Source organism: Helicobacter sp. 13S00401-1 (assembly GCF_002272925.1).
Classification (GTDB): Bacteria; Campylobacterota; Campylobacteria; order Campylobacterales; family Helicobacteraceae; genus Helicobacter_I.
The window spans coordinates 57,672-115,342 of sequence record NZ_MLAR01000001.1 but is presented as its reverse complement, the minus strand read 5'-3'; the positions used below and the strand labels follow the sequence as shown (position 1 = coordinate 115,342).

At 35.5% G+C, this 57,671-nt stretch carries 57 protein-coding genes, 5 tRNA genes and 1 other RNA gene (2 of these 63 cut by a window edge); 55 read left to right on the top strand and 8 right to left on the bottom strand.

Annotated features, from left to right (window positions below):
• The 6 genes in view from BKH43_RS00585 to BKH43_RS00560 are tightly spaced (at most 26 nt apart) and all read left to right on the top strand, a layout consistent with a single transcriptional unit that may run on beyond the window.
• On the top strand, positions 1-72 hold the 3' end of the coding sequence (locus BKH43_RS00585; protein WP_095227427.1) for a flagellar basal body-associated FliL family protein. Its footprint begins 429 nt before the window's first position; only the last 72 of its 501 coding nucleotides appear in the window; the start codon falls outside the window, past its left edge; it ends in the stop codon at positions 70-72.
• Positions 65-640, top strand: a complete 576-nt coding sequence (locus BKH43_RS00580) for an RsmD family RNA methyltransferase (RefSeq protein WP_095227425.1) — start codon at positions 65-67, stop codon at positions 638-640. Before BKH43_RS00585 ends, BKH43_RS00580 begins: the two co-directional genes overlap by 8 nt.
• A gap of 11 nt (positions 641-651) precedes the next feature.
• On the top strand, positions 652-1,206 hold the full coding sequence (locus BKH43_RS00575; protein WP_095227423.1) for a flagellar basal body-associated FliL family protein: 555 nt from the start codon (positions 652-654) through the stop codon (positions 1,204-1,206).
• A 21-nt stretch (positions 1,207-1,227) separates the two neighbouring features.
• Positions 1,228-1,713 carry a pantetheine-phosphate adenylyltransferase gene (gene coaD, locus BKH43_RS00570; RefSeq protein WP_095227421.1) on the top strand — a complete coding sequence of 162 codons (486 nt, stop codon included), beginning with the start codon at positions 1,228-1,230 and terminating at the stop codon, positions 1,711-1,713.
• Positions 1,710-2,282: a dTMP kinase gene (gene tmk / locus BKH43_RS00565; RefSeq protein WP_095227419.1), complete on the top strand. Its 573-nt coding sequence runs from the start codon at positions 1,710-1,712 to the stop codon at positions 2,280-2,282. The genes coaD and tmk overlap by 4 nt, the downstream gene beginning before the upstream one ends.
• A 26-nt stretch (positions 2,283-2,308) precedes the next feature.
• Positions 2,309-2,899, top strand: a complete 591-nt coding sequence (locus BKH43_RS00560; RefSeq protein WP_095227417.1) for a phosphoribosyltransferase family protein — start codon at positions 2,309-2,311, stop codon at positions 2,897-2,899.
• 37 nt (positions 2,900-2,936) lie between these two features.
• Here BKH43_RS00560 and BKH43_RS00555 read toward each other — a convergent pair whose 3' ends face one another.
• Together BKH43_RS00555 and ssrA are read right to left on the bottom strand one after the other, a co-directional pair.
• A complete protein-coding gene (locus BKH43_RS00555) occupies positions 2,937-3,317 on the bottom strand; it encodes a hypothetical protein (RefSeq protein ID WP_095227415.1) in 381 nt (126 codons plus the stop codon).
• A gap of 126 nt (positions 3,318-3,443) precedes the next feature.
• Positions 3,444-3,825, bottom strand: a transfer-messenger RNA (tmRNA) gene (ssrA, locus tag BKH43_RS00550).
• A gap of 455 nt (positions 3,826-4,280) precedes the next feature.
• Between ssrA and BKH43_RS00545 the strand changes: the two genes are divergently transcribed.
• Positions 4,281-4,775 (top strand): ferritin, encoded by a 495-nt coding sequence (locus tag BKH43_RS00545; RefSeq protein ID WP_095227413.1) that lies wholly within the window; start codon positions 4,281-4,283, stop codon positions 4,773-4,775.
• Between the two features lie 213 nt (positions 4,776-4,988).
• Positions 4,989-6,158, top strand: a complete 1,170-nt coding sequence (locus tag BKH43_RS00540; protein ID WP_095227411.1) for a glutathionylspermidine synthase family protein — start codon at positions 4,989-4,991, stop codon at positions 6,156-6,158.
• A gap of 79 nt (positions 6,159-6,237) precedes the next feature.
• Here BKH43_RS00540 and BKH43_RS00535 read toward each other — a convergent pair whose 3' ends face one another.
• Positions 6,238-7,521 (bottom strand): O-acetylhomoserine aminocarboxypropyltransferase/cysteine synthase family protein, encoded by a 1,284-nt coding sequence (locus tag BKH43_RS00535; protein ID WP_095227409.1) that lies wholly within the window; start codon positions 7,519-7,521, stop codon positions 6,238-6,240.
• A 179-nt stretch (positions 7,522-7,700) separates the two neighbouring features.
• On the opposite strand from BKH43_RS00535, the gene BKH43_RS00530 reads away from it, so the two are divergent.
• The 11 genes from BKH43_RS00530 to BKH43_RS00480 all read left to right on the top strand — a co-directional run bounded on the left by BKH43_RS00530 (position 7,701) and on the right by BKH43_RS00480 (position 16,917).
• Complete coding sequence (locus tag BKH43_RS00530; protein ID WP_095227406.1) at positions 7,701-8,618, top strand: DnaJ C-terminal domain-containing protein; 918 nt, start codon at positions 7,701-7,703, stop codon at positions 8,616-8,618.
• Positions 8,619-8,620: 2 nt separating this feature from the next.
• On the top strand, positions 8,621-8,986 hold the full coding sequence (locus tag BKH43_RS00525) for a helix-turn-helix transcriptional regulator (RefSeq protein WP_095227404.1): 366 nt from the start codon (positions 8,621-8,623) through the stop codon (positions 8,984-8,986).
• 5 nt (positions 8,987-8,991) lie between these two features.
• Complete coding sequence (locus tag BKH43_RS00520; RefSeq protein WP_095227402.1) at positions 8,992-10,209, top strand: replication-associated recombination protein A; 1,218 nt, start codon at positions 8,992-8,994, stop codon at positions 10,207-10,209.
• A gap of 109 nt (positions 10,210-10,318) precedes the next feature.
• Positions 10,319-11,053, top strand: a complete 735-nt coding sequence (locus BKH43_RS00515; RefSeq protein ID WP_253248013.1) for a cytochrome c biogenesis protein CcdA — start codon at positions 10,319-10,321, stop codon at positions 11,051-11,053.
• A 1-nt stretch (position 11,054) separates the two neighbouring features.
• A complete protein-coding gene (locus BKH43_RS00510) occupies positions 11,055-12,254 on the top strand; it encodes an amidohydrolase family protein (protein WP_095227398.1) in 1,200 nt (399 codons plus the stop codon).
• Between the two features lie 32 nt (positions 12,255-12,286).
• On the top strand, positions 12,287-12,700 hold the full coding sequence (ndk, locus tag BKH43_RS00505) for a nucleoside-diphosphate kinase (RefSeq protein ID WP_095227396.1): 414 nt from the start codon (positions 12,287-12,289) through the stop codon (positions 12,698-12,700).
• Positions 12,701-12,729: 29 nt separating this feature from the next.
• The gene (locus tag BKH43_RS00500) at positions 12,730-13,116 is read left to right on the top strand and encodes a hypothetical protein (protein ID WP_095227394.1); all 387 of its coding nucleotides are present in this window, start codon (positions 12,730-12,732) and stop codon (positions 13,114-13,116) included.
• 2 nt (positions 13,117-13,118) lie between these two features.
• The gene (gene rpmF / locus BKH43_RS00495) at positions 13,119-13,268 is read left to right on the top strand and encodes a 50S ribosomal protein L32 (RefSeq protein ID WP_095227392.1); all 150 of its coding nucleotides are present in this window, start codon (positions 13,119-13,121) and stop codon (positions 13,266-13,268) included.
• Entirely contained in the window at positions 13,268-14,287 is a 1,020-nt protein-coding gene (gene plsX, locus BKH43_RS00490; protein ID WP_095227390.1) for a phosphate acyltransferase PlsX, read from the top strand. The genes rpmF and plsX overlap by 1 nt, the downstream gene beginning before the upstream one ends.
• A 7-nt stretch (positions 14,288-14,294) precedes the next feature.
• Positions 14,295-15,302, top strand: a complete 1,008-nt coding sequence (locus BKH43_RS00485) for a beta-ketoacyl-ACP synthase III (protein ID WP_172402282.1) — start codon at positions 14,295-14,297, stop codon at positions 15,300-15,302.
• A 79-nt stretch (positions 15,303-15,381) separates the two neighbouring features.
• Positions 15,382-16,917, top strand: coding sequence for a YifB family Mg chelatase-like AAA ATPase (locus tag BKH43_RS00480; protein ID WP_095227386.1), 1,536 nt, complete (start codon positions 15,382-15,384; stop codon positions 16,915-16,917).
• Between the two features lie 5 nt (positions 16,918-16,922).
• On the opposite strand, the gene murI is transcribed toward BKH43_RS00480, so the two are convergent.
• Both murI and BKH43_RS00470 read right to left on the bottom strand, forming a co-directional pair.
• Entirely contained in the window at positions 16,923-17,690 is a 768-nt protein-coding gene (murI, locus tag BKH43_RS00475; RefSeq protein WP_095227384.1) for a glutamate racemase, read from the bottom strand.
• Between the two features lie 36 nt (positions 17,691-17,726).
• A complete protein-coding gene (locus BKH43_RS00470) occupies positions 17,727-18,812 on the bottom strand; it encodes an NAD(P)-dependent alcohol dehydrogenase (RefSeq protein ID WP_095227382.1) in 1,086 nt (361 codons plus the stop codon).
• Between the two features lie 318 nt (positions 18,813-19,130).
• Here BKH43_RS00470 and BKH43_RS00465 point away from each other — a divergent pair.
• The 17 genes from BKH43_RS00465 to fusA all read left to right on the top strand — a co-directional run bounded on the left by BKH43_RS00465 (position 19,131) and on the right by fusA (position 36,205).
• Positions 19,131-19,206 (top strand) — tRNA-Thr (locus tag BKH43_RS00465).
• A 20-nt stretch (positions 19,207-19,226) separates the two neighbouring features.
• Positions 19,227-19,311 (top strand) — tRNA-Tyr (locus BKH43_RS00460).
• 9 nt (positions 19,312-19,320) lie between these two features.
• A tRNA-Gly gene (locus BKH43_RS00455) sits at positions 19,321-19,397 on the top strand.
• 210 nt (positions 19,398-19,607) lie between these two features.
• Positions 19,608-19,682, top strand: a tRNA-Thr gene (locus tag BKH43_RS00450).
• Between the two features lie 85 nt (positions 19,683-19,767).
• Positions 19,768-20,967: an elongation factor Tu gene (gene tuf / locus BKH43_RS00445; RefSeq protein WP_095227380.1), complete on the top strand. Its 1,200-nt coding sequence runs from the start codon at positions 19,768-19,770 to the stop codon at positions 20,965-20,967.
• A 6-nt stretch (positions 20,968-20,973) separates the two neighbouring features.
• Positions 20,974-21,135, top strand: coding sequence for a 50S ribosomal protein L33 (gene rpmG / locus BKH43_RS00440; RefSeq protein WP_095227378.1), 162 nt, complete (start codon positions 20,974-20,976; stop codon positions 21,133-21,135).
• A gap of 48 nt (positions 21,136-21,183) precedes the next feature.
• Positions 21,184-21,259, top strand: a tRNA-Trp gene (locus BKH43_RS00435).
• Between the two features lie 51 nt (positions 21,260-21,310).
• Positions 21,311-21,490: a preprotein translocase subunit SecE gene (secE, locus tag BKH43_RS00430; RefSeq protein ID WP_095227375.1), complete on the top strand. Its 180-nt coding sequence runs from the start codon at positions 21,311-21,313 to the stop codon at positions 21,488-21,490.
• A 14-nt stretch (positions 21,491-21,504) separates the two neighbouring features.
• On the top strand, positions 21,505-22,149 hold the full coding sequence (gene nusG, locus BKH43_RS00425; protein ID WP_095227373.1) for a transcription termination/antitermination protein NusG: 645 nt from the start codon (positions 21,505-21,507) through the stop codon (positions 22,147-22,149).
• A gap of 25 nt (positions 22,150-22,174) precedes the next feature.
• The gene (rplK, locus tag BKH43_RS00420) at positions 22,175-22,597 is read left to right on the top strand and encodes a 50S ribosomal protein L11 (RefSeq protein ID WP_095227371.1); all 423 of its coding nucleotides are present in this window, start codon (positions 22,175-22,177) and stop codon (positions 22,595-22,597) included.
• Positions 22,598-22,606: 9 nt separating this feature from the next.
• Entirely contained in the window at positions 22,607-23,311 is a 705-nt protein-coding gene (gene rplA, locus BKH43_RS00415) for a 50S ribosomal protein L1 (protein WP_095227369.1), read from the top strand.
• 110 nt (positions 23,312-23,421) lie between these two features.
• Complete coding sequence (gene rplJ / locus BKH43_RS00410) at positions 23,422-23,904, top strand: 50S ribosomal protein L10 (RefSeq protein WP_095227367.1); 483 nt, start codon at positions 23,422-23,424, stop codon at positions 23,902-23,904.
• Between the two features lie 30 nt (positions 23,905-23,934).
• Positions 23,935-24,309, top strand: coding sequence for a 50S ribosomal protein L7/L12 (gene rplL / locus BKH43_RS00405; protein ID WP_095227365.1), 375 nt, complete (start codon positions 23,935-23,937; stop codon positions 24,307-24,309).
• Between the two features lie 176 nt (positions 24,310-24,485).
• The gene (rpoB, locus tag BKH43_RS00400) at positions 24,486-33,167 is read left to right on the top strand and encodes a DNA-directed RNA polymerase subunit beta (protein WP_095227363.1); all 8,682 of its coding nucleotides are present in this window, start codon (positions 24,486-24,488) and stop codon (positions 33,165-33,167) included.
• Between the two features lie 75 nt (positions 33,168-33,242).
• Entirely contained in the window at positions 33,243-33,629 is a 387-nt protein-coding gene (gene rpsL, locus BKH43_RS00395) for a 30S ribosomal protein S12 (protein WP_095227361.1), read from the top strand.
• A gap of 20 nt (positions 33,630-33,649) precedes the next feature.
• The gene (gene rpsG / locus BKH43_RS00390) at positions 33,650-34,117 is read left to right on the top strand and encodes a 30S ribosomal protein S7 (protein ID WP_095227359.1); all 468 of its coding nucleotides are present in this window, start codon (positions 33,650-33,652) and stop codon (positions 34,115-34,117) included.
• Positions 34,118-34,126: 9 nt separating this feature from the next.
• Positions 34,127-36,205 carry an elongation factor G gene (fusA, locus tag BKH43_RS00385; protein WP_095227357.1) on the top strand — a complete coding sequence of 693 codons (2,079 nt, stop codon included), beginning with the start codon at positions 34,127-34,129 and terminating at the stop codon, positions 36,203-36,205.
• 200 nt (positions 36,206-36,405) lie between these two features.
• Here the strand turns inward: fusA and BKH43_RS00380 are convergent, their stop codons facing one another.
• Positions 36,406-37,473: a family 6 glucosyltransferase gene (locus tag BKH43_RS00380; RefSeq protein ID WP_172402274.1), complete on the bottom strand. Its 1,068-nt coding sequence runs from the start codon at positions 37,471-37,473 to the stop codon at positions 36,406-36,408.
• 336 nt (positions 37,474-37,809) lie between these two features.
• Between BKH43_RS00380 and BKH43_RS08615 the strand changes: the two genes are divergently transcribed.
• From BKH43_RS08615 to BKH43_RS00345, 7 genes are all read left to right on the top strand, one after another.
• Positions 37,810-38,220: a hypothetical protein gene (locus tag BKH43_RS08615; RefSeq protein ID WP_095227353.1), complete on the top strand. Its 411-nt coding sequence runs from the start codon at positions 37,810-37,812 to the stop codon at positions 38,218-38,220.
• Positions 38,221-38,510: 290 nt separating this feature from the next.
• Positions 38,511-39,245, top strand: coding sequence for a molybdate ABC transporter substrate-binding protein (modA, locus tag BKH43_RS00370; protein ID WP_095227351.1), 735 nt, complete (start codon positions 38,511-38,513; stop codon positions 39,243-39,245).
• Between the two features lie 136 nt (positions 39,246-39,381).
• A complete protein-coding gene (acpP, locus tag BKH43_RS00365) occupies positions 39,382-39,621 on the top strand; it encodes an acyl carrier protein (protein WP_095227349.1) in 240 nt (79 codons plus the stop codon).
• Between the two features lie 27 nt (positions 39,622-39,648).
• Positions 39,649-40,902: a beta-ketoacyl-ACP synthase II gene (locus BKH43_RS00360; protein ID WP_095227347.1), complete on the top strand. Its 1,254-nt coding sequence runs from the start codon at positions 39,649-39,651 to the stop codon at positions 40,900-40,902.
• 6 nt (positions 40,903-40,908) lie between these two features.
• Positions 40,909-41,850: an acetyl-CoA carboxylase carboxyl transferase subunit alpha gene (gene accA / locus BKH43_RS00355; RefSeq protein ID WP_095227345.1), complete on the top strand. Its 942-nt coding sequence runs from the start codon at positions 40,909-40,911 to the stop codon at positions 41,848-41,850.
• An 8-nt stretch (positions 41,851-41,858) separates the two neighbouring features.
• Positions 41,859-42,560: a molybdate ABC transporter permease subunit gene (gene modB, locus BKH43_RS00350; protein ID WP_095227343.1), complete on the top strand. Its 702-nt coding sequence runs from the start codon at positions 41,859-41,861 to the stop codon at positions 42,558-42,560.
• 3 nt (positions 42,561-42,563) lie between these two features.
• Positions 42,564-43,400 (top strand): ATP-binding cassette domain-containing protein, encoded by an 837-nt coding sequence (locus tag BKH43_RS00345; protein ID WP_095227341.1) that lies wholly within the window; start codon positions 42,564-42,566, stop codon positions 43,398-43,400.
• A 45-nt stretch (positions 43,401-43,445) separates the two neighbouring features.
• Here BKH43_RS00345 and BKH43_RS00340 read toward each other — a convergent pair whose 3' ends face one another.
• Positions 43,446-44,969, bottom strand: a complete 1,524-nt coding sequence (locus BKH43_RS00340; protein ID WP_095227339.1) for a HAMP domain-containing sensor histidine kinase — start codon at positions 44,967-44,969, stop codon at positions 43,446-43,448.
• Positions 44,970-45,083: 114 nt separating this feature from the next.
• Between BKH43_RS00340 and BKH43_RS00335 the strand changes: the two genes are divergently transcribed.
• The 10 genes from BKH43_RS00335 to rpsU all read left to right on the top strand — a co-directional run bounded on the left by BKH43_RS00335 (position 45,084) and on the right by rpsU (position 55,211).
• Positions 45,084-46,838 carry a M3 family oligoendopeptidase gene (locus BKH43_RS00335; RefSeq protein ID WP_095227731.1) on the top strand — a complete coding sequence of 585 codons (1,755 nt, stop codon included), beginning with the start codon at positions 45,084-45,086 and terminating at the stop codon, positions 46,836-46,838.
• Positions 46,832-47,281 (top strand): hypothetical protein, encoded by a 450-nt coding sequence (locus BKH43_RS00330; protein WP_095227337.1) that lies wholly within the window; start codon positions 46,832-46,834, stop codon positions 47,279-47,281. Before BKH43_RS00335 ends, BKH43_RS00330 begins: the two co-directional genes overlap by 7 nt.
• Before the next feature lie 42 nt (positions 47,282-47,323).
• A complete protein-coding gene (gene gltX, locus BKH43_RS00325) occupies positions 47,324-48,631 on the top strand; it encodes a glutamate--tRNA ligase (protein WP_095227335.1) in 1,308 nt (435 codons plus the stop codon).
• Positions 48,628-48,900, top strand: coding sequence for a YggT family protein (locus BKH43_RS00320; protein WP_095227333.1), 273 nt, complete (start codon positions 48,628-48,630; stop codon positions 48,898-48,900). The genes gltX and BKH43_RS00320 overlap by 4 nt, the downstream gene beginning before the upstream one ends.
• Positions 48,897-50,528 carry a lytic transglycosylase domain-containing protein gene (locus BKH43_RS00315; protein ID WP_095227331.1) on the top strand — a complete coding sequence of 544 codons (1,632 nt, stop codon included), beginning with the start codon at positions 48,897-48,899 and terminating at the stop codon, positions 50,526-50,528. The genes BKH43_RS00320 and BKH43_RS00315 overlap by 4 nt, the downstream gene beginning before the upstream one ends.
• Positions 50,529-50,571: 43 nt before the next feature.
• Positions 50,572-51,390, top strand: a complete 819-nt coding sequence (gene galU, locus BKH43_RS00310) for a UTP--glucose-1-phosphate uridylyltransferase GalU (RefSeq protein ID WP_095227729.1) — start codon at positions 50,572-50,574, stop codon at positions 51,388-51,390.
• A gap of 15 nt (positions 51,391-51,405) precedes the next feature.
• A complete protein-coding gene (locus BKH43_RS00305; RefSeq protein WP_095227329.1) occupies positions 51,406-52,257 on the top strand; it encodes a DMT family transporter in 852 nt (283 codons plus the stop codon).
• Between the two features lie 121 nt (positions 52,258-52,378).
• Positions 52,379-53,848: a catalase gene (locus tag BKH43_RS00300; protein WP_095227327.1), complete on the top strand. Its 1,470-nt coding sequence runs from the start codon at positions 52,379-52,381 to the stop codon at positions 53,846-53,848.
• Positions 53,849-53,946: 98 nt separating this feature from the next.
• Positions 53,947-54,951 (top strand): transglutaminase domain-containing protein, encoded by a 1,005-nt coding sequence (locus BKH43_RS00295; protein ID WP_095227325.1) that lies wholly within the window; start codon positions 53,947-53,949, stop codon positions 54,949-54,951.
• A 47-nt stretch (positions 54,952-54,998) separates the two neighbouring features.
• The gene (gene rpsU / locus BKH43_RS00290) at positions 54,999-55,211 is read left to right on the top strand and encodes a 30S ribosomal protein S21 (protein WP_095227323.1); all 213 of its coding nucleotides are present in this window, start codon (positions 54,999-55,001) and stop codon (positions 55,209-55,211) included.
• Between the two features lie 786 nt (positions 55,212-55,997).
• Here the strand turns inward: rpsU and BKH43_RS00280 are convergent.
• Complete coding sequence (locus tag BKH43_RS00280; protein ID WP_095227319.1) at positions 55,998-56,873, bottom strand: aspartate carbamoyltransferase catalytic subunit; 876 nt, start codon at positions 56,871-56,873, stop codon at positions 55,998-56,000.
• Between the two features lie 215 nt (positions 56,874-57,088).
• Between BKH43_RS00280 and BKH43_RS00275 the strand changes: the two genes are divergently transcribed.
• Both BKH43_RS00275 and BKH43_RS00270 read left to right on the top strand, forming a co-directional pair.
• Entirely contained in the window at positions 57,089-57,328 is a 240-nt protein-coding gene (locus tag BKH43_RS00275) for a Flp family type IVb pilin (RefSeq protein WP_172402273.1), read from the top strand.
• A 6-nt stretch (positions 57,329-57,334) separates the two neighbouring features.
• On the top strand, positions 57,335-57,671 hold the 5' portion of the coding sequence (locus tag BKH43_RS00270; protein WP_095227315.1) for a prepilin peptidase. Its footprint extends 68 nt past the window's final position; 337 of the gene's 405 nt are visible here — the first part of the coding sequence; the start codon lies at positions 57,335-57,337; its stop codon lies beyond the right edge, outside the window.

Genomic DNA, 57,671 nt, shown 5'->3' with positions numbered 1-57,671 from the left:
AAGATTAATCAAATCTTAGAAGATGGCAAAGTAAGGTATATAGTTTTTGATGGTTTTAATATAGATGCATAGTTTTGTGATAAGACAAGGAAGACTTAAAGGGCTTAAACTTTTTTTTGAATCTAGCCTTACTACAAGACCTACTAAGTCGCGAGTTAAAACTTCGCTTATAGATAGACTTAGAAATCTCGAAAGAAAAGAAGAGATATGTTTTGTAGAGTGCTTTAGTGGGAGTGGGCAGATAGGCTTTGAAGCCCTTTCTGTTGGCTTTAAAGAGTGTGTATTTTTTGAAGTAGATAAGCAAGCTTTTTCTAACTTAAGTAAGAATATAAACTTATGTAAGGCTAGATTTAAAGATGTTTGTATAACTAGCTTTCATGCATCTTTTTTAGAATCTTTAGCTTTGTTAAAGACTATAAAAAAGCCTTGTTTACTATATCTTGACCCACCTTTTAGTATAAGGGAGGGTTTTAGCGATATATATGAACGTATAGCTAACTTTTTAAATATCTTAAAACAAGATATAAACGTAACTTTATGTATCTTAGAGTTTAATACCGATATTGATATAGAACAGTTTTTTAATATAGAAAGCAAAGTTAGCTTTGGAAAAACTAGTCTAGCTTTTATAAAATCTTAAAGGGAGAAGATATGGCAGATGAAGCAAAGCATAATACAAAAAAGGGTGCTACGGTATTATTTGTGATACTTGGCGTTTTGATAGTTATCTTAATAATAATAGGCATAGTTGCATTTTTTTTCATGGGCAGTGGTAGCAAAGATGACAATGCAGCTCCTCAAAATGTAGTAGTTTTACCCTCTCCTAATGTAGCAACTCAGATTAATGCAAGCACAGAGTACTATAAAAATCCAGCAGCCATTTATACTATGAAGGCAAAAGATGGAATTATAGTTAACTTAAAGCCTTCAAGAAGTGATGAGCAAGTAGGCGGCTATCTAAAAGTACAAGTTCAACTTGTGTTAGATAATACTAAAGGTATAAATGAAGTTAGCAGTAAAGATGGAATCATAAGCGATTATATAAACAACATTCTTTCTCAATATACTGCAGCTGAGATACAAGAAAGTAAAAACAAGCTAAAAGCAAGGGCACAAATCATAGCTAATGTAAACACTATACTAACTACTACTAGAGTGCAAGCAGTTATCTTTGAAAGCTTTACTGTTCAGCCAGCAGGCTACTAGAAAAAACCAAAAGGTTAAAGCATGAAAAATGCCATCTATCCGGGGACTTTTGATCCCCTTACAAATGGGCATGTAGATATCATAAAGCGAAGTGTTACTATGTTTGATAAAGTGCTTTTAGCCATAGCTAAAAGTGAAAGTAAGAATCCACTTTTTAGCCTAGAACAAAGACTAGAGATGGCACAGGCTGTAACAAAAGATATGGCTAATGTTGAGTGCATAGTCTTTGATGAGCTCTTAGCAAGTCTAGCAAGAAACAGAAATATAAACATCATCATAAGAGGACTTAGGGTAGTAAGCGACTTTGAGTATGAGCTTCAAATGGGCTATGCGAACAACTCTTTAAATCCAAACCTTGATACTATCTACTTCATGCCAACTTTACAAAACGCCTTTATAAGCTCTTCTATAGTAAGAAGCATCATCACTCATAATGGCAATGCCAATCATCTCTTGCCTATTGAAGTGGCAAGTTATATAGAAAAACACTTAAAAGATAAATTATGACTTACTGCGTATTAGAGGGTATAGACTGTGTTGGTAAATCCACTCAGATAGGATTATTAAAAAAGGCTTTAGATTCTAAAAAGATTACTTTTATAAGTGAACCAGATAGCTCTCCACTAGGTCCTATGATAAGAAAAGAGATAGAATCTAACCTAGATCATAAAACTATGTTTTTACTCTTTCTTGCTTCAAGGGCTGCACTTTTTAATGAGCTAAGACTTCAAAATCCTAAATTTGTTATAAGTGATAGAAGCCTAGTTTCAGGCGTGGCTTACTCAGACTTAGACTTAGAGTGCGCACTAGAGTTAAACCTCTTTGCAACTAGTGGCATACTTCCTACTAAGGTTGTGCTTTTAGAGATAAGTAAAGATGCACTAAGCATTAGGCTAAAAGCTAAAAAGCAAGATGGCATAGAAGCTAAGGGGCTAGAGTATCTTTTAAGTGTTCAGACTAGATTAAAATCCACGCTGGGACTTTTAGAAAAAAAAGGTGTTTTGGTTAAAAGTATAGATGCTAGTAAGAGTATAGATTCTATACATAATGATATAAAGGACTTTTTTGACTTATAAGACACTTTTTTATAAGGTGGCATTTTATGAGATGTTTAGGATGTTCTAAACTTAGCTTAGAGTTAGTTTGTAAGGACTGCATCTCTAATCTTTCTATGATTTTTTCTCAAAGGCGTATTTTTTCAACTAGGATTGTGAGTAGCTTTGCTTACTCTGAAGTAAGGGAGTTTTTGCTAAGCAAGTACTCTTTGCTTGGGTCTAGAATCTATAAAAGACTAAGTGAAGTAGCACTAAAAGAGTTTTTTAAAACCTATCCTAATCTACTTGATATTAATAAAACTCATACTGCAGTTATAGCAGTTGATGCTAGTTTAAAAGGGGCTTACTCGCACTCAAGCATCATAGCCCAAAGCTTCAAAAAATATGGCTTTAAGGTTGTGCATAACGCCTTAAAATCTAAAACAGATAATGCTAACTTTTTTCATCTTCTAAGTGCTAGTGAGCGTCAAAACGCTAAGAGGGATTTTAAAGTTAGACTAGATTCTAAGTTTAACTCTTGCATACTAGTAGATGACATCATAACAACTGGAGCTACTTTAAAAGAAGCTATAGAAGCACTTAATGTTAGTGGTGTAAGCGTACTTTTTGCTTATACGTTAAGTGATGCAAGGTATTAGAAATAATAAAAGTTGTTAGATAAATTTTAAATGCTAACTAGATGACTATCCCTAAAGTTTCAGCATATTTTGTAGGGATAGGTACAGGCTTATCCTTAAAGTAAAGTTTTATAAGAGTATCTATCCACTCTCTTGAAGTTTGGATGGTTTCAAAGTAAAGGAGGGCTCTTTCATCATCAAGTTTAACTAGCTTATAGCCTGTGATATATACTTTTATACTCTCACTTTCTCCTTTTAGCTTTACTTCTAAGTCTATGGTTTTGTTTGTGCTATCAAGGTTTAGTTTTAGCATCTTTTCTATTACGCCTTTAAGTTTAGATTCTAAGAGCTTGTGGCTGGCTTTTGAGATTAGGTCATCTTTGATATGAGTGGGAGTTAGTGTTACTAAAGTCTTTAATCCAAATCTTAAAAGTCCCATGTATCTTAGCCCTTAATTTAAGTTTATGCATGATTTTATAGTATATGAAGCTTATTGTGATGAAAAATTTATTTGAAGTGTGAGATAAAGAAACTTTAAGTTATAAAACTTAAGGCGTTACAAAAATGGTGGAGCTGTGGGGAATTGAACCCCAGTCCGAAAATCTTCCCTTATATAAACCTCTACATACTTAGGATAGTTTTTGTAGATACTACTTATAAGTTTTAAAAACTGCCCAAAAAAGAAGGACTTAAAAGTAGGACAAGTAGTCTTAGCTTCTTAACTTTTGTCTGATTTAAGAAGAGCCACTAAGCTAGGGTTATGGTCTTTAAGTCGCGCTTAGTAGATGGAATAAAGACCAGCTCCGGGTGTTAGTTAAACCTATGCAGCTTTAGCGTAGGCTGGAGCGTAATTTGCATTGTTTGCATTTATATTTGGTGATAGTGACAGATATCAGCTGGTATGCAATTTATATTAAAAAATTCCCGTCGAAAGCCAAAACAGCCCCGTATGTATAATCTTAAAGCACATATGGGGATGTTTCCTTGAAAACTGTCCCCGTATGTATAATCTTAAAGCACATATGGGGATGTTTCCTTGAAAACCTTTGGTTTCTTAAAAAACAGCCCCATATTTAAAAGCTCTTATAGATAAGTGTAAGGGCTTAAAGTCTCTTAACTAACTTAAGCTTTAAAAGCCTTTCATTCTAACATAAGATTTAATAAAATATTTAGATTCTTAAAAAAGGGGTTGTTAAAGCCTGTAGTCTCAGATATGAGCATAAATGCATTCCTACTATTATTATTAAAAATAGTTTAATTTTTAGTTTATGTGGAAAAAAGTTCTTACTTTGTAAAAAAAGTAAGAAAGTTAATGAAAAAGTATTGACTTATTATTATTTTATGCCATATAATGAGACAACCTTTAACAAGGAACTATCTCAAGAATTATAAAGGACACCTCATGTTAGAAAAAGAAGTTATCAAAGCACTAAATGATCAAATTGCTAAAGAAATGTTTGCATCACACTTATATTTAAGTATGTCTTCATGGTGTTATACAAACAAACTTGAAGGTGCTGGCAAGTTCTTATTTGACCACGCTCAAGATGAAAGCGCACACGCTCAAAAACTTATGAAGTATCTAAATGAAACTGATACAGAAGTAGAAATACAACAAATTGAAAAACCTGAAAATAAATTTAAATCTTTATTAGACGTTTTTGAAAAAACTTATGAGCACGAACTAAAAGTTACTAAATCTATTAATGAACTAGTTGATTTAACACTGGCTAAAAAAGACCACTCAACTTTTAACTTCTTACAATGGTATGTAGCTGAACAACACGAAGAAGAAGCGTTATTTAGAGGCATAGTTGATAAGATTAAATTAATCGGCGAAGCAGGCGATAGTATGTACTTTGCTGATCAATATCTTGGCTCACTAAACTCTCACTAAGTCCTATAATAAGTTAGCAAACCTTAAATGCTAGCTTCCTTACAAAGACTTAATCTTAAGACTAGATTTTAAAACATCTTTTTAGAATCTAGTCTACTTACATAATGCCTTAATCCTCCAGTTTGGCTAATCTCTTCTCTTCACACAAAGATTCCATAATAAGCTCTATTTTGAGATAAAATTTTTTATCAAAACAGCATAAGGACTTAAAGCATGGATATAAGCAAGATAAAGCTTTTTACTAAAAGTGAGATGGAAAGCCTAGGACTTAGTTGGCATACTGATATAGATGGAAGTGATTATATAAGTGATGAGCTAATTCACGTAACTCAAAAAGAAGCAGATACTTACTATGATGCTTGTGAAGAGCTTTACTCTATGTATGTAGAAGGTGCAGAACACGTCATAGCTAATAATCTTTTTTATGATCTTGATATCCCAAACTCCTTAATAGAGCCAATAATCCAAAGTTTTGAAGAAGACATACACTGGCATATCTATGGGCGCTTTGATCTAGCTGGCGGGCTTGATGGCAAGCCTATAAAACTTTTAGAGTTTAACGCTGATACTCCTACTAGTTTATATGAGACTTCAAGTCTTCAATGGGGACTTTTAAAGTTTAATGGCATGGATGAGCACTTACAGTTTAATAATATCTACCAAGCAATTAGTGATAACTTTAAAAGACTTATAACACTAGATTCTGACTTAGAAGAGTTTGAAAGGCTTTATGAAGGCTGGCGTATGCTTTTTTCTAGCATTAGAGGGAGTGATGAAGAAGAGATAACTGTTAAGTTTTTGCAAGATTGCGCAAGGCATGGTGGCTTTGAGACAAACTTTTGCTATGTAGATGAAGTGCAATTAGATTCTGTTGAAGGCACTTTTTTTAATGATGAAAACTATGAGTTTTGGTTTAAGCTTATCCCATGGGAAAATATAGCCATAGATGAGCCAGAGCTTGCTGCCATAATGGCAAATATGATGGATAATAAAAACACGATTTTTATAAACCCAGCCTACACAGTGCTTTTTCAAAGCAAACGCATGCTTAAAATCTTATGGGATCTTTTTCCTAATCATCCACTTTTACTACCTGCAAGCTATGAGCCACTTTCAACTAAACAAGTCTTAAAACCTAGTTTTGGAAGAGAAGGTAATAATGTTCAGATTTTAGATTCTAATAAAACAGTGTTAAAAGCAAATGATGGAATCTATGCTAATCATAAGCCTTTATATCAAGAGTTTTATGAGCTTAACTCATATGAAGGAAACTTTTATCAACCCCAAGTTTTTTATGCCTATGAGCCTTGTGGACTAGGCTTTAGAAAGGGGTCTTTGATAATGGATAATTACGCTAAGTTTGTAAGTCATATCATAAAGTAAAAGCTTTGTTGTAGCTAAAAAAGCTAGCAGTAGATTTTTAAAAATCTACTGTTTTGAAAAGATAAGACCTTGCTAAATATTACTCACCTAAGGCCTCTTTTAAGTCTTCTTTTAAATCTTTAATATTTTCTATCCCTACACTTAGCCTTATAAGATTAGGCAAGATTCCAACTTTTTTAAGCTCAGCTTCACTAAGTTGGGAGTGAGTGGTTGAAGCAGGATGTACTATCAAAGACTTAGTATCGCCGATATTTACCACTATACTAAAGATAGAAGTGCTATCAACTACCTTTCTAGCCTCTTCTAGGCTTCCTTTATAAACAAAACTTACAAGCCCACTTGCACGCCCTTTATAAAAGTACTTTTGAGATAAGGCATAGTACTTATTAGATTCTAAAGCAGGGTAGCTTACGCTTTCTACTTTTGGGTGAGTTTCTAGGAATTTGGCAATTTTTAAAGCATTTTTAGAGTGCTTTTTTATCCTTATGGCTAGTGTTTCAAGGCCTTGTAACACTAGCCACGCATTAAATGGACTTAGGCTTGCTCCTATATCTCTAAGCAAGGCTATGCGGATTCTAAGTGTGTAGTTTGGCAAAGGTAGGCTTGTATAAACTAGCCCATGATAACTTTCATCTGGCTCATTAAAGTGTGCATAGCGAGGGTTATCTTTTATAAGCTCATTTAAGCCTTCTCTTTCAGTAATGCTTCCTGCCAGCACACTTCCTTGACCGCTTGCATACTTACTTAGTGAGTGAGTAACTACATCTACACCGTGTGCTATAGGATTACAAAGATAAGATGAAGCCACTGTGTTATCAGCTATGCTTATGATTTTATGCTTTTTAGCTATAGCAGCTATAGCTTCTATATCAGCGACTGCGATTTGTGGGTTGCTAAGTGTTTCAAAAAAGATGGCCTTAGTCTTAGAATCTATCTTAGATTCCAAAGTGCTTAAATCATCTATATCAAACTCCCTAGCTTCTATACCAAAGCATTTTAGTGTGTGAAAAAGTAAGCTAGTACTCCCTCCATAAATCTTATTAGCCACTAAGACATTATCCCCACTACCAGCTATGTTAGTGACAGCATAAAAAAGGGCAGCTGAGCCACTAGCAGTAACTACGCTTGCAGTTCCGCCTTCAAGCACACTTATGCGTTTTTCTAGCACATCGCAAGTTGGATTAGTAAGGCGTGAGTAGATGTTGCCTAACTCTTGAAGCGAGAAGCGATTACTTGCTTGAAGGCTAGTATCAAAGGCATAGGCTGTTGTTTGATAGATGGGCACGCTTACTGTTTGTTGCTTGTCTTTATCGTAGCCAAAATGTAGTGCGTTAGTTTGTTTTCCTAGTTTGTTGGTGCTCATGCTTAAGTCTCCTTTTAGTATTAAAGTAGAATCATTATATATAAAAAAATAAAATTACAATATGTGTTTTTATAAATTTACGTAATTTTTTTAAAATTGATGCTTAAGGACTAACTAAAGTTAATAAGGTTACGCTAAACTTTTACTTCGAAAATGACTAAAACTTAAAGGTGAATTAAATGGCTAAGAGTTTATATGAAACACTAGAAGTTAGTGAAAATGCAAGTAGTGATGAGATAAAAAAGGCTTACAGAAAGCTTGCACGCAAGTATCACCCAGATGTCAACAAAGACAAAGATGCTGAAGAAAAGTTCAAAGAAGTTAATGCTGCTTATGAGATATTAGGTGATGAAGAAAAAAAGAAACAGTATGACGCTTATGGTGATGCCATGTTTGGGAATCAAAGCTTTCAAGACTTTTCAAGAAGCCAAGGAGGAGCAGGGTCAGCGAGCTTTGATGACATACTAAATAACCTCTTTGGAGGTGGATTTGAAAGAGGGGGCAGAGGAGGAAGGACAAGCTTTAGCTTTGGAGGAGGTGGATTTGACTTTGGAGGAGGTGGGTTTGGTGGCTCTAGCTTTAATACTCCAAATACTGAGCGCTTAAATGTAAACGCCGAGCTTTATATAGATATACAAAAAGCACTAGTTGGTGGGAAAGAGACTATACAGTTAGGTGAGCATAAGTTTGATATAAAGATACCAACTGGGGCTATGGAAGGCACTAAGCTTAGGGCAAAAGGCAAGGGTAGAAGTAGTAATGGAGTAGTAGGAGATGCTATCTTAACGCTTAAGTTTAAAGAGAGTGAGAAGTATAGGGTTGATGGGCTAGATGTTTATATGAAGTTTGATTTAAGCTTAAAGACTGCACTTTTTGGAGGCAAGATAGAAATAGCTCTTCCTTCAAAAACTGTTAAGATGAAGATTCCAGAAAATACAAAAAATGGTCAAAAGTTCAAAATGAAAGGCCTTGGTTTTGTTAACTCTAAAATTGCCCAAACTGGTAATATATATCTAGTCGCAAACGTACTTTTACCAGATGTGAACTCTTTTAGCAGTGAGTTAAAAAATCTCTTAGAATCTGAATTAAAGGACTAATCATGCAATCATATGAAGAACCAGTCTATCTTATAAGCGTAGTTGCTAAGATTTTAAAAATACATCCTCAAACACTAAGACAATATGAAAAAGAAGGCCTTGTAGAGCCTTCAAGAACTCAAGGCAAGATGAGACTTTATAGCCAAAAAGATATGGATAAGATAAAAACAGTCTTACGTTTAACTCGCGACATGGGTGTAAATCTAGCAGGAGTTGATATTATCTTGCGACTTAAAGATAGGCTTGATGAGCTAGATGCGTTAAATGAAGAGCTTAGAAGTAAGGGCTTTGGAGATGCAAACAGCACTAAGGGTATAGAAAATAATGTAAGTTCTTATGAGCTTGTAGTTATTAACAAAAAGTCTTAACTTTTATGAGTAAGCTTGCCTTAAACTTAAGACCTAAAGACTTAGAATCTTTTGTGGGGCAAGAGCACTTACTTGGCAAAGGCAAGCCTTTAAGGCTTATAATAGAATCTAAAAATATCCCTCATATGATATTTTTTGGGCCTCCAGGCGTTGGTAAAACTAGCCTAGCTAAGATTATAGCTAGAGTGTTAGATGTACCTTTTTTAAGCCACAATGCAACTAACTTTAAGCTTGAAAGCTTAAAAAAAGATCTTTCTTCATTTGAATTAGGGTTTTTTAAACCTTTAGTTTTTATAGATGAGATTCATAGGCTAAATATCACCCAACAAGAATTCTTACTTCCCTTACTAGAAAACAATGAAATACATCTTCTAGCAGCAAGCACGCAAAACCCCTACTTTTCTTTAAGTGCTGCCCTTCGCTCAAGAAGCATACTTTTTGAACTAAAACCACTTAGCACTAAGAATATAGAATCTATTTTAGATAATGCACTTAACACCATCCCTAGTAAGGATAGACCTAAAAATATAGATGAGATAAAAGACTGGATAGCACTTAACTCAAACAATGACGCAAGGGCAGCACTTAACTTACTAGAAGTTGCTTTAAGCATGAAAGAGTATGCCAGTATAGAATCTTTACAAGAGATAACTAGTAATATGCTAGGGGTTAGCGAAGATAATGTGCACTATGATTTAATAAGTGCTTTAATAAAGTCTATTAGAGGGAGTGATATAGATGCTAGTATCTATTATCTTTCGCGCTTAATTAATGCTGGGGAAAATCCAGAGTTTATAGCTAGACGCTTAGTAATATTAGCTAGTGAAGATGTAGGTAATGCTAATCCAAACGCGCTTAATCTTGCAAACTCTACCATGCAAGCAGTAAGCAAGATAGGCTATCCTGAAGCTAGAATCATCCTCTCACAATGTGTTATCTACCTAGCTAGCTCTCCTAAATCTAATACTGCTTATAAGGCTATAAATCTAGCCATGAAAGAAACTAAAAAAGATACTAGTCTAGTTCCTTTGCATATTAGAACTAACCCTATAGGCTATAAGTATCCACACGATTTTAATGGCTATGTGAAACAAAGTTATCATAATGGCAAGCAGTATGTTAGTCTCAGTAACATAGGCTTTGAAAAGACCTTAAAAGACTGGCTAGAAAGCATTAAAAGTAACTCTAGTAAAGACTTATCACCTAAGAATAAAGATAGCTAAAGTAAGTGATAATAGTAATTAAATAATGGCAGACTAAGCATGTTTAACTTTTTCATATTTTAAAAAGCTAGACTCAAGAGTTTGTAACAAAAATCTATGGAGTGTCCCCTTGCAACAAGTATTAAGTCAAATGTTTGAACATTTACCAGTATTAGCTAGTTTTTTGGGTGGAATCTTAATGTTTATAAGCCCTTGCATCTTGCCTTTAATCCCCTCTTATATGTCTTATATATCAGGAGTTGGGCTAAGTGATACTAAAAACTACTCCCATAAGAAGACTTTAACATCTGCTATTTTATTTGTTATAGGTTTTAGCATAGTGTTTTTCTTTTTAGGCCTAGCTATGATAAATCTTTTTGAAAACATCTTTAACTATCCTTTTGTGCGCTATATCTCTGGGGCTATAGTTATACTTTTTGGGCTTCATTTTTTAGGGCTTTTTAAGTTTAAATTTTTATATAAAACTAAACAGCTTAATCTTTCTAAACTTGAACACAACAAAGCCCTTCATATCATCATGCCCTTAATCTTTGGCATAGGCTTTGCAGCAGGCTGGACTCCTTGTACTGGACCAATAATAGCTGCTATAACATTTTTAGCTGCGGCTAATCAAGCAGTGGCTATAGTTTCACTTATAGCTTTTATCATAGGTCTTGCTATACCATTTTTAGTATTAGCTTTATTTTTAGATAAAGGCTTAGCGGTTGTAAGAAGGCTTAAAAATTATATGAAGGCTATAGAGATAATAGCTGCTATATTTTTAATAGTAGTTGGAATCTTAATCATGCTAGGCAAGATAGAAGTTTTAGTTGCGTTGATAGAAGAAGGTGTCGGAGGATTTTAAAATGCTTTTTAAAGGTGCAAAGGTCTTAACTAAAGACGGCTTTAAGGCTAAAGATGTTTTGGTAAGTGAAGGAAAGATAGTAGAGATAAAAGATGATATAGAATCTAGCGATGAAGTGTTTGAGTGTAAAGGCTTAGCCTTACTTCCTGCCTTACTTGATGTTAATATCTTGCCAAAAGATTCTATCTTAAACTCTAAAAATCTCCTTCGCACCTCACAAAAGGCACTAAAAGGAGGTGTTGGAAGCTTATATCTAAGCCCAAATACTAAACCAAGAAATGACACTGAAGCAATTAATGCTCTAGTAAAAAGTGTTAGCCAAAGTGAGACTATAAATATCTTTTCTCTAATCCCAGCTTTTAATGAAAATGGTAACTTAAACGATATAAGCATCCTTTACTCAGGCAACCCAAAAAGTGCCATCTTTTTAGATAGCGATGTGGAATCTAATCTTTTATATCAAGCCTTTTTGTATGCCAAGATGTTAAAACTACCTTTGATAGTTAATGCCTTTGATACTCACATGGAAGTAGGGCTTGCTTATGAAAGTCCTTTTATAAGAAGCTTAGGGCTTGGTGAGATAAGCTTTTTAGGACAGCTAAAAGAGATAGCAAAAATAGCACAAATGGCAGAGTTTTTAAAAGTTAATGTGCTTTTTAGCGCGCTAAATGTAAGCGAAAGTTTTAAGATTCTAAAAGAAAGCAAGTATCTTTTTTCACAAGTACCTTTGCCTCATCTAATCTTTGATGAAACTAATCTTAAAGACTATGATACAAGATATAAACTTAACCCCCCACTGCTTCCTAAGGCTTCAAAAGATGCGCTTTTAAAGCTATTAAATGAAGCTTACATGCTTACTAGCCTACATAGCACAGTAAGCGTTCATCTTAAAAATCAAGTGTATGAAGATGCTAGAGCAAGCTTTGATAGTATAGAGCACTACTTTGGTTTGGCTTATACTTTTTTAGTTAAAAGCGGTGTTTTAAGCTTACAAGACTTACTTGCCAAGACTTCAAAAAATATCGCCAATTTTATGGGGCTTAATAAGGGCGAGATAGCTGTGGGCAAAGATTCTGATTTTATGCTAGTAGATTTAGAATCTAGCTATAAGATAGCCAACCCTGCAAGTCCACTAGATGGATTAGAGATTTTTGGGATTATTAAATATATGGTTGTTGGGAAACATATTTCTAAGATATAATCTTTAGCTTAATTTTAAACATAAGGAATGCCATGCAAAGAACACTATCTATCATAAAACCAGATGCTGTTAAAAAAGATGTGATTGGGAAGATCATAAGCAGATTTGAAAGCAATGGCTTAAAAATTGCCGCTTGTAAAAAGATCTTTTTAAGTACTGAAGAAGCGGGTAAGTTTTACTCCGTGCATAAAGAAAGACCATTTTTCAAAGACTTAGTAGAGTTTATGACTTCTGGGCCTGTAGTAGTTATGGTACTAGAAGGGAAGGATGCTGTTGCTAAAAATCGTGAACTTATGGGTGCTACTAACCCTAAAGAAGCAGCTAAAGGAACTATAAGGGCTGACTTTGCAGAAAGTATAGATGCAAATGCAGTGCATGGAAGTGATAGCTTAGAAAATGCTAAAACTGAGATAGCTTTCTTTTTTGCGGAATCTGAAATCTTTTAGTTTCTAAGTTTAAGTAAAAGGCTTAGGTAATGCTTGAGTTTAGAAAGATCGGAAAAACTAAAAAAGAAGTTAACTATAGATTAGATTCTAAAAGTGCGGATTTTTTAGAGGAATCTGAAAGCGTGAAGCTAGTAGGAGAGATATTTTTTGATGAGCTTACAAAGCTAGTAAAGTTTGAAGGTGCGTTGCATGCAACGTTAAATCTCATCTGTGTTAGAAGTGGTGAGGAGTTTGTGAAAAATATAACAAATCCTTTAACTTTATACATCTCAGATGGAATCTATGATTCCAAAGATGGTAATAATGAGCATATTTTGGATATTATAGAATTTTTTAATGGCTATGTAGATTTAAAAGAGATTTGTTTAAGCGAAGTTGAATCTATTAGACTTGATTATCATATAAAAGGAGAGTAAAGATGGCAGTACCAAAGAGAAGAGTTAGTAAGACAAGAGCAGCAAAAAGACGCACTCACTATAAAGTAACACTAGCAAAACCTATAAAAGATAAAAATGGTAACTGGAAGTTACCTCACTTCATCAACCCTGTGACTAATAGCTATAAGTAATGCTTACTATTTCCATAGATGCTATGGGTGCGGATAATGGCGTTTTGCCCATAGTCTTAGGACTAAAAAACGCTATTACTCACAAAGACTTTAAGGCCGTACTTTGTGGAGATGAAAGGTTAATAAAGCCTATACTAGATACTAATATTAGTCCTAACAAACTAAAGCAAATTGAGATTATCCATACAGATGATTATATACATCTAGATGAACAAGCAAGTGTTGCCATCAAGAGGAAAGAGAGTTCTATCTATAAGGCGGTCTTACTTGTTAAAGATGGCAAGGCTGATGCGATTGTTTCATGTGGTCATAGTGGTGCTACCATGGGTCTAGCTACACTTTTAGTAGGACGTATAGAGGGTGTAAGTCGCCCTGCTATTTGCACTTGCATGCCTTCTATTACAGATAAACCTAGTATCATCTTAGACGCTGGGGCTAATACTGATTGTAAGCCTAATTACTTAGTAGACTTTGCCATAATGGGCTATCAGTACGCTAAGTCAGCCTTAGAATATAAAGATGTGAAAGTTGGGTTACTTTCTAATGGTGAAGAAGACACTAAAGGTAATGAGCTAACAAAAGAAACTTTCAAGCTTTTAAAAGACTATCCTTTCTTCATAGGCAATGTAGAAGGGCCAGATATCTTTAATGGTAAAGTTGATGTTGTAGTTTGTGATGGCTTTATGGGGAATCTTGTCTTAAAGGCAAGCGAAGGTGTTGCTGGAGCTATCTCAACCATACTAAAGCAAGAGATAAAAAAGTCTCCTCTTAGGATGCTAGGTGCATCTTTGATAAAAGGGGTTTTTAAGACTTTAAAGTCAAAAGTTGATTATGCAGAGTATGGTGGGGCACCACTTTTAGGAGTTAAAAAGCCTGTGATTATAAGTCATGGAAAAAGTAATGCAAGAGCAGTTGAGTGTGCCTTATACCAAGCGATGAAAACTTGCGATAGCAGTACATGCTTACGCATACAAGAAGCCTTTGTTGAGACAAACTTAAAAAGAGAAGCTATTAAATAGGATTGGAATTATGAATTACGCAAGTATAAAGTCCATAGCCTCTTATGTACCTAAATATTGTGTGGATAATAATTATTTTAGTGATTTTTTAGAGACAGATGATGAGTGGATAACTAAACGCACAGGTATAAAAACTCGCTATTTTGCTAGCAGTGAAGAAAAAAGTAGCGATCTAGGTCTTAAAGCTAGCCTTAAAGCGCTTGAAAGAGCAGGTTTAAAGGCAGAGGAGCTAGATCTAATAATCTGTGCTACTTTAAGTCCAGATTATGTGAGTATGCCTTCAACTGCTTGTGTCATAGCAGAAAAACTAGGTCTTAAAAACACTCCAGCCTTTGATGTAAGTGCAGCTTGTACGGGCTTTATCTATGCTTTAAGCATGGCTAGGGCTTATGTGCAAGGTGGTATTTATAAAAATATCCTAGTAATTGGGGCTGAAAAGATAAGTTCGGTGTTAGATTTTACAGATCGAAGCACTTGTGTGCTATTTGGTGATGGTGCGGGGGCTAGCGTAGTTTCTCAAAGCCAAAAACCTGGAATCTTAGATGTACATATAAATTCAGATGGAAGCTATGCTAACTCTTTAAAAACACCGCGCATAGGTTCAAAAACTACTAATAAGCTTTTAGATGATATCTTGCCAGCATATGAAGATAAAAAACAAGCTCTTCATATGAATGGCTCTGAAATCTATAGGCTAGCAGTTAGAAACATTACTAATAGCGCCAAAGAGATTCTAAGTGCTAATAATTTGAGTGCAAAAGACCTAAGCTACTTTGTCCCTCACCAGGCTAATCTTAGGATCATCCACTCAGTGGCAAATGCCCTAGATCTAGACTACTCAAAGTTAATCTTAACAGTGCAAAAGTATGGTAACACCTCAGCAGCAAGTATACCTATGGCTATAAATGATGCTTATGAAGAAGGCAAGTTAGATAAGAAAGGGCAACTTATCTTGCTTGATGCTTTTGGTGGTGGGCTAACTTGGGGTAGTGCACTTTTTTATACTGACTTTTAAAGGCACTTTTAGCAAGTAGGCTTTATCTTCAACTAACTTTTTGGCATTTATCTATCATAAAGCAAGGGAAGTTTAAAACATGACTAACAAGATCTTATGTGCTACTATGGAGGGGATAAGTGCTAAGGTAGTAGAAGTTGAAGCAACCTTCATGCGCGCTTTGCCTTCTTTTAATATAACTGGCCTTGCTAATTCTTCAATCCAAGAATCTAAACATAGAGTTATGTCAGCTTTAGCTAATAATAATATTGCCCTCCCCATGCTCAAACTAAATATTAATCTTTTCCCTTCAGACCTTCCTAAACATGGCAGCCATTTTGACTTGCCCTTAGCCTTGCTTATAGCCCTTTATAAAAAGCCTATAAAGCTAGGTGATATCTTTGCCTTTGGTGAGTTAGGACTAGATGGAAGTATAAAACATATAGATTCTATCTATCCTATACTGCTTGATGTTTCCTTGTTAAAGCCTAATGCAAAAGTGATACTCCCTCGTGCTGGCAAACATCTTTTTGCGCACATCCCTAATCTTAGATGTATTTATGTAGATAGTTTGCAAGAAGCCATAACTAAGCTTAGTGAAGAAGACTTGCAAGAAGGCGTTAATGAAGTAGATGAGTTTCCTTTTGAGTTTATAGAAGTTTTGAGTAATAAGTACTATTTTAGTTCTAAGTTTGACTTAGATTTCAAAGAAGTAAAAGGGCAAAAGCAAGCAAAGCGTGCAGCACTAATCGCTGCGGCAGGATTCCATAATATCATTTTTGAAGGAAGTCCAGGTTGTGGTAAAAGCATGATATCTAAGCGTATGCGTTATATCTTGCCTCCACTTAGTGCAGAAGAGATGATAGAAAGCGTAAAACTTCAAGCCCTAGACTTGCAAAAAACTGAGTACACTCCTTTAAGGAATCAAAGAAATCCTCACTCAGATGCTTCAAAGTCTAGCATACTAGGAAGTGTTACTCAAACCCAAGTAAGACCAGGCGAGATAGCACTAGCACATAATGGAATCTTATTTTTAGATGAACTTCCCTACTTTAAAAGAGAAGTTTTAGAAGCACTTAGAGAGCCTTTAGAGAATAATAAACTTTTAGTCTCTAGAGTGCACTCAAAAGTTATTTATGATACATCTTTTCTTTTCGTTGGCGCACTTAATCCTTGTCCTTGTGGCAATTTGCTAAGCCTTACTAAAGAGTGTAGATGCAAGGAGGCTGAGATAAAAACTTATAGAAACAAGCTTAGCGAGCCTTTCTTAGATCGTATAGACTTATATGTGCAAATGCAAGAAGGCGAGATAGCAGGCGGGCTAGATGCAAAAAAAGAAAAAGATGGGATGGAATCTAAAAGTATGCAGCAAGCAGTCTTTGAAGCCTTTAAAATGCAAAAGCAAAGAGGGCAGCCTGTGCTTAATGGAAAGCTAGATGAAAAGGGTGTGAGTGAGTTTTGTAAACTAGATGAAGAGCTTTCTTTCTTGCTTCAAAAGGCTGTTTCTAGATTTAACCTAAGTCATAGAGGCACTCAAAAGGTGCTAAAAGTAGCTAGGAGCATAGCTGATTTAGATTCTAGTCTTAGTATTAAAAAAGACCACCTGCTAGAGGCCTTTCAGTACAGAAGGGCTTAGTAGCTTTATAGATTTAGCCATTTAGTGGCATTTTCTTGAAGCTTATAGACATTGCTTGAAGCATGGTAGTTAATCTTAATCTTATCTCTTGGACACGAGGCGATATTATAGTGTTCGTTTAGATAGCTAGCCATGGTTTCACCTGAATGTATAAGAACACACTTACTTCCAAAGTACTCTTTTAAACTAGGTATAAGCAAAGGAAAGTGAGTGCAACCTAGCACTAAAGCATCTACATTTTTTACATCTTTAAAGTAGTGATTAAAAGAAGCTTTTACTAACTCCCCTTCATAGATTCCAGCTTCTACTAATGGCACAAAAAGCCCTGTCTCTAAAGCTTGCACGTTAATAAAGCCTAAGTCTTTAAGCCCATCTTGATAGATGTTAGAGCTAATGGTAGTTTGGGTGCCTATAACTAAGATATTACTAGTCTTTGGAAGATTCTTAGAAACTATGGCCTTCATACCACTTTGTATAACGCCTATGATGGGAATCTTAGTGTTTTCTTGCATGAAAGGGATAGCACAGGCTGATACTGTATTGCAAGCTACTATTATAAGTTCAGGCTCAAAGCCTTCTAAAAAGCTAAGGGCTTCAAGTGAGAAACTTATAATGGTAGTTTTATCCTTACTGCCATAGGGTACGCGCGCAGTATCACCATAATAGATGATATGTTCAAACATATTAGCATCAATTAAGCTTTTAACAACGCTTAGCCCTCCTATACCACTATCAAATATGGCTACTTTTTTTATAGGAGTGCTATTTTTCATAAGTGGCTACCTTTAGGTTATAAACTTTAAAGGTGATTATATAGATTTTTTCATATCTATGACATATCTAAACTTAGCTTTTCCGCTAGTTAGATTTTCATAAGCCTTATCTATCTTATCAGCAGTTATAAGCTCTATCTCTGGATAGATATTATTAGCCACTGAGTAATCAAGCATCTCTTGGGTTTCTTTTATCCCGCCAATAAGAGAGCCATATACTTTTTTATTAGCCTTAAAAACTAATGTAGAAAGTTCAACTCCTACGTGATCAGCACTAGGCGGCAAGCCAACTATAGCCATCTCGCCTCCAACTTTAAGTAGCTCTAAGTAAGGCGCTAAGTCATATTTTGTAGGTATGGTAGAGAGGATAAGATCAAATCTATCTTTTACTTTTTTAGGATCTGGACTATCATAGAGGGCTTTTACACCTAGCTCTAAAGCTTCTTTTTCTTTGTTTTTATTTCTCGCAAAAACACTTACTTCAGCCCCTAGTTTTAAAGCGTATTTTACAGCCATAAGACCTAGTCCTCCAAAGCCAGCTACTGCTACTTTATCGCCCTTTTTGATTTTTGAAAACTTTAGGGGTGAGTAAGTTGTGATACCAGCACAAAGAAGTGGGGCTACTTTTTCTATCTCTGCTCCTTTTGGTACAGTGATAGCGAAGTCTTCACTTAAGACTATATTATCAGAGTAGCCTCCATAAGTTGGGGTGTTGTTATGGAATCTATCTAGGCTGTTATAGGTAAAAACTACGCCATTTTCACAAAACTGCTCATTACTTTGCTTGCAAGGCTCACACTCTCCACAAGAGTTCACCATACATCCTACCCCTGCGTAATCTCCAACTTTAAACTTTTTTACATCCTTGCCAACTGCTATAACGCGACCTGCTATCTCATGCCCTGGCACCATGGGATAGATTCCTTCTGCCCACTCACTTTTTGCATTGTGTATATCACTGTGACAGATTCCTGCATAAAGTATTTCTATTAAAATGTCTTTATCTCCTAGTGGGTGGCGAGTGAAGTTAAACTCTTTAAACTCAGAATCTTTACTATCTACTGCCCAGCCTTTAGAGCTAATAGGCGCATTTTTGCTTGCTTCTTCTAAATATTTTTTCATGGTATCTCCTTAAATAAGATAAATTAAATGTTTTTATTAAATCCTAGCTTGCATCAAGTGCATATTATAACGCTTAGGTGTGGGCTTTGACTTTATGAAGGCACTATATAGTATACGTTATTGTAAAAAGAGCTTTATTTGGGAAGATATACCATTTATATAAGAGTTCTTATGAAAGGCTTAAAAAGTAAAGAGTTGAAAATATTATGCTTTTAGCAGTTTTATACTTGACATTGCTTTTTGTTTTACGTACAATTTGCTTTCGTTTTTAATTAAATGACAAGTAGTGCTTAGTAAGGTATTATTTGATATGTTTTTGCTGGTTTAGCTCAGTTGGTAGAGCAGCTGCCTTGTAAGCAGCAGGCCGGGGGTTCGAGTCCCTTAACCAGCTCCAGTTTTTACAACTTATTCTAAGGTGAGTTACTCAAGTGGCCAACGAGGGCAGACTGTAAATCTGCTGACTTTGTCTTCCGTGGTTCGAATCCACGACTCACCACCATTTCTTGATGCGGGAATAGCTCAGTTGGCTAGAGCATCAGCCTTCCAAGCTGAGGGTCGCGGGTTCGAGTCCCGTTTCCCGCTCCACGCATTTTTCCATGTGATATTTTTCCCTATTTTTCAAGCATATTCAGCTGCATTTAAGTTTTTTTGTGATAGAGTGCACCCTTTAACTTGTAGGCGTTCGTACCACGAAAAAGAGTTAGACTGTAATTGTTTGCTCTATAAAAGTTTGGGAGCTAGTAAATCTCACTGTTTAACTTCTACTTTTTTAGTATCACGCATATAATTAAAATTGCCCATATAGCTCAGTGGCAGAGCACTTCCTTGGTAAGGAAGAGGTCGGCGGTTCAATCCCGCTTGTGGGCTCCAGCTTATTGTGTTTGTTTTTATACCTAATGCAATGGTGTAATTCGTTATAATTTGTATTTAAAATTTTGTAAATAGGAGAAAGTGCATGGCTAAGGAAAAGTTCGTTAAAAATAAGCCTCATGTTAATATAGGTACTATAGGTCACGTAGACCATGGTAAAACTACTTTAAGTGCTGCTATATCAGCAGTTTTATCACTAAAAGGTCTTGCAGAGTTAAAAGACTATGACAATATCGATAATGCCCCAGAAGAAAAAGAAAGAGGTATCACTATTGCTACTTCTCACATAGAGTATGAAACAGAAAATCGTCACTATGCGCACGTTGACTGCCCAGGGCACGCCGACTACGTTAAAAACATGATTACTGGTGCTGCTCAAATGGATGGCGCTATACTAGTTGTTAGTGCAGCTGATGGTCCTATGCCTCAAACTAGAGAGCATATACTTCTATCTCGCCAAGTTGGTGTTCCTTACATAGTTGTTTTCTTAAACAAACAAGATATGCTTGATGATCCAGACTTACTAGAACTAGTAGATATGGAAGTAAGAGACTTACTAAATCAGTACGAGTTCCCAGGTGATGATACTCCTATAGTTGGTGGTTCTGCCCTAAAAGCTTTAGAAGAAGCTAAAAGTGGAACTGTTGGACCATGGGGAGAAAAGATTCTAGAGCTTATGGCTAAAGTTGATGAGTATGTACCAACTCCAGAAAGAGATATAGATAAAGCCTTCCTTATGCCAGTTGAAGATGTTTTCTCAATAGCAGGTCGTGGAACTGTTGTTACAGGAAGAATTGAAAGAGGTGTAGTTTGTGTAGGTGACGAAGTAGAAATCGTAGGAATTCGTGATACTCAAAAAACTACAGTTACTGGTGTTGAAATGTTTAGAAAAGAACTAGACAAAGGTGAGGCTGGTGATAACGTTGGAGTACTTTTAAGAGGTACTAAAAAAGAAGACGTTATGAGAGGTATGGTACTTTGTAAGCCAGGCTCTATAACTCCTCACAAAAAGTTTGAAGCTGAAATCTATGTTCTAACTAAAGATGAAGGTGGACGTCACACTCCATTCCAAGAAAACTACAGACCTCAGTTTTATGTAAGAACTACTGACGTTACAGGAACTATCCATTTACCAGAAGGCGTAGCTCTAGTTGCCCCAGGTGATAACGTTAAGATAACAGTTGAGCTTTTAAACCCTATAGCTCTTGAAGTAGGTACTAGGTTTGCTATTCGTGAAGGTGGTAAAACAGTAGGTGCTGGAGCTGTTACTAATATAATTGAGTAGGTTGTTATGAAAGTAAAAATAGGTCTTAAATGCAGTGAATGTGGTGATATAAACTACAGCACTACAAAAAATGCCAAGACAAACACAAACAAGTTGGAGCTAAAAAAGTTCTGCCCTAGGTTAAATAAGCACACATTGCATAAAGAAGTTAAGTTAAAAACTAACTAGCTTTTTCCACCCTTTCTTTTTTTATAGAAGGAAGGGTAGATTTTATTTAGGTCAGTAGCTCTAATGGTAGAGCATCGGTCTCCAAAACCGAGTGTTGGGGGTTCGAGTCCCTCCTGGCCTGCCATATAAATTATAGTTATTAGATTTGAAAAATAAATAAGGTTCTATTTTAATTATGAAAGCACTTACAAGATATTATAAAAATGTTAGAGAAGAACTGGGCAAAGTTATCTTTCCAGTTAAAGAACAAATAAGAAATGCTTTTATATCCGTCGTTGTCGTTGTGGCTGTAGTTACGATATTCTTAGCGATTGTTGACTTTATACTGCATTATGCATTATCCAAAGTGTTATAAGGAGTAAGCGTATCATGCAAGATAAAATTCTTCAAGAGGATGAACACGGACAAGTAGTCAACGTAGATGATGTAAATACTAAAACTAACCAAACACAAGATACAGATCTAAATCAAGATTTAGGTAATGTAAAACTTGAATGGTACGCTATACAAACTTACTCTGGCAGCGAGCAAGCTGTTAAGAGATCAATTGAGAATCTTGCTTTAAACCCAGAGTTTAAAGGAAAGATTAAAGATGTCATTCTTCCTACAGAAGATGTGTATGAGATAAAAGATAAGAAAAAGAAAGTAACTCAAAAGAGCTTATATCCAGGCTATGTTTTTATCAATGTGTATTTAGATGTGAAGATGTGGCATGTTATACAGTCCTTACCAAAAGTTGGACGCTTTATTGGAGAATCTAAAAAACCTACTCCATTAAGAGAAGAAGAGATTAATCATATTCTAGAAAAGGCTATAAATAGGCCTGCTCCTAGACCTAAGATATTTTTCGATGTTGGTGAAAACATAAGGATAATTGATGGTCCTTTTTCTAACTTTACAGCAGTAGTTGAAAGCTATGATATTAGGCATAAAAAACTGGTTGTTAATGTTAGTATATTTGGAAGAAATACTCCTGTTGAGCTTTCATATACTCAAGTTGAAAAAATCATTTAATAAACTATTTAAAAAAGGATAAAAAATGGCTAAAAAAGTTGTTGGCGAATTAAAGTTGCAAATATCTGCTGGAAAAGCAAATCCATCTCCACCTATTGGTCCTGCCCTAGGTCAGCGTGGAGTTAATATTATGGAATTCTGCAAAGCCTTTAATGAAAAAACAAAAGATATGGGTGATTTTAAGATTCCAACTGTTATTACCATTTATCAGGATAAGAGTTTTACGTTTATAACAAAAAAGCCTCCAGTTACTGATTTAATCAAAAAAGCTGCTGGCATAACAAAAGGCTCTGATAATCCTTTGAAAAATAAAATTGGCAAGATTACGCAAAAACAGTTAGAAGATATAGTTAACGTAAAGCTAGAAGACTTAAACACTACTGATATAGAAGAGGCCAAAAAGATAGTGGCTGGTAGTGCTAGAAGTATGGGCATAGAAGTAGAGTAGGAGAGAGTTATGAGTAAAAAAGATTCTAAGAGGATAAAAAATCTATCAGAAAAGGTAGAAAAAGATAAGTTATATGCCATGGATTCGGCTGTTAGTTTAGTTAAAACTCTCTCTTCTGCTAAGTTTGATGAGACAGTTGAGATAGCTTTACGTTTGGGCGTGGATCCAAGACATGCAGATCAGATGATAAGAGGTGCTGTTGTTTTACCTCATGGCACAGGTAAAACAGTGAGGGTTGCAGTTTTTGCAAAAGGGTTAAAAGCTGATGAAGCTAAAACTGCAGGTGCTGATGTAGTTGGAGATGATGATCTAGCTGAAGAAATTAAAAATGGCAATATTAACTTCGATATGGTTATAGCTACACCGGACTTGATGCCTTTAGTTGGTAAGGTAGGTAGAATTCTAGGGCCAAAAGGTCTTATGCCTAACCCAAAAACTGGAACAGTTACTATGGATATTGCAAAAGCAGTGAATGCTGCTAAAAGTGGTCAAGTAAACTTCCGTGTTGATAAAAAAGGGAATATACATAGCCCTATAGGAAAGGCTAGCTTTGATGCTGATAAGCTTTTAGAAAATATGGTCACTTTAGTAAAGACTATAAATAGATTAAAGCCAGCAAGTGCTAAAGGAAAGTATATAAGATCTGGAGCAGTTTCACTTACCATGAGTCCTTCTGTAAAACTAGATTCTCAAGAGCTAATGGATACAAAATAGTTTTGTATCCACTTTATCTTAGGCTTAAGACTAATGGGGCGTCTAGTACATTTTGTATTAGCATGCTTAAAACATAACCCCTTATAAGCTTAGACCTGAAAGGAGGAAATATGACAAGATTAGAAAAAAAGGAATTAGTAGAGTTTTTAACTAGTGAATTTTCAACTTCAAGTGCTTTGATCGTTTGTGATTATAAAGGCTTACAAGTAAAAAACCTTGAAAGCCTAAGAAGAAACAGCAAGACTTCTGGGATAAAAGTTCATGTACTTAAAAACAAACTAGCAAAAATCGCTTTAAAAGCTAATGGATATCCAGAAGCAGAGTTAAAAGAATCTAATATCTTTATATGGTCAGATGATCAGATATCTCTATCAAAAGTAGTTTGCAAATTCCAAGAAGCTAATGCTGAAAAGTTCAAAGTTAAGTTTGGATTCTTTGATAAAGAAGTAGTTGATGTAGCACACATTACAGCTATCTCTAAACTACCAAGTAAAGATGAGCTTATCGGTATGTTGCTTTCAGTTTGGACTGCACCAGCTAGATACTTTGTAACGGGTTTAGATAATTTAAGAAAGAAAAAAGAAGAGGCTTAATATAAGCCTTCATATAAGAAAGGAACAATAATGGCAATCACTAAAGAAGAAGTATTAGAATATATAGCTAATCTATCTGTACTAGAGCTTTCAGAGCTAGTAAAAGAGTTTGAAGAAAAATTTGGCGTAAGTGCTGCTCCTACAGTAGTAGCAGGTGGCGGTGGCGGCGGTGCTGCAGCTGCTGCTGAAGAAAAAACTGAGTTTGATCTTGTCTTAGTTGATGCTGGAGCTAATAAGATAAATGTTATTAAAGCAGTTAGAGAGATCACTGGTCTTGGTCTAAAAGAAGCTAAAGAAGCTACAGAAAAAACTCCACATACACTAAAAGAAGGTATTAGCAAAGAAGATTGCGAAAACTTCAAGAAAAAATTAGAGGAAGCTGGTGCAAAAGTAGAAGTTAAGTAATTTTATTTTTACTTTTTGACCCTATACCCGCTTAGTAAGGGAGTGAGATACACTTGTATATCACTCTTTTACATGAGTGGGTTTTTTGCTTTATAGAACATTCAAAATATATTAAATGATATTTAGTGTATTTAGAGTGTTTGACTCTTCAAAATATTACTTATGAAGGTTAAAAAATGGATAAAAGATTAGTGCAAAACAGGCTAAGGATTGACTTTTCAAAAGATTCCAAAAATTTAGAGGTTCCAAACCTATTGCTTTTACAAAGAGATAGTTATAACTCTTTTTTATGGAGCACTAAAAATAAGGAAAGTGGTATAGAAAAAATATTAAAGTCAATTTTTCCTATTCACGATGGTAATGACAAGGTAACGCTTGAGTATGTGGACTGTGAGTTTGGTAAGCCTAAATATACTATCAGGGAAGCTATGGAAAGAGGGATCACTTATGCCATACCTTTAAAAATTAGAGTTCGTTTAATCTTGCATGAGAGAGATGAAAAAACTGGTACTAATATTCCAAAAGACATAAAAGAGCAACAAATCTATGTAAGAGAGATTCCATTAATGACTGATAGAACCTCTTTTATCATAAATGGAGTTGAAAGAGTTGTTGTTAATCAGCTTCATAGAAGCCCGGGTGTAATCTTCAAAAAAGATGAATCTGCTACTGCAAGCACTGATATCTATACCGGACAGATAATACCTGATAGAGGTGCATGGCTGTATTTTGAATATGATTCTAAGAATGTTATGTTTGTAAGAATTAACAAAAGAAGAAAAGTACCAGTCACTATCCTTTTAAGAGCTATGGGCTATAGTAAGCAAGACATAGTTAAAATCTTTTATCCAACCTTAAGTATAAAAGTCAAAAAAGATAAGTTTTTAATACCATTTGATCCTGCCATGTATGAAGCTAGAGCTGAGATGGATGTTTATGATGAACATGGTGAAAAGATAATCGAAGCTGGTAAAAGACTTGGTGCTAAACGTTTAAAAGAGCTAAAAGAAAAAGGCATAGAGTATGTTGAGTATCCTGCTAAGTTAGTTGTCGATAAGTATTTAGCTGAGCCTATAGTGGGAAGTGATGGTGAGGTAAGTTATGATGTTTTAACTAAGCTTGATGAAGCAAAACTAAAAAAAATCATCTCTGAAACAAAAGAATTAAAAATCATAAATCACACAGCTACAGGCTATGATGATTCTATAATTAACTCTTTTGCAGCTGATGCTGAATCTTTAAAACTACTTCGTCAGATAGAAAAAATTGATAGTGAAGTAGAGCTTGCTAGAGTTAGAATCTATAAGGTCATGAGACCAGGTGAGCCAGTGCCTAAAGATATGGCTAATAGTTTCTTTAGACAACTTTTCTTTGAATCTGAAAAGTATGACTTAACTCGTGTTGGTCGTATGAAAATGAACCATAAACTAGGGCTTGAAGTGCCTGATTACGTAACTGTTTTAACTCATGAAGACATTATAGAATCTATAAGCTATCTAATGAAAGTTAGAAACAAAGTTGCAAAAGTTGATGATAGAGATCACTTAGGAAATAGAAGGATTAGAGCAATCGGAGAGCTTTTGGCTAATGAGCTTCACTCAGGCCTTGTTAAGATGCAAAAATCTATCCGCGAAAAGCTTTCATCTCAAACAAGCTATGACACCATAATGCCTCATGATCTAATAAGTGCTAAAGTTATAACTAGTACTATTATGGACTTTTTCACAGGTGGGCAACTTTCTCAGTTTATGGATCAAACTAACCCGCTTTCAGAAGTTACTCACAAAAGAAGACTTAGTGCACTTGGTGAGGGTGGTCTTGTTAAAGAAAGAGTTGGTTTTGAAGCCCGTGACGTTCACCCAACCCACTATGGAAGAATCTGTCCTATAGAAACTCCAGAAGGTCAAAACATAGGTCTTATAAACACTCTTTCAACCTTTACTAGAGTTAATGAGCTAGGATTTATAGAAGCTCCTTATAGAAAAGTTATAGATGGAAAAGTCACTGATGAAGTGGTTTATCTAACTGCTACTCAAGAAGATGGTCATGTAGTTGCCCCTGCTAGCACTAAGGTTGATAATGAAGGTAATATCCTTGTTCAAACTAGGGAAGTTATAGAAAATGACGGTAATAAAGTCCTAGAAGAAGAAAGGATAGAAACTAGAGTAGGTGGTGAGATAGTTTTAAATGAAAAAAGCAAGATTACTCTAATAGACCTAAGCCCTAGGATGCTAGTAGGTGTTGCTGCAAGCCTTATACCTTTCTTAGAGCACGATGATGCTAACCGTGCTTTAATGGGCTCAAACATGCAACGTCAAGCTGTACCTTTATTAATACCAGATGCGCCTATAGTTGGAACTGGTATAGAAAAGATTATCGCAAGAGATTCTTGGGAGGCCATAAAAGCTAAAAGAAATGGTGTGGTAGAAAAAGTAGATGGTAAGAATATCTATGTGCTAGGAGAAAATGAAGAGGGTGTTTACATAGATAGTTACTCTATGCAAAAAAATATGAGGACTAACCAAAACACTAGCTTTACCCAGCATCCTATAGTCAGAGAGGGAGATATAGTTGAAGAAGGCCAGATCATAGCTGATGGCCCATCTATGGAGCATGGAGAATTAGCACTAGGTAAAAACGTACGTGTTGCTTTCATGCCTTGGAATGGCTATAACTTTGAAGATGCTATCGTTATAAATGAAAAACTTATACGTGAAGATGCTTTTACTTCTATACACATCTATGAAAAAGAAGTTGAAGCTAGAGAGCTTAAGCATGGGATCGAAGAGATAACTGCTGATCTTCCTAATGTAAAAGAAGAAGACATAGCCCATCTTGATAAAAGCGGTATAGTAAAAATAGGTACTTATGTAACTGGTGGGATGATACTAGTTGGTAAGGTTTCTCCAAAAGGTGAAGTTAAACCTACTCCTGAAGAAAGACTACTTAGGGCTATCTTTGGTGAAAAAGCAGGTCACGTTGTAGATAAGTCTTTGCTTTGCCCTCAAAGTATGGAAGGTTACGTAGTTGATGTGAAAATATTCACTAAAAAAGGCTATGAAAAAGATGCAAGGGCAATTAGTGCTTACGAGCAAGAAAAGAAAGTCTTAGATATAGAAAACAATGACAGACTTTTAATGCTTGATAAAGAAGAAAGCTTGCGTATTAGCCTTATGCTTTCTAAAGAAAAACTAAGTCTTGATGCTGAAGTAAATGGAGTTAAGTATAAAAAAGGTGATGCTTTATCAAGAGATGAGCTTTTAAAGATTAATCGCTACTCTTTAAATACACTTATTAAGCACTATCCAAAAGCTGTGCAATTAAAATATGAGCAGATAAAATCTAACTTCTTAGAGCAAAAAAAGACTTTAGGTGAAGAGCATGAAGAAAAATTAGCGATCCTAGAAAAAGATGACATCTTACAAAACGGTGTTGTAAAACTAGTAAAAATCTATATAGCAACTAAACGTAAGTTAAAAGTTGGTGATAAAATGGCAGGACGCCATGGTAACAAAGGTATAGTAAGTAACATAGTCCCAGAAGTGGATATGCCTTATACTGCTGATGGTACTCCAGTAGATATCATCCTAAACCCATTAGGGGTTCCTAGTCGTATGAACATAGGCCAGATTCTAGAAGTGCATTTAGGACTAGTTGGCAAAGAGCTAGGTAAGCAAATCCAAGTAGAACTAGATAATATGAAAGATGGCTTTGTAGATGCTTTACGCACTAAGATGGTTGACATAGCTAAAGTTGTAAATGAAGACAATGAGCTTTGTGCCCAGCTAGAAAAGATAAGTAATGAAGAGTTACTATCTTATGCACGCGACTGGAGTAATGGAGTTAAGTTTGCTATACCAGTTTTTGAAGGAATCTCTCAAGAGAAATTTGATAGATTATTTAAAATGGCAAAGATTTCTATGGATGGAAAGACTGAGCTTTATGATGGAAAAACTGGTGAAAAGATAAAAGAAAAAGTTAATGTCGGCTATATCTACATGCTAAAACTTCACCACCTTGTTGATGAGAAAATGCACGCTAGAAGCACAGGAACCTACTCTCTTGTAACCCAACAACCAGTTGGTGGTAAGGCACTATTTGGTGGTCAAAGATTTGGTGAGATGGAAGTTTGGGCACTTGAAGCTTACGGTGCTGCACACACTCTAAAAGAGATGTTAACTATCAAGTCAGATGATGTCAAAGGAAGAAAAGAAGCCTACTTTGCTATCACTAAAGGTGAGCACGTAGGAGATTCTGAGATACCAGAAACTTTTTACGTTCTAACAAAAGAGCTTCAGTCTTTAGCCCTTGATGTAAACGTTTATAGCAATGACTTAGATGAAAATGGCAGACCAAAAGTTATAGAGATAACAGAAAAAGAAAGACCAAAAGACTTTAACGCACTTCAGTTAGTTCTAGCAAGCCCAGAAAAGATAAGATCTTGGAGTCATGGTGAGGTTAAAAAGCCAGAAACTATAAACTATAGGACTTTAAAGCCTGAAAGAGATGGGCTATTTTGCGCCAAAATCTTTGGACCTGTAAGAGATTATGAGTGTAGTTGTGGAAAGTATAAAAAAGGACGCTACAAAGACATTATCTGTGATAAATGTGGTGTTGAAGTAACTACATCTAAGGTGAGACGTTCTCGCATGGGGCATATAGAGTTAGTAACTCCAGTAGCGCATATTTGGTATGTTAACTCCCTCCCTAGTCGTATAGGTACGCTTTTAGGCGTTAAGATGAAAGACTTAGAACGTGTACTTTACTATGAAGCTTATATAGTAAAAGAGCCTGGCGATGCTTACTATGATAATGAATCTACTAAAAAAGTTGCTAAGTTTGATATCTTAAATGAAGAGCAGTACAACAACATCAATGAACACTTTGGTCACACTGGCTTTAAAGCACAAATGGGTGGGGCTGCTGTAAAAGAACTTTTAGAAGAGCTAGACTTAGTAGAGCTACTAACCATGCTTAAACTAGAAGTTAAAAATACTAACTCAGAAGCTAGAAAAAAGTCTATCATTAAACGCTTAAAGATAGTAGAAGCCTTCCTAAACTCTGATAATAGACCTGAGTGGATGATGCTTAGTATCTTGCCTGTGCTTCCTCCAGACTTAAGACCTTTAGTTTCTCTTGATGGTGGAAAGTTTGCAGTAAGTGATGTAAACGATCTTTATAGAAGAGTTATAAATCGTAACCAAAGACTTAAAAAGCTACTAGAACTAGATGCACCTGAAATCATCGTAAGAAATGAAAAAAGGATGCTTCAAGAAGCAGTAGATGCGCTATTTGATAATGGTAAAAATGGTAATGCTGTAAAAGGCGCTAATAAACGCCCACTTAAATCTTTAAGTGAGATTATCAAAGGTAAACAAGGTAGATTCCGTCAGAATCTACTTGGTAAAAGGGTTGACTTCTCTGGACGTAGTGTTATCGTAGTTGGACCTAACCTTAGAATGGATGAATGCGGCCTACCTAAAAATATGGCACTAGAGCTTTTCAAACCTCACTTATTAGCAAAGTTAGAAGAAAAAGGCTATGTGAAAAATCTTAAGTCTGCTAAAAAGATGTTAGATGATAAAGAAGATGTAGTGTGGGAGTGCTTACAAGAGATAATTAAGGGTTATCCTATCATGCTAAACCGTGCGCCTACGCTGCATAAGCAATCTATCCAAGCCTTCCATCCTAAGCTAATAGATGGAAAAGCTATACAACTTCACCCACTAGTTTGTTCAGCCTTTAACGCGGACTTTGATGGGGATCAAATGGCAGTGCACGTGCCATTAAGTCAAGAGGCTATCACTGAGTGTAAGGTTTTAATGCTTAGCTCTATGAATATCTTACTTCCAGCTAGCGGTAAGCCAGTAGCTGTTCCTAGCCAAGATATGGTTTTAGGGCTTTACTACATGTCTTTAATTAAGAAAAACACTAAAGGTGAGCATAAACTTTTTGCTAACTTTAATGAGATTTCTATCGCACTAGATTCTGGTGATCTTGATATAAACAGTAGAATCTATGTAGTAGAAGATGGCAAAAAGCTAGAAACTACAGCAGGACGCATGGTAGTTAAGTCTATACTTCCAGACTTTGTGCCTACAGATCTTTGGAATAGAATCTTAAAGAAAAAAGATATATCTAATCTAATTGATTGTGTATATAAAGAAGGTGGGGTTGGTATAACAGCTAACTTCTTAGATAATCTTAAAAATCTAGGCTTTAAGTACGCCACAAAAGCAGGTATCTCAATATCAGCAAGTGATATTATAGTGCCTCCTTCAAAAGCTGAGCTTATAGAAAAAGCTAAGATTAGAATCCACGATGAGTGTAGATTCCTAGATAAAGGTGCCTTGACTTCTGCAGAACAGCACAACAAGATAATAGATATCTGGACAGAAACTAGCAATAAGATGGGCGCTGAGATGATGGAAAGAGTACGTCTTGATAAAGATGGCTTTAACTCTATTTATATGATGGCAGATTCTGGAGCTAGAGGTAGTGCGGCACAGATCCGCCAGCTTTCAGCTATGCGTGGTCTTATGGCAAAACCAGATGGAAGCATCATAGAAACACCTATCCTTTCTAACTTTAAAGAAGGGCTAAATGTTTTAGAGTACTTCATATCAACGCACGGTGCTAGAAAAGGTCTTGCGGATACAGCGCTTAAAACATCTAATGCTGGTTATCTAACAAGAAAGCTAATAGATGTTTCTCAAAACATGAAGATAACTATGGATGATTGTGGAACTCACGAAGGCATAGAGTGCTCTGATATAGTTGTGGGTAATGAAGTCATAGAAGCTTTAGAAGAAAGAATCTTAGGGCGCGTTGTGGCTGAAGATATATTAGATCCTATATCTCAAGAGATACTTATCCATGAAGGAACTTTAGTAACTGAACCTCTAGCTTTAAGAGTTAAAGAAGCAGGCGTTAAGTCAGTGCCTATAAGAACTCCGGCAACTTGTAAGGCTTTAAAAGGAATCTGTGCTAAGTGCTATGGGTTAAATCTAGGTGAAGGTAAGATGAGCAAACCTGGAGAGGCCGTTGGTGTTATAGCAGCCCAGTCCATTGGAGAGCCTGGAACCCAGTTAACTCTTAGAACTTTCCACGTTGGAGGAACTGCTAATGCATCTCAAGGTGAAACTGAGATAAGCACTACTAAAGATGGTTTTATTAGATATCACAATATAGACTTGCAAGTTAATAGTAATGGTCAAAACATCATAACTAACAGAAGGGCAGCGGCTATATTACTAGTTGAACCGCGCATTAAAGCACCATTTGATGGAATCTTAAGCATAGAAGTAGTTCGTGATGAAGTTTTAGTAACTGTTAAAAATGACAAAGAAGAACAAAAGTTCACTTTAAGAAAAACAGATGTTGCAAAAGATAACGACCTAGCAGGCATTAATGGACGCATAGACGGCAAGCTTTTCTTGCCTCATAAAGATGGATTTAGCGTGCAAGCTGGAGGTAGTATAGTAGATACTATTAAAGAGATATGGAATATACCAAATAGGATCCCATACGCTAGTGAGCTTTTAGTTGAAGATAATCTTCCTATATCTAAAAATATAGTAGCTGGGGAAAATGGTACTGTAAGATTTTGTATGCTGCAGTCTGATAAGTTAGAGCCTTTTACTGATGCGGCTAAAGACTATGTTGTAGATGAAAAAGGCGTTTATGCTTTAATCATCAGCAAAGATAGAGAAGTAGCTAGACACTACATAGCTAGAGGATCTGTTTTGCAAGTAGATAATAACACTGAAGTAAAAGCTGATACGCTAATAGCTAAAGGAAACAACAAAGCAGTAGTTATAGCCAAGTGGGAATCTTATAACAACCCTGTTATCTCAGACATTAACGGTAAGGTTCAGTATAGAGATATCATCAAAGGCACAACAGTGACTGATAAAAAAGATGGAATCTCTAATGTAAAATATCTTGCAGTTAATGATCACATCCCTGTAGGTTATACTCCTATGATAGTTGTTATAGGTGAAGATGGAAGCGAGAAGTTTTATAACCTATCTCCAAAAAGCACTATCTTAGTTAAAGATGGAGATGTTGTAAAAAGAGCAGATACGCTATTTAAAACTCCAAAAGAGGCCATTAAGTCTAAAGATATCACCGGAGGTCTTCCTCGTGTAAGTGAACTTTTTGAAGCTAGAAAACCAAAAGATATGGCAGTTTTATCTGAGATAGATGGGACAGTAAGCTTTGGTAAGGATGTAAGAAACAAAAGAAGGATAGTTATAACTTCTAATGATGGAAGTGTAGTTGAGTACTTTGTGGATGAAAAAACTAAAAAGATACTAGTTCATAATGGCGAAAATGTTTATGCTGGTGAGCCTTTAACTGATGGTACTATTTCAAGTCATGATATATTAAGAATCAAAGGTGAAAAAGAGCTACACAAATATATCATCAGTGAGGTTCAGCAAGTTTACCGTGGTCAAGGAGTTAGCATAGCTGATAAGCATATAGAAATAATAGTTTCTCAGATGCTGCGTCAAGTTAAGATTCTAGATTCTGGTAATACAAAATTTGTTGAAGGAGACCTTGTTAGCAAGCGTCACTTCAGAGAAGAAAATGAAAAGATACTAAAAATTGGTGGGGATCCAGCTATAGCAGAGCCAACCTTGCTTGGTATCACTAGGGCATCTATCGGAAGTGATTCTATAATATCAGCTGCATCTTTCCAAGAAACTACTAAAGTGCTAGCTGAAGCCAGCATAGCTGCTAAGACTGACCACTTAGAAGACTTGAAAGAAAACGTTGTATTAGGTCGTATGATACCTGTTGGAACTGGTATGTATAAAGACAAGATCTTTAGAATCCGCCGTGGTAGAGTTTAAGCTTAGAGGTTAGCCTAGAAAAACTAGGCTTTTACAAGTATAATATTAAAAATTTTAAATTTATAAGGAAAGTTCGTGCCAACCATTAATCAATTGATTCGCAAAGAAAGAAGCAAGGTTATAAAAAAGACTAAGTCACCAGCTCTTCAAGAGTGCCCTCAAAGAAGAGGAGTTTGTACTCGTGTTTATACAACAACTCCTAAAAAGCCAAACTCTGCGTTAAGAAAAGTTGCAAAAGTAAGGCTTACAAGCAAGTTTGAAGTTATTAGCTATATCCCAGGTGAGGGTCACAACCTTCAAGAACACAGTATCGTTTTAGTTCGTGGCGGAAGGGTAAAAGACTTACCAGGTGTTAAGTATCACATCATCCGTGGTGCCCTAGATACTGCTGGTGTAGCAAAAAGAACTGTCTCAAGAAGTAAATACGGTGCTAAAAAAGCTAAAAAAGAAGCCAAAAAATAAATATATAAGGTAGGTAATAAATGAGAAGAAGAAAAGCTCCAGTTAGAGAAATCTTAGGTGACCCAATTTATGGAAGTAAAGTAGTTACTAAATTCATAAACAAAATGATGTATGACGGTAAAAGAAGTATCGCAGAAAAGATCATTTATGCAGCCTTCACTAAGATAGAAGAAAAAAATGGCGAAAAAGGCATAGAAGTTTTTGAAAAAGCTTTAGAAAGAGTTAAGCCATTAGTTGAAGTTAGAAGTAGAAGAGTAGGTGGTGCAACCTATCAAGTACCTGTTGAGGTTAGAGCAGTAAGACAACAAAGCCTTTCTATTAGATGGCTACTTGAAGCTACAAGAAAAAGAAACGAAAGAACTATGGTAGATAGACTAGCAAATGAGCTAATAGATGCGGCAAATGATAGAGGAAGTGCTTTTAGAAAAAAAGAAGAAATACATAGAATGGCAGAAGCAAACAAAGCTTTCGCACACTATCGCTGGTAGGTAAATAAAATGGCAAGAACTACCCCCTTAGATAAAATTAGAAATATAGGAATAGCAGCTCATATCGACGCAGGAAAAACAACTACAACTGAAAGGATACTTTTCTATACAGGTGTTAGTCACAAGATCGGTGAAGTGCACGATGGTGCAGCCACTATGGACTGGATGGAGCAAGAAAAAGAAAGAGGTATAACCATTACTTCTGCGGCAACTACTTGTTTTTGGAAAAACTACCAAATAAACATTATAGACACTCCAGGACACGTTGACTTTACTATAGAAGTTGAAAGATCCATGCGTGTGCTTGATGGCGCTGTGGCTGTGTTTTGTTCTGTTGGTGGTGTACAACCTCAAAGTGAAACAGTTTGGAGACAGGCTAATAAATACGGCGTTCCAAGAATGGTCTTTGTTAACAAGATGGATAGGATAGGCGCTAACTTTTTTAACGTTGAATCTCAAATTAAAACTAGGCTAAAAGCTAACCCAGTACCTATTAATATACCTATAGGTGCTGAAGATAACTTCAAAGGTGTTATAGACCTAATCAAAATGAAAGCCATAGTTTGGAATGATGAAACTATGGGTGCTAAATACGACATAGAAGAAATTCCAGCTGAACTTTTAGAAGAAGCTAAAAAGTACCGTGAAAAGATGGTAGAAGCAGCAGCTGAGCAAGATGAAGTATTGATGGAAAAATACCTTGGTGGCGAAGAGCTAAGTGAGGCAGAGATTAAAAAAGGTATAAAAGCAGGTTGTTTGAAAATGGAACTTATACCTATGCTTTGTGGAAGTTCTTTTAAAAACAAAGGTGTTCAAACCTTACTTGATGCAGTAGTTGACTTTCTACCAAGCCCAACTGAAGTTGTAAACATTAAAGGTATAGATCCTAAAACTGATGAAGAAGTGCATGTAGAATCTTCAGATAGTGGTGAGTTTGCAGGACTTGCATTTAAGATAATGACAGATCCTTTTGTTGGACAGTTAACCTTCGTTCGTGTGTATAGAGGCAAACTAGAATCTGGTAGTTATGTGCTTAACTCAACTAAAGAGAAAAAAGAGCGTGTTGGTAGACTTTTAAAAATGCACTCTAACAAAAGAGAAGACATTAAAGAAGTTTACGCTGGTGAGATTTGTGCCTTTGTTGGTTTAAAAGACACCCTAACAGGTGACACACTTTGTAGTGAAAAGGCACCAGTTATCCTAGAGAGGATGGAGTTCCCAGAGCCAGTTATACAAATCGCAGTTGAGCCAAAAACTAAGGCTGACCAAGAAAAAATGAGCGTAGCACTAGGCAAGTTAGCTGAAGAAGATCCAAGCTTTAGAGTTAGTACTCAAGAAGAAACAGGTCAAACACTAATTGGCGGTATGGGTGAGCTTCACTTAGAAATCATTGTTGATAGATTAAAAAGAGAGTTTAAAGTTGAAGCTGAGATCGGTCAACCTCAAGTTGCCTTCCGTGAGACTATAAGAGATTCTGTAAACAAAGAGCATAAATATGCTAAGCAGTCCGGTGGTCGTGGTCAGTACGGGCACGTATTTATCAAGCTTGAACCTAAAGAAGCTGGAACTGGCTATGAGTTTGTAAACAACATAAGTGGTGGTGTTATACCTAAAGAGTATATCCCTGCTGTTGATAAAGGCATACAAGAAGCTATGCAAAGTGGTGTGCTAGCTGGCTATCCAGTAGTTGACTGTAAGGTTACTTTATATGATGGAAGCTACCATGAAGTGGATAGTTCAGAGATGGCATTTAAGATAGCTGGTTCTATGGCGTTTAAAGAAGCTTGCAGAAGTGCTAAACCTGTACTTTTAGAGCCTATGATGAAGGTTGAAGTAGAAGTACCAGAAGAGTACATGGGTGATGTTATAGGTGACTTAAACCGTCGTCGTGGTCAGATAAACTCCATGGATGATAGGATGGGCTTAAAACTAGTTAACGCCCACGTTCCACTAGCAGAGATGTTTGGCTACTCAACTGACCTAAGATCAGCTACTCAAGGGCGTGGTACTTACACTATGGAGTTTAATCACTATGGTGAAGTTCCAAACAATATAGCTAAAGAGATAGTAGAAAAGAGAAAAAGCTAAGATAGCTTGTAAGGACACTTTTTAGTCCTTACAAAAGTTTTTACAAACCTTACTTTTTACAAACCTTACTTTTTTATAAATTTTTAATTATAGATTCTCTTCCTCTTTTTGGGCGGAGTTTCTAGCCACTTCCTTACTAAAAAACTACTTTTTAAAATAAGACACTTTTTGATTGATTAGTGCACAAAAAGTACATACGTCTAGATTTTATCATTTCTTTTGATATATTTTTTAAGCCTACGTTTTATTAAAGAGGCTAGTTTTCTTGCTACATTTACACGCGAAATATAATATCTTAAAGATACGTTCTTGTGCTGCTTTTCTCCCCTTAAGTAGTCATGACCTCCATACTTAGGATTACTTTTTTCTAAAAGTAGTATCTTTGTGTGCTTTTTCAAGTCAAAGTATCCATTAATAGCAGTTTGCATAAAGCAGCGTCTATCTTCATAGCTTTTAAGTTCGCTTTGTTTAGCTAGGAGTTTTTCTAGTTCAAGAGATGGGATTAAGTTAAGTCTAGAAAGCAAGTTTTTAGTAAACTCTTTTTTCTTTAGTTCATCTTTCATGCACTCTTCATCCATAATAAACTTATCGCTTATGCTAAATTCCCAACCTTCAGGCACAAGAAAAGTGCTTGGCAGAGCTTTTATCTCTTTGTCTAAAAAGTACTTATTTATATGACTTTCATCATGCCATAAAGCAACTATACCTTTATCTAAGTCTTGTTGTATGTTATCTCTTAAGTCTTTTATAAGTTTAAGATAAGCATCTTTGGCTCCCCCATTTAGCCCACCAGCATAGTAGGCAAGACCATCTCCTTCTTTAATGTAAGCAAGGGATTTTTCATTTCTATCATAAGTAAATTTTGCAGCATCTTTCTTTGGGACTATATTAAACTCTAAGTCTAAGTCTATAAATCCTGGATGAAGGCATCCAACTAAACCAGACTTAGTGTTTGGTAAAAACTCATCTTTAGTTATCTCTTGCTTTATGACTATATTGGCATTAAAAAAGTAGATATAGTCAAACTCTTTTAATCTATCTCTTATCTCATAAAACATGTGGTAGCGCATTAAAGTGTCATAGGGCCAACCAAGTTTTTCTTGATAGATCTTAGTTATATCTTTTGTGTTTTTAATCTTTTTAGAATCTGTCCATACAAAGTAGTGCTTTTGTGCACCTTTTATAAAAAACTTTTGCATAGTTTTATGAAACTTTTTGAAAAAAATATCATAGCGCCCCGTAGATATATAAAGTATGGCTATCTTCATCTTGCTTTTATCCTCTGATGGCAGAGTTTGTATATTTGAGGGGGGGGGGGGGTAGCTATGGAGTTTAGTATAGCTTTTGTACTTTTTGCTTGCATGTATCATTCTACCTTCAATAAAGCTTTGAAATAAATTTTTGACTAAGAGCTTGTTCTTCTTCTTCTTTTTTTTGTCAAGCTAACTTATTACTTTATTATTATTTTTGTCTTTCTATCTCTAAATTACACCACCATAAGATTAATATGTAAGCTTTTATTCTTAAAATACATGTTTTTCATCGACAAAATGGGATTTGTGATAAAATCTTGCTTAGCTGTGCAGACTTAAAGTGAGGTTTTTGTGGAACAAGTGATTTTTATAATTATAAGCTTTGTAGTGATTGTAGGCTTGTTTTTATTTGCCTTATTTAAGTTTGTGCTAGTAAAACCTAACAAAAAAGCTTTAGCACCTAAAGAGCAAGACTACTTTGGAATCCAAAATGTAATGGTAGTTTTAGATTCCAGAACTAGTAGTGCTTCTGACTTGCAAGAAGCTATAGATAAGTTTATGAAGCACTATGATGAGCTAGCTCCAAGTAAGATACAGCTTAAAAACATCCTTATAGCCCTAGCTTTACACAAAAACTCCAACAAAGACATCATTTTAAACACTCAAAAAAAGCTACAAGAGCTTAATCCTGATATGAGCAGCGATCTAGAAAAGGCTGTAAAAAGAGGGCTTGATGCAAGGAAACAGTCTAGGTTTAATTAAACTTACTTAACTTAAATTAATTTTTTTGCAAGCTAGGCTAAGCATATGTAAGGCATATAAAAACCTAGTTTTTTAAAGTTAAATATTTTTTACTTTAGATTCTATATTTTTGTCATAAAAGACATAAAGGGCTTATTTGGTTTAAAAGTTTTACACTAAATTAGATACTTTTACATTTTATGCATAGTTTTAATCCCAAATATACCTTTTTAAACTTAAAAACAATTTTTACTTTTTTAGCTTTATTAGTAGAATGGAATCTTAAATTTTTAATAGTTTAGGAGTTATTGATGAAGGTTTTTATAAAGGTAGCAATAGTTGCACTGCTTGGAGTTAACTCACTTTTTGCAGCCCACTTAGAAGTTTTAGCAGCGGCTAATTTACGGTATGTTTTACAAGATGTTAAAAGTGCATTTTTAAAAGACCACCCAAATGACAGTATGGATATCACTCTTGATGCAAGTGGTAGGCTTTATGCAAAAGTCACTCAAGGGTTAAAGGCTGATCTTTTTATATCCGCTGATGAAAGCTTTCCAGAAAAGCTTTATAAGGCTAATCTTGCCACTAAACCAGTGGTGTACACACAAGGAATCTTGGTTTTATGGAGTGATGGAGATATGAAAGTTACCTCACTAGAAGATATGCTTAAAGCCAAAAATATAGCCCTTCCTAACCCTCAAACTGCCCCTTATGGCAGGGCTGCACTAGAAGCTTTGCAAAATAGTGGTCTTTATAATGAAGTAAAATCTAAAATCGCAACCGCCCTTTCTATATCTCAAGCTAACCAGTTTGTAATCTCTCGTAATGCACAAATTGGCTTTAATGCTCTCTCCATGGTAAGATCTCAAAAAAATGCAAGCATTTTAGTAGTAGATAGCAAGCTTTACTCACCTATAAAACAGGCTATGAGTATATTAAACAGCAGTGAGCATAAAACTTTAGCTAAGGAGTTTTATGACTTTATATTAAGTCCTAAAGGACAAAAAATCTTCTCAGAGTATGGATACAAGGAGTTAAAACACTAGTATTTTTTAGATTCTATCTTGCATAGAAAGATTAACGCATACACTATGTCTTGCTTGCGCAAGCGTGTATATGCCCTTATTTTTTTATTTTAGATACAATTTTGCAAAATTAATAATATAAAGAGGAGTTTTCAATATGAGTACGGAGATTTTTAAACAAGTAGCTGAGTTAGTATCACAAAACCTAAGCGTAGATCTAGAAGCAGTTAAACCAGAGTCTGAGTTTGTAAAAGACCTAAATGCAGATTCTTTAGACGTAGTAGAGCTTATCATGGCCTTAGAAGAAAAGTTTAACATCGAGATTCCAGACGAAGAAGCTGAAAAGATAAAGAAGGTTAGCGACGTTGTAGATTACATTGCTAAAAATGTAAAGTAGGATCTTTAAGATAGTTAAGGAGAATATGTGCGAAGAATAGCAGTTGTTGGCCTTGGCATGGTGAATGCTCTAGGACTTGAAAAGGAGACGTCCTTTCAAAGAATAGTAGCTGGCGAAAGTGGAGTTAAACGTATTGAGAGTTTTGATGTGGAGGGGTTTCCCGTACAGATCGCAGCTGAGATTACTAACTTTAATCCAGAAAGTGTTTTAAATCCTAAAGATTTTAAAAAAGCACATCGTTTCATTCAGCTTGGTCTTTTGGCCGCTAAAGAAGCTTTAGTAGAAAGTGGTTTACTAAACTCTGAGGGCAAGGTAAAAGAAGAGTTTAGAGATAGATTTGGTGTTTGTAGTGCATCTGGCATTGGTGGTTTAGGAAATATAGAAGCTAATTCTATAGCCTGCCATGACAAAGGGCCTAAGAGGGTAACTCCTTTTTTCATACCTTCAGCCTTAGTTAATATGCTAGGCGGTTTTGCTTCCATTGAGTTTGATATCAAAGGACCTAACCTATCTTGTGTTACTGCTTGTGCTGCTGGAACTCACGCAATTATCGATGCTGTAAAAACTATAGCTCTAGATGGTGCTGATAGAGTGCTAGTAGTTGGAGCAGAATCTGCTATATGTCCAGTTGGTATAGGAGGCTTTGCAGCTATGAGAGCACTTAGCACAAGAAATGATGACCCACAAACTGCAAGCAGACCTTTTGATAAAGATAGAGATGGCTTTGTTATGGGTGAAGGTGCGGGAGCTTTAGTGCTTGAAGACTATGAGTTAGCCAAAGCAAGGGGAGCTAAGATCTATGGCGAGATAGTAGGTTTTGGAGAAAGCAGTGATGCTAATCATATAACTACTCCAGCACCTGGTGGTGAAGGGGCTTATAGAGCTATGAAGGCGGCCCTTGATATGGCCAAAAAAGAGTATCCTGATATAAAGATAGATTATATTAACGCGCATGGTACAAGCACAGGCTATAACGATTTGTTTGAAACGCAAGCTATGAGACAAGCCTTCCCTGAAGGTGTCCCGCCAGTTAGTTCAACTAAGGGTCAAATAGGCCACTGCCTAGGTGCTGCTGGTGCTATAGAAGCTGTTATATCGCTACTAGCCTTAGAGGCTAATATCATGCCGCCAACTATCAATCAGTTCACAACAGACCCAGAGTGCGACCTAGACTATATACCAAATGTTGCTAGGAAGAAAGACTTAAACTTTGTTATGAGTAACTCATTTGGATTTGGTGGTACTAATGGCGTTGTAATCTTCAAAAGATGTGAAGCGTAAAGATATATGGCAGTTTATTTAGACTTTGAGCAAAGATTAAAGAGTTTGCAAGATGATATAGATGAGGCCTCTGTGAAAAATGATGAGGCAGCTAAATCTATACTTATCAAAGATCTAGAAAAAGAGCTTAAGAAAGTTTACTCTAACCTTAGTGATTATCAAAGGTTGCAGCTTGCACGTCATCCTGATAGGCCTTATGCACTGGATTATATGGAGCTTATGATGACTAACTCCCAGGAGATAAGTGGAGATAGGCATTTTAAAGATGACAAATCTATAATCTGTCATCTTGGATATATAGATGATGAGCGTGTACTAGTCATAGGTGAAGAGAAGGGTAGGGGTACTAAAAATAAGCTAGCACGTAACTTTGGTATGCCTCATCCTGAAGGTTATAGAAAGGCTTTAAGGCTAGCTAAGATGGCTGAAAAGTTTAATATACCTATACTTATGCTAGTAGATACTCCTGGGGCTTATCCTGGCCTTGGTGCTGAGGAGAGGGGTCAAAGTGAGGCAATAGCTAAAAACTTACAAGAGTTTTCAGTGCTAAAAGTTCCTACTATCTCTGTAGTTATAGGTGAAGGTGGAAGTGGTGGAGCGCTTGCTATAGCAGTAGCAGATAGGCTGGCTATGATGGAGTACTCTATATTTAGCGTTATATCTCCTGAAGGATGTGCTGCCATACTTTGGAATGACCCTTCAAAAATGGAGGCTGCAACTAAGGCTATGAAGATAACTCCAACTGAACTAAAAAATGCCCATCTAATAGATGACATCATAAAAGAGCCACTAGATGCTGCGCATAGAAACAAAAAAGAAGCAGCAGATGCTATAAAACACTATTTTTTAGAATCTCTAAGGCAGATAAGAGAAGATAGTGACTTCGTATCCCATAGATATGACAAGATCATGAGTTATGGCTCATATATAGATAACGATAACGCTTAAGCACTTGCATGCTTGAGTTTAATCTATCTACTCTTGATTCCGCATTTTTTGAAACTATATGGCTTACAGTAAAACTTTCTTTCATCGCTACTATTATATTAATACCTATAGGCATCCTTTTAGGTGCTTACATAGCACAAAAAGATACTAAACTTAGACTAGTTGTAGAAACGCTAACGTGGATGCCTTTAGCACTTCCTCCAACTGTACTTGGCTTTTACTTTCTTGTAGCTTTTTCTCCCCAGTCTTACTTTGGTAAGTTCTTAAATCATCTTAATATAGATCTAGCTTTTAGTTTTAGTGGTCTTGTAGTAGCAAGCGTTGTTTACTCTTTACCTTTCATGGTTAATCCAATAAAGGCAGGCTTAAAAGAGATTCCAACCTACTACAAAGAAGTAAGCTATACCTTAGGCAAGGGTAGGTTTTATACGTTTTTTAAAGTACTTTTGCCAAATATAAAACCTAATTTAATCCTTGGTATAACAACTAGTTTTGCCCATACCTTAGGAGAGTTTGGTGTGGTATCTATGATAAGTGGTGATAGGCCTGGAAGCACAAGAGTAGCAAGTATAGCCATCTTTACAGAAACTGATGCTGGCAACTTTGCTACTGCTAATTCTTATGCCTTAGTGCTTTTAATCATAAGTTTTTTACTTTTACTGATAGTTATTTATTTCACCAAAAAGTCTAGTAAGAAAGGTAGGCTTTAAGCCATGCTTATCAATCTAGATTTTAAAAAAAAGATAAATGCAAATCTAACACTAGATATAAAAGTTAAGCTTAAAGATTATAAGTGTATATCTATATTTGGAGAATCTGGTGCTGGTAAAAGTAGTATCTTAAGGCTTATAGCTGGACTTGATAGCATAGATAGTGGAGTTATACAAATAGGAGATAGTATTTTTGAAGATACTAACTCTAAGATTAAGCTTAAGGCACAAGTTAGAAAGTGTGGCTTTGTTTTTCAGCACTATGCCCTCTTGCCAAACTTAAATGTAAAAAAAAATATCCTCTTTGGTGTTAGACTTAAAGAAGATTTAAAAGACTTAGATTCTATAATTAGCCTTTTAAAGATAAATCATCTTTTAGATAAAAGTATAGATAAGTTAAGTGGTGGTGAAGCTCAAAGGGTAAGTCTTGCAAGGGCTCTTATAAGTAAGCCAAGAATCTTGCTTTTAGATGAGCCTTTTTCAGCTCTTGATACTAACTTGCGTATAACCTTGCAAAATGAGTTTAAAACTATCTTAGAAAAGCTTAACATCACAGCCTTTTTAGTAAGCCATGATATAGATGAGATAAATACTATGTCTGATTATTTAGTAGAGCTTCAAAAAGGCAAGATAGTAAGGAGTGATAGCCTTTTAAAGCTTAATAAGGGTGAGTTTAACACTTTTATACTCTATGGGAATATCATAGGTTATGAGGATGATAAGGCCTTAGTTTTATGTAAGTCTATAACTCTTAAAGCCTATCTTAGAGGAGAGAATCTAAAAATAGGTACGCGAGTTAAGATAGCCCAAGAGGGTGAGGATTTTTACTGTTATATATAAGACTTTTTGGGTTTAAAGGCTTATAAACTAGAAATTTTAGTTTAGCTACTTATCTTGACTATCTACTTTGATTATCTGTGTGTCTTGAAGTGAAAGTTTAAGCTCAAAGATAGCACCTTTTTCTCCATTTCTAGCACTTACTTCACCTCTTAGTACTTCTTTTGTAAGTTGCTGGACTATATAAAGACCCACTCCTGTCCCACTACTTTTATGCTTAGTTGTAAAGTAGGGTTCAAATACCCTATCTATCACATCTTCTTTCATACCACCAGCGTTATCTTCACAAGTGATGATGGCGTATTCTCCAACTTGTTTTAATTTTATATAGCAGATTTTATTAACTATCTCATTTGATATCAAAGCATCTTTTGCATTTTGCAAAAAGACCATTATGATCTGGGCTAGTGCGCTTTTTTGTCCGACAAACAAAAGTCTTTCTTCTAAGTCACACTCTACTGCTATGTTTAAGTCTTCAAAAGTTGGCTTCATTAGTATGATGGAATCTTTAAGTGCTTCATCTAGTGCAAAACTAGTCACTGTAGAATCTGGCCTTAAAAAGCCTCTAAAGGTATCTATAGTCTCACTCATGCTTTTTGCTATATCTTTCCCGTACTGTACTTTTTCAGTTAAAAGTTCTGGCGTTAGTGTGCCTTTTTTGCTTTTTAGCTCTAGAGTCTGCAGCAAAAGTACTAGAGCGCCAAGAGGTTGGCGCCACTGATGGGCTATGTTTTGTATGGCTTCGCCCATACTTGCAAGGCGGGATTGCTGATAAAGTATGGCATCTTTTACTCTTAAGTCAGTAGCTAATGCCATGGCCTTTTGTTCAAGATGAGTGTTTAGCTCTTTTAGCTGCTCATTAGCCTCATTTAGATCTAGATTTAAGATCTTATTTAGATTTTTTATAGATTCTAAAGTTAGGCGTGTTGACATAAATACCATTATAAAAACACTTAGCGCAAAGGCTAAGAGGGCGTGAAGCACGCTTTTATAAAACTCATTAGTAGTTGCATACTCTATGCTTGAGATTTTTTGTGCTATCTCTGCAGTTTTTAGTGCTAGAGTGATTATTTGTGCACCTTTAATTTGCAAAATATCACCTAGGGCATAAACTCCTAAGCTATCACTAGAATCTCCACTTTGCCTATCTGCTAAGTCTTGTATTAGATAGTCTATCTTATCAGTAGCAGCCTTTTTTTCAGTCTCTAGCTCTATAAGCCTTGTATAGTGCTTGTTTAAAAATATACGTTGATATAGGCTTTTATTAAACGCATAAAAGCTATACTCATTTGATATGTTGCTTTTATACTGGCTCCATACGTGGTTAATAGCGTTTATATCAAGTGCTTTGTTAGGGTCAGTATTAGCGGCATATCTAAAAAATATAGCTCTTAGTTGGGTTAGCACATAGGTTTCATCAGCTGGTTTTGGGAAGCTGTTATCATAGTCTTGTTTTAGTCCATTTAATGAGACTACAGATATTAACAAAACTACAAAGAGGCCTATTAAAAAAGCTATCATTAAAAACTTTGCTTGGAAGTTTAAATGCGCACCACTATTAGCTTTATTCATACCCGTACTTAGTCCTTTACAAATCCTAATTATTTACAATAAATAGAGATTATAATAGACTTAACCTAAATTTAAGACTTAAATAAAAAATGACAGGAGCTTATGATGAGTAGTATGGACTTACGATTAGAGTTTAATTTAGACTCTTTGTTCCCAAATAATGATGCAGCAAGCCATAGTCTTGAAGTGCTAGAAGTTAATATCAAAGGTTTTGAAGATAGATATCAAAAACAACTAGAAACACTTGATAACGCTCAGTTTGAAAAGGCCTTAAATGAGTATGAAGGGCTTTTAGAAGGTCTATCTAAGGTTATGACTTTTGCATTTTTGCAGTACTCAACTGATACAAAAAAAGGCAGCATTTATGCAAAATATGAGCTTAAGTGTAATGACCTACAGTCTCACTTAATCTTTTTTGAACTAGAAATCGCCTCTTTGCCTGATGCGATTTTGCAAAGCTTTATAGATGGAAGCAAAAATCACTCTTTTTATCTTAGTAACTTAAGAGATGCTAAAAAGTATCAATTAAGCTTACCTGAAGAAAAAGTTTTGATAAAAACTTCTAGCCTTGGAGCTAGTGCTTTTTCTAGGCTTTTTGATGAGCTTTTTGCTAGGATGAAGTTTGAAGGCGTGCTAGATTCTAAAGAGTTAAATGAAGAAGAGATTTTAGCCTTGCTTCATAGCAGTGAAAGAGAGACTAGAAAAAAAGCCCAAGAAAATTTCACTAAAACACTTTCTACCTACGCCCACCAGCTAACTTATATAATTAATATGATTAGAAAAGATGTGAAGATCTTCCAAGAGCTAAGAGGTTACGCACGCCCTGAAAGCTTTAGACACGTGGCTAATCAAGCAACTGAAGAAAGTGTAGATGCCTTAGTAGACTGTGTTAATGCAAATATGAGTTTAGTAAAAGAGTACTATGATATAAAGGCTAAGCTTTTAGGCATAGAGTTAAAAGACTATGATAGATATGCACCTTTGCAGTTAAATAAAGATTCTAAAGGCATGCATATGGATTTCAAAGAAGCTTTGAATGAAACTTTAGAATCCTTAAAAGCCTTTAGTCCGCTCTTTTATAACATAGCTAAAAAAGCAGTGAGTGAAGGCTGGGTAGATTCCCATCCAAAAGAAGGAAAAAGAGGTGGGGCTTTTAGTCATGGAAGTGTGCCTAGCTCTCATCCTTACGTGCTTTTAAATCACACTGGTAATAGACGTGATGCCTTTACTATAGCCCATGAGTTTGGCCACATGATACATCAAGAGTTAAGTAAGACTCAAGGCGTGCTTAATATGGACACACCTTTAACTACAGCTGAAACAGCCTCAGTTTTTTCAGAGATGCTTTTGTTTGATAAAGTTAAAAAGAAGCTAAAAAGAAAAGAGCTACTTGAAATCTATGCTGGAAAGATAGAAGATATCTACTCTACTTTATTTCGCCAAATCGTTATGACTAACTTTGAAAGAGAGATACACGCAAAAGATGACGAGCTAACTAGTGAAGAGCTAGATTCCATATGGACTAAGTGTAATGAGGGGATGTTTTTAGGAAGTGTTGAGCTAACCAAAAACTACTCTTCTTGGTGGTCTTACATACCTCACTTTATACACTCGCCATTTTACTGCTACGCCTACTCTTATGGACAACTTTTAGTTTTAGCCCTCTTTGGACTATACAAGAAAGCTAGCGATAAAGAAGAGTTTATAAAAACTTATACTCACTTTTTAAGTATGGGTGGAAGTAAGTCACCACGTGATTTAGTCTTAGCTTTTGGCTTTGATGTAAACACTAAAGAGTTTTGGGAAATAGGCATGGAAGAAGTTAGAAAGCTTTTAAATGAGTTTAAGGAACTATTAAAACAATGTTAAAAAATATCCTCGCAAGGCATGCAAAAGAGATCTTTGTCTCACTTATAGAATCTAAGTCTAACTTTGCCTTAGTTTGTTCTATAGACAAAACTAGCTTTGATCCAGAACTACCAACTGATATAAGTGAGAACTTTGGTCCTTTGACTATGTTTATCCTTGCTGGCTTTACTTTTGAAAGCATAGAGTTAGGGAGTGAATATATGAGCTTTGAAGCAGGCTTTGGACCTAAAAATATAGGATCTGTAGTAAGCTTGCCCTATCACTCAGTGCATCAAATCTTGCTTCCTAGTGATGAAAACAGAGGAGAGCTAGTTTTATTTATCAATCCTTTCTCACTAGATGAAGAAGAAGTCAGTGAACCTAAAAGCACAGAAGAGGACTTACTTGAGCGTTCAAAAAATGCAATCTTAAGCAACCCAAAGAATCTAAATCTAAAAAAGTAGCTAAAAGCTACTTTATAAAACCATAAAAAAGAAGGAAAGCATATGCTTCGTTTCGCACCAAGCCCCACAGGCGACTTACATATAGGTAATATGAGGGCAGCTATCATAAGCTATATCTTATCTTGCAAGATGGATGAAAAATTTATAGTTCGCATAGAAGATACAGATGTAGAAAGAAATATAAAAGATAAAGAAAAAGACATCTTAGATCTTTTAGAAAGATTTGAGATTCCAACTAATCATTACGTACTTCAAAGCTCTAACTTTGATCTTCATAGAGCCCTCTCACAAAAACTGCTTGATGAAGGAAAGGCCTTTTATTGCTACTGCACTAAGGAGTTTTTAGAATCTAAAAGAGAAGAAGCTGCCAAAGAAAAACGCCCTTTTAGATATCAAGACTCCTGGGCAGAGATAGAAAAAGACACTAATCCTAATCCAGTTATACGTTTTAAGATGACAGATTCTATGAGCTTTGTAGATGAGATAAAAGGCAAACTTTTTTTCGATAAAAAAGAGCTTGAAAGTTTTGTCATTATGAGAAACAATCTTCCAACTTATAACTTTGCTTGTGCCATAGATGATAAAGATATGACTTTAATCATTAGAGGTGAAGACCATGTAAGCAACACCCCTAAGCAAATAGCCATTAAAAACGCCCTTGGCTACAAAGAAGCAAAGTACGCCCACCTTCCTATCTTGCTAGGAGAAGATGGTAAGAAGATGAGTAAGAGGGATAAAAGCTCTAGTGTAAAGTGGCTTTTAGAACAAGGACTTTTTGCAAAATCTATAGCTTTATATCTTTTGATGTTAGGAAACTCAAAGCTTGAAAAGTGCATTTTAGATAATAAGGCTTTTAACTATAAAGACTTAGTAGCTGAGGTGGATATAAGTCAGTTTAGTAATAATAGTGTGCACTTTGATTATAAGTACTTGCTTTTTTTGAATAGAGAGATTTTGCGTAGTATGTCTGCAGGCGAAATCTTAAGTCTAGATGAGAAGCTTTTTCACTATGGACTGCCTAAAAATGAAGCCTTAATAGATGTCTTCAAGCTTGAAGTAAGCACGATTTTAGAGCTTAAAGAGCTTTTAGATTACGCCTTAGTGCCTATAGAATCTAAACTTAGTAAAGAGTATGAAACTGAGATAAATATCCTAAAAGATTGTCTAAAAGATAAAAGCCTTTTTGAGCTAGATTATGAAGACTTCAAAAAAGCTTTAATGGAAAAAAGTGGTCTTAAAGGAAAGGCATTTTTTAAGCCTTTAAGAATCATACTTAGTGGAAAAGAACACGGTATAGAGTTAGATAAGATTTATCCAGTCATAAAAGATTTTTTAAAAGGAGAAAAATGATCGTAGTTCACGCTATAGGCATCATTTTGCATTATTTGGTCACTATTTATAGTTGGGTTATCTTTGTAGCTGCTATCATCTCACTAGTTCAGCCTGATCCTTATAATCCTATAGTTCAGTTTTTGCGCAATATCACCGAGCCAGCCTATAGACTTATAAAGAGAGTGGTTCCAACTGTTTATAAGAATATGGACTTTGCTCCACTAATTGCAATTATAATTTTGCAGTTTATTGATTTAACTTTAGTCAGGGTATTGGTAACTTTGTGAGAAAACTTATATTTTTAGCGCTTATTTTAAGTGTGCTTCATGCTAATAGTTTCTTTGATACTTACATCAAAGATAAACCAAAAGGTGTTGTAAGAGACTTTTATATCTGGCAGTATCTACAAACGCCCAATCTTACTTCAGCAGAGATCACACAAGCTTATAATCTTATCTCTAATAAGAATCCTTATCTTAAAAAAACACTTGCAAACCTTAACATACAAGAACAGCTTCCAAGAGACTTAATCTGTTCTCGTATGCCACTAAGTGAAGCTATCAATCAAGATGCAGATTGTTTAAGTAAAGCCTTAAAGCTACCTGATATCTTAAAGCTTGATAAACCTACAATAGCAACTATAGAATCTAAGCTTGGAGATAAGTATCCTTTGCTTAGTAAGAGTGTAGCTGTGCTAAGTTCTAGTGACTTAGCTATGGCTTTACTAGATAGCCAAACTGATGTTTTTGTTAATGTTTTTAATGCCCTCCCATACACCATCAAACAAAACCTTTTTGAAGATGTGCCACAAAAATATCTTCAAGATTCTATAGTTAGACTAACTGGGGCTAACTTAACTTCATTTAGCACTTTGCTTACAGTTGTTGTGCTAGACCCTAAGTTTCAAGCCTTTAAAAAAGCTCTAACTAAAGTCTTTTTAACTAATGTTACTCATAATGCAGCCTTTTTATTAGGCATTAATGAAGTTCAAATTGGCGATAAGCAAAAGGCTATAAAGTACTTTAAGCTTGCCTACTCTAAGGCTAGTGATCCGCTATTTAAAGATAGAGCTTTATTTTGGCAGTATCTTGTTGGTGACGATAAAAATGCCTTAAAAGAAGCCTCACAAAGCACTTTTGTAGATCTTTTTTCTATAGCTGCTAATCAGATTCTAAAAACTAAACCTAAGTTTGATATAGTTACAACCCTGCCAGATATAAAAGGAGATAAAGCGCCTTTTGATATAAGCGATCCTTACACTTGGCAAAAACTCAACTCTAAAATAGTTAATGAAAATAATCCTATAGAGCTTAAAAATATCATACAAAGTTTTGAGTATAAAGATTCTATAGCGCAGTTTTCTTACGTCATGCAGCGTCTTCACAAGTACTCTAAAAACTACTACATACATCCTTATGAGCATTTATTAAAGTGGGATTCTATAGATCAAAAAAGCTTTGTTTACGCTATAGCCAAACAAGAAAGCCACTTCTTACCTTCTATCATCTCTCGCTCTTTTGCGCTAGGTATCATGCAGATAATGCCAGCTAATGTCATGCCTTTTGCTAAAGATATGGGTATAGATAATCTAAGCTATGATGATTTATTTAAGCCAGAAGTTGGACTTAGCATGGGGCGTTACTATATAGAAGTTTTAAGAAAGGAGTTTAAACACCCTCTTTTTGTAGCCTATGCCTATAACGGTGGGCCGGGCTTTTTAAGGCGCCTTTTAGCACAAAAAAGACTTTTTATAAAGGGACGTCCTTATGAGCCTTGGTTAAGTTTAGAATTAGTTCCTTATGAAGAATCTAGATTTTATGGGATGAGAGTGCTTGCAAATTATGTAATATATGAAAGATTATTTGGCAGAGAGATAAACGTACAAGATCTCTTAAACAAAGCTCTAATTTACTAAAACATTTACATAAGGATTCTAAATGAAACGCACTGAAAAAAGCGTGATAGAAGTCTGCCTTTTCCCAGCAGCAGGTTATGGAACTAGATTTTTGCCAGCAACTAAGGCTATGCCTAAAGAGATGCTTCCTATCCTAACAAAACCTCTTATCCAGTACGGCGTAGAAGAGGCTATAAGTGCAGGCTGTCATACTATGGCCATAGTTACAGGAAGAGGGAAGAGGGCTATAGAAGATCACTTTGATATAAGTTATGAGCTAGAAAGTCAGATAAAAGGTAGCTCAAAAGACGCGCTTTTAGATGGACTAAGAGATGTCATGAATGTAGCTACTTTTAGCTACACAAGACAAAAAGAGATGAAGGGCTTAGGACATGCCATACTTACTGGAGAAAGCCTTGTTGGCAAAGAGGCTTTTGCTGTCATCCTTGCTGATGACTTATGCTACAGCAAAGATAAAAGCGTGTTAACTCAGATGGTAGAAGTTTATGAAAAGTATAAGTGCTCAGTTGTAGCTATAGAAGAAGTTGACCTAGCAGAGGTTAACAAGTATGGCGTTATAGATGGTAGTGAGATAGAGCCTAATATTTATAAAGTTAAAAGCCTAGTTGAAAAACCTAGTCCTAATAAGGCTCCAAGTAACCTTGCTATAATAGGTCGCTACATTCTGACTCCAGATATCTTTGATATCTTAAGAACTACAAAGCCTGGCATTAATAACGAGATACAAATAACTGATGCTTTAATGAAGCAAGCTGAGAATGGAAAAGTGCTCGCTTATAAGTTTAGTGGTAAAAGGTATGACTGTGGAAGCATGGATGGTTTTGTAAAAGCTACTAATGACTTTTATAATATGCCTTTATAGAATCTAAACACTAAGATGAAACGCTCATATGGCTACTTAGCCTCTGCGGTGATTGCCGAGGGGATAATAGGCTATGCGACCATTTTAGTAAAACTTACTGATACACCTCCTATATCTATAGCTTTTTGGCGTATGGCTTTAGCTATACCTGTTTTTTTAATCCTTTGCTTGCCTAAACCTAGTTTTAGAAAGATTCCACTAAAACATATAGTCTTAATAATGCTTGCTGGAATCTTTTTTGCCCTAGATGTATTTATGATGAATACATCTTTAAAGCATACTTCAATAGCTCATTTTCATCTTATAACCTCTCTTGTTTGTTTTATTATGATTCCACTTGGTTACTTTTTGTATAAGACTAAGGTCTCAAAGATGTTTTTTGTGGGTACTTTTGTAGCAACAGTTGGGATAGTACTGCTTTTAGAAGGTGGGGATCATGGAGGAGTGGCTACCTTGCATGGGGATTTATTTGCCTTTGGAAGCTTAGTTTTTTACTCTATATTTTTAATGATGATACATTCATTGCGTAAGAAGTATGACACTTTGGAGATAATGTTTTATACGTGTTGTGGGGCTTGTTTATTTTTACTGCCTGTATCTTATTTATCTGAAGGTTTAGCCTTACCTAAATCCCCATATGACTGGATGATAGTTGGCCTTATAGCTCTTTTTGGACAGGTATTTGGGCAGGGCTTTTTTAGCTTTTTACTTGGAAGACTTAGTCAACTTGCAATTAGTCTTTTGATCTTAGCATCTCCTGTTATAAGTGTTGTGCTTGGCTATTTAATCCTTGGTGAAAAGATAGGTTGGGTAGAGTTTATAGGCATATTAGTAATACTTAGTGGTGTCTACTTTGCTAGAAAGTAACATTTAAGCTGGGCTAGGCACAAATAAAGAAAAACTAAATGATAAAAAATATCAATTGATATTTTTTTGTTTCCATTTTGTGTTATACTAATCTCGTATTTCATTTATAAAGGATGACCACATGGAAAAAGGTTTTGTTCAGATGACTAACAACGTAGGTAGAGCTATCGATGATGACAACAACGTAACTAGTGTAGGACCTAGAGGACCATTACTATTACAAGATGTTTGGTTTTTAGAAAAACTAGGCGCATTTGATAGAGAAAGAATTCCAGAAAGAGTAGTTCACGCTAGAGGTAGTGGAGCACACGGAACATTTACTGCAACTGCAGATATAAGCAAATATACTAAAGCTAAAGTATTTAAAAAAGGTTCAAAAACTCCAATCTTCTTTAGATTCTCAACTGTTGCTCCTGAAAAAGGCGGCGCTGATGCAGTAAGAGATCCAAGAGGGTTTGCTATGAAGTTTTATACAGAAGATGGTAACTGGGACTTAGTAGGAAACAACACTCCAATATTCTTTATTAGAGACCCTTATAAATTCCCTGATTTTATACATACTCAAAAAAGAAACCCAAGAACAGATCTTCCTGATCCAACAGCAGTTTGGGACTTCTGGAGTCAAAATCCAGAATCTTTACACCAAGTAACTTATGTTATGGGTGATAGAGGTATACCTTCAAGTTTTAGAAAGATGAATGGTTATGGCAGCCACAGCTTTAGTTTTATCAATGATAAAAACCAAAGATTCTGGGTTAAGTTCCACCTACACAGCATGCAAGGTGTGCATAACCTAACTAATGAAGAAGCATCTGCTTTACTAGGTAAAGACCTTAACTCTCACCAAAGAGACTTGTATGAGCATATCGAGAAAAAAGACTATCCAAAATGGAAAGTTTCTATCCAAATCATGCCAGAAGATGAAGCTAAAGATAAAAACTACGCATTTGACGTAACTAAAGTTTGGCCTCACAAAGACTACCCACTAATGGAAGTTGGTATGGTTGAGTTAAACAGAAACCCAGAAAACTACTTCGCTGAAGTTGAACAAGCTGCATTCAACCCAGGACATATAGTTGAAGGTATAGGATTTAGCCCAGATAGATTGCTTCAAGGAAGACTATATTCTTATGGTGATACTCAAAGATATAGACTAGGTGTTAACCACTCTCAACTTCCTATAAACAGAGCAAGAAATGGCGTTGCAATACACAATGTTAATAGAGATGGTTTCATGACTAATGGATTCTATGGAAGTAAAATGAACTATAGCCCAAGTGGTTTACCAGGCTATAAAGACAACAGAAAACTTATAGAGCCTAACTTAGATATGAGCAAATTTGAAAAAGAAACTGCTATAAACCACTGGGATTACAGAGAGTACGATAGCGACTACTATACTCAACCAGGTAATCTATTTAGACTATTTAGCAAAGAGCAAAAAGAAAGACTATGCAACACTATAGCTGGCATGTTAATCCATGTACCAGAATCAGTAGTAAAAGCACAAATGCCACACTTTGAAAAAGCAGATAAAGCTTATGCTGAAGGTGTTAAAAAAGCAATGGAAGCTATGAAGAAAAAAGCCTAATCTAGATTTATCAAAATCTTATCCCCCTCTTTAAAAGTAAAGCCCAGCACCTTTTTAAAGGTGATGGGCCTTTTACATATCAATGCCAAAGGAATCAAATGAAAGGAATTAACAGGAGAAGTTTTCTAAAAGGTACTGCTCTAGGTGCTGGTAGTCTAGTATTAGGCAGCAGCTATATAGTCAATGCAAACGAAGCTACCAAAGAAGCTGGCACTAGAACTTTTTCCCTTAACTTACAAAACAATATGAAATTTGGTTATACAGAAAATGCTAAAGTGTGGATACCACTAGCTTATACTAACGCCACCCAAAGACCAAGAAACCTGAAAGTCGAAGGAAACTATGATGGCTATACTCTAAGTAATAATCACCTTGTTCCTTTGCTTGAAGCTTCATGGACTGGCAAAAAAGAAGATAGTTTACATCTAGTTAAAGTTGGTCTTAACTTAGATATAGACTTAGCAAAAAATCTTAATCTACCAGAAGGTGACTACCTACATTGCAGTAGGGATGTTAGAGTTGATAGAAATGTAAAACTGATAGCAGATGCAGTTACTAAACTTGCATTAACTGATGAGCAAAAAGCTAGAAACCTTTTCGGCTGGGTGATAGCTAATGTGGATTCTAAGAATGCAAAAGATAAACGTGGTATAAGAACTATCTATGCAAAAGATGGAAGTGAGCTTTTAAAGGGCAATAATATATCAGCTAGCTCAGTTTTTGTAGCACTCTGCAGGGCTTGTGGCATAGAAGCAAGTGAAGCCTTTGGTTTAACTTTAGATTCTGGTAGATTTAACCTTGCTGATGCTAGTAGAAGGGTTTATACAAGATCTGCTATTAAGCTAAATAACAAATGGGTGCCAAATGACATCCAGTTAGCAATCAATGGCTCTAAGACTTTAGAACAGCATAAAGTTGCGAACTTTGCATTTAACACTTGGGATAATAACTGGGCACTTTTAAACTTCTCAAGAGACTATGAGATACATAATAGTTATGAGACTAAGCTGCTTAGCACATTACAAGTTGCCTATGGTGTTGTAGATGGTGCAACTATGTCTCACTTTGACAAAGATCATACTAACTACAATATTCAAGCATAATATGCTAGAATAAAAACTTATCTAAAAAAGAAAGTGGGTGATGTTAGATGCCAGGTATTAAGGTAAAAGAAACCGAAAGTTTTGATGATGTTTACAGGAAGTTCAAAAAGCAAGTAGATAGAAATCTAGTTGTAACTGAGTGTAGAGCAAGAAGATTTTTCGAATCTAAAACTGAAAAGCGTAAGAAACAAAAAATCAACGCTAAGAAGAAAATGCTTAAAAGACTTTATATGTTAAGACGTTATGAGTCAAGACTATAAGGCTTACTAACCTACTTTTTACAAGGACTTAGAATCTTTAAGATTTTAAGTCTCTTTTTACAAAAACTCCAATCTTACATTTTAAAAAGTAATGTTTTAACTAGCGCTATAAGCTTTTATAGCTTGGATTAAAAATCATCATTTTATATAGGCAATTCCACTCTCTTTACACTATTAACTAAATCTTTATTCCAATACTTTCTTTTTCTATATTTTCCTTACTTATATATTTTTTTAACCAAAACGCAAGTTTCCTTGAAGCATGTTTGGTTGCTTGCAGCAACTAGTGCTTTCTTTGTAAAAGAGTCTTTTTTTCGTCGTGTGCCAATGAGAGGGCCTTGGCACATTTCCCTTTCTAGCAAAAATGTCTAAGTCTGCACTGTTTAACATCCTTTTAATGCCATTTTTGTCAGCACGAGATTGGGCTTAAGTAAGTGCCTCGCTTTTCATTTTTGCTTTAGTAACAACAAGCATACAGCAAGGACTAGAGGGCAATATTTTATAAAATAAAACTAGGGGGATAAGGGAAGTGCCTAGTTCAAGATAGGGGTTCCCTCTCCCTTTTTGCCAAAGGATGTGAGTTTTATAAAAGCAGATTCTATTAATAAAAAAACTTAAGTGGCTTGTCACATACTAGACTTGCCACAGAGCGTTTTACACACCACTTACAATGACAGCTTGCAAAGATTATAAGAAAGAGTAAAACTTCCTATGATATAGGATAGTTTTAAAAGCTAGTACATTTTTAGAGTAGAATATCTAGTAGCGTTAGTATCATAAAGCCTTTTATGCACATAAAAACTGCATAACTGCCATTCTTACCAAAACGCCATTTTCAACTTGCTCTAGAACCTTACATCTTTTATCTTCTAACATCTCATCATCTATATCTATATTTCTATGAACTGGGCCTGGATGAAGCAAGATGATATCTCTACTTCCAACTAAATCTTTAGTTATGCAAAATCTATGCGCATAGTCTTTTAAGCTTCCATAGGTTTGAAGATTATGCCTTTCAGTTTGTGTTCTAAGGCTCATTAAAACATCCACTTCATCTATAACGTCTTCTAAGTTATAGCTAAATTTAAAGTTAGTATTAGTTAAAAAATGAGGTGGGGCGACTAATGTTATATCCATACCAAAGCGAGATAAAAGCTCCATATCGCTGTTTGCAACCCTTGAGTTTTTTATATCTCCTACTATGGCTATCTTTTTGCCTTTTAGCTTGTTTATGCCGCCAAAGTGGTTTTGCAAGGTAAAAAGATCTAAGAGGGCTTGGGTTGGATGGGCGTGGGCGCCATCTCCTCCATTAACTATAGGGCATTTAACATAGTCTTTTAAAAAGTTAGTAGCACCAGCACTTTTATGTCTAACTATGATGGCGTGAGGATTCATAGCATCAAGGTTTGCAGCAGTATCAGCTATACTTTCACCCTTTGAAGTAGAACTTGATGCTATATCTAGTCTTATAACATCGCCTTTTAGGTTTTTGATAGCTATCTCAAAGCTACTTAAAGTTCTAGTTGAGTTTTCAAAAAAGATGGTTATAAAACGCTTGTTTTTAAGTGTCTCAGGGTGAGAAGTTTTAAAGCTTTTGGCTAGGTCTAGGATGTGAAGTACTTCATCGTTGCTTAAATCTGTAGTCTGTATTAAGTGTCTCATATAAGCCCTTTTATGCTTCTAGTTAGATGTGATATTTTAGCCTATCTTGCTTGCTTTGATAAAAGCTAGCTGCAAAATAAAACACTTACTTTTAGTCTACTTTTAGATTCTATGAGCTTATGGAGATTCCACTAAAATAATAATAATTTTTATATTTATGATTATTTTATGTATAATACAAAATGTTAAGTTTAATTCACTAAATGGAGTTTTATATGTTTAAATTTTCTAACATGATGTTCATCAAGGCTTATATATTCTTTCAAGGCTTTATAAGCGAGAAAAAAGGAGTAACTGCCATAGAGTACGCACTAATTGCCGTTGCTATATCAGCCATGCTTTTTGTAGTACTAGGAAGCGGTGGAGAAGATGGAATCATAAATAAGATAAAAGCCTCTTTCAAAGCTATTACTGATGGTCTAGGTGCCACACAGCAACAAGCCGGTACTAAATAATTCTCTTTGATAATCTATATAAGCATTTTTGCTTGCATCCTAGCTTATATCTCTTACACAGATATAAGATTTAGAACCATAGGCAACATAGAAGTAGTTTTATGTTTAGTTATGGTGCTATTAGGGCATCTTATCTTTGGGTTAAAGCTAAACTTTATAGCCCTTGCTATTAGTTTTGCTATAGGCTTAGTAGTCTATAAGTTAGGCTTTATGGCAGCAGGTGATGTAAAGCTTTTTAGCGTGTTAGTTCTTTTAGTTAAGAGTGAGTTTATAGGTGGATTTTTGCTAATCATGTCGCTAATTGGCGCTCTATTAGCAATAATAATTATTATTTTTAATCGTA

Coding starts and splice junctions, on each gene's coding strand:
- rpsG (WP_095227359.1), top strand. CDS start 33,650: ATGAGAAGAAGAAAAGCTCCAGTTAGAGAAATCTTAGGTGACCCAATT.
- BKH43_RS00330 (WP_095227337.1), top strand. CDS start 46,832: ATGTTAAAAAATATCCTCGCAAGGCATGCAAAAGAGATCTTTGTCTCA.
- rpmF (WP_095227392.1), top strand. CDS start 13,119: ATGGCAGTACCAAAGAGAAGAGTTAGTAAGACAAGAGCAGCAAAAAGA.
- BKH43_RS00560 (WP_095227417.1), top strand. CDS start 2,309: ATGAGATGTTTAGGATGTTCTAAACTTAGCTTAGAGTTAGTTTGTAAG.
- BKH43_RS00480 (WP_095227386.1), top strand. CDS start 15,382: ATGACTAACAAGATCTTATGTGCTACTATGGAGGGGATAAGTGCTAAG.
- gltX (WP_095227335.1), top strand. CDS start 47,324: ATGCTTCGTTTCGCACCAAGCCCCACAGGCGACTTACATATAGGTAAT.
- BKH43_RS00295 (WP_095227325.1), top strand. CDS start 53,947: ATGAAAGGAATTAACAGGAGAAGTTTTCTAAAAGGTACTGCTCTAGGT.
- modA (WP_095227351.1), top strand. CDS start 38,511: ATGAAGGTTTTTATAAAGGTAGCAATAGTTGCACTGCTTGGAGTTAAC.
- BKH43_RS00555 (WP_095227415.1), bottom strand. CDS start 3,317: ATGGGACTTTTAAGATTTGGATTAAAGACTTTAGTAACACTAACTCCC.
- BKH43_RS00520 (WP_095227402.1), top strand. CDS start 8,992: ATGAGTAAGCTTGCCTTAAACTTAAGACCTAAAGACTTAGAATCTTTT.
- BKH43_RS00575 (WP_095227423.1), top strand. CDS start 652: ATGGCAGATGAAGCAAAGCATAATACAAAAAAGGGTGCTACGGTATTA.
- coaD (WP_095227421.1), top strand. CDS start 1,228: ATGAAAAATGCCATCTATCCGGGGACTTTTGATCCCCTTACAAATGGG.
- BKH43_RS00300 (WP_095227327.1), top strand. CDS start 52,379: ATGGAAAAAGGTTTTGTTCAGATGACTAACAACGTAGGTAGAGCTATC.
- rplK (WP_095227371.1), top strand. CDS start 22,175: ATGGCTAAAAAAGTTGTTGGCGAATTAAAGTTGCAAATATCTGCTGGA.
- rplL (WP_095227365.1), top strand. CDS start 23,935: ATGGCAATCACTAAAGAAGAAGTATTAGAATATATAGCTAATCTATCT.
- fusA (WP_095227357.1), top strand. CDS start 34,127: ATGGCAAGAACTACCCCCTTAGATAAAATTAGAAATATAGGAATAGCA.
- BKH43_RS00510 (WP_095227398.1), top strand. CDS start 11,055: ATGCTTTTTAAAGGTGCAAAGGTCTTAACTAAAGACGGCTTTAAGGCT.
- BKH43_RS00580 (WP_095227425.1), top strand. CDS start 65: ATGCATAGTTTTGTGATAAGACAAGGAAGACTTAAAGGGCTTAAACTT.
- BKH43_RS00320 (WP_095227333.1), top strand. CDS start 48,628: ATGATCGTAGTTCACGCTATAGGCATCATTTTGCATTATTTGGTCACT.
- rpmG (WP_095227378.1), top strand. CDS start 20,974: ATGAAAGTAAAAATAGGTCTTAAATGCAGTGAATGTGGTGATATAAAC.
- secE (WP_095227375.1), top strand. CDS start 21,311: ATGAAAGCACTTACAAGATATTATAAAAATGTTAGAGAAGAACTGGGC.
- rplA (WP_095227369.1), top strand. CDS start 22,607: ATGAGTAAAAAAGATTCTAAGAGGATAAAAAATCTATCAGAAAAGGTA.
- nusG (WP_095227373.1), top strand. CDS start 21,505: ATGCAAGATAAAATTCTTCAAGAGGATGAACACGGACAAGTAGTCAAC.
- modB (WP_095227343.1), top strand. CDS start 41,859: ATGCTTGAGTTTAATCTATCTACTCTTGATTCCGCATTTTTTGAAACT.
- BKH43_RS00500 (WP_095227394.1), top strand. CDS start 12,730: ATGCTTGAGTTTAGAAAGATCGGAAAAACTAAAAAAGAAGTTAACTAT.
- tmk (WP_095227419.1), top strand. CDS start 1,710: ATGACTTACTGCGTATTAGAGGGTATAGACTGTGTTGGTAAATCCACT.
- tuf (WP_095227380.1), top strand. CDS start 19,768: ATGGCTAAGGAAAAGTTCGTTAAAAATAAGCCTCATGTTAATATAGGT.
- BKH43_RS00280 (WP_095227319.1), bottom strand. CDS start 56,873: ATGAGACACTTAATACAGACTACAGATTTAAGCAACGATGAAGTACTT.
- BKH43_RS00535 (WP_095227409.1), bottom strand. CDS start 7,521: ATGAGCACCAACAAACTAGGAAAACAAACTAACGCACTACATTTTGGC.
- acpP (WP_095227349.1), top strand. CDS start 39,382: ATGAGTACGGAGATTTTTAAACAAGTAGCTGAGTTAGTATCACAAAAC.
- BKH43_RS00470 (WP_095227382.1), bottom strand. CDS start 18,812: ATGAAAAAATATTTAGAAGAAGCAAGCAAAAATGCGCCTATTAGCTCT.
- BKH43_RS00275 (WP_172402273.1), top strand. CDS start 57,089: ATGTTTAAATTTTCTAACATGATGTTCATCAAGGCTTATATATTCTTT.
- BKH43_RS00525 (WP_095227404.1), top strand. CDS start 8,621: ATGCAATCATATGAAGAACCAGTCTATCTTATAAGCGTAGTTGCTAAG.
- BKH43_RS00545 (WP_095227413.1), top strand. CDS start 4,281: ATGTTAGAAAAAGAAGTTATCAAAGCACTAAATGATCAAATTGCTAAA.
- accA (WP_095227345.1), top strand. CDS start 40,909: ATGGCAGTTTATTTAGACTTTGAGCAAAGATTAAAGAGTTTGCAAGAT.
- BKH43_RS00540 (WP_095227411.1), top strand. CDS start 4,989: ATGGATATAAGCAAGATAAAGCTTTTTACTAAAAGTGAGATGGAAAGC.
- murI (WP_095227384.1), bottom strand. CDS start 17,690: ATGAAAAATAGCACTCCTATAAAAAAAGTAGCCATATTTGATAGTGGT.
- plsX (WP_095227390.1), top strand. CDS start 13,268: ATGCTTACTATTTCCATAGATGCTATGGGTGCGGATAATGGCGTTTTG.
- rpsU (WP_095227323.1), top strand. CDS start 54,999: ATGCCAGGTATTAAGGTAAAAGAAACCGAAAGTTTTGATGATGTTTAC.
- BKH43_RS00305 (WP_095227329.1), top strand. CDS start 51,406: ATGAAACGCTCATATGGCTACTTAGCCTCTGCGGTGATTGCCGAGGGG.
- BKH43_RS00340 (WP_095227339.1), bottom strand. CDS start 44,969: ATGAATAAAGCTAATAGTGGTGCGCATTTAAACTTCCAAGCAAAGTTT.
- BKH43_RS00345 (WP_095227341.1), top strand. CDS start 42,564: ATGCTTATCAATCTAGATTTTAAAAAAAAGATAAATGCAAATCTAACA.
- rplJ (WP_095227367.1), top strand. CDS start 23,422: ATGACAAGATTAGAAAAAAAGGAATTAGTAGAGTTTTTAACTAGTGAA.
- BKH43_RS00335 (WP_095227731.1), top strand. CDS start 45,084: ATGGACTTACGATTAGAGTTTAATTTAGACTCTTTGTTCCCAAATAAT.
- rpoB (WP_095227363.1), top strand. CDS start 24,486: ATGGATAAAAGATTAGTGCAAAACAGGCTAAGGATTGACTTTTCAAAA.
- BKH43_RS00380 (WP_172402274.1), bottom strand. CDS start 37,473: ATGAAGATAGCCATACTTTATATATCTACGGGGCGCTATGATATTTTT.
- ndk (WP_095227396.1), top strand. CDS start 12,287: ATGCAAAGAACACTATCTATCATAAAACCAGATGCTGTTAAAAAAGAT.
- BKH43_RS00530 (WP_095227406.1), top strand. CDS start 7,701: ATGGCTAAGAGTTTATATGAAACACTAGAAGTTAGTGAAAATGCAAGT.